At 43.2% G+C, this 46742-nt stretch carries 45 protein-coding genes; 11 read left to right on the top strand and 34 right to left on the bottom strand.

Going from position 1 to position 46742, the window contains the following annotated elements; all coding sequences use genetic code 11:
• The 4 genes from QZZ55_RS11055 to QZZ55_RS11040 form a co-directional block, all read right to left on the bottom strand.
• Positions 1–1451, bottom strand: a 1451-nt coding sequence (locus QZZ55_RS11055; protein ID WP_293267386.1) for an NADH:flavin oxidoreductase, incomplete at its 3' end; no start/stop codon positions are given.
• Positions 1452–1625: 174 nt separating this feature from the next.
• Positions 1626–2156, bottom strand: coding sequence for a 4-vinyl reductase (locus QZZ55_RS11050; RefSeq protein ID WP_293267385.1), 531 nt, complete (start codon positions 2154–2156; stop codon positions 1626–1628).
• Between the two features lie 98 nt (positions 2157–2254).
• The gene (locus QZZ55_RS11045) at positions 2255–3232 is read right to left on the bottom strand and encodes a dipeptidase (RefSeq protein ID WP_293267384.1); all 978 of its coding nucleotides are present in this window, start codon (positions 3230–3232) and stop codon (positions 2255–2257) included.
• A gap of 309 nt (positions 3233–3541) precedes the next feature.
• Positions 3542–4777, bottom strand: a complete 1236-nt coding sequence (locus QZZ55_RS11040; protein WP_293267383.1) for a GlxA family transcriptional regulator — start codon at positions 4775–4777, stop codon at positions 3542–3544.
• A gap of 461 nt (positions 4778–5238) precedes the next feature.
• On the opposite strand from QZZ55_RS11040, the gene QZZ55_RS11035 reads away from it, so the two are divergent.
• Positions 5239–5469, top strand: coding sequence for a VF530 family protein (locus QZZ55_RS11035; RefSeq protein ID WP_293267382.1), 231 nt, complete (start codon positions 5239–5241; stop codon positions 5467–5469).
• Positions 5470–5512: 43 nt separating this feature from the next.
• Here the strand turns inward: QZZ55_RS11035 and QZZ55_RS11030 are convergent, their stop codons facing one another.
• The 6 genes from QZZ55_RS11030 to QZZ55_RS11005 form a co-directional block, all read right to left on the bottom strand.
• Positions 5513–5965, bottom strand: a complete 453-nt coding sequence (locus tag QZZ55_RS11030; protein ID WP_293267381.1) for a cytochrome c — start codon at positions 5963–5965, stop codon at positions 5513–5515.
• A gap of 154 nt (positions 5966–6119) precedes the next feature.
• Complete coding sequence (locus tag QZZ55_RS11025) at positions 6120–6422, bottom strand: c-type cytochrome (protein ID WP_293267380.1); 303 nt, start codon at positions 6420–6422, stop codon at positions 6120–6122.
• Positions 6423–6545: 123 nt separating this feature from the next.
• A complete protein-coding gene (gene htpG, locus QZZ55_RS11020) occupies positions 6546–8483 on the bottom strand; it encodes a molecular chaperone HtpG (protein WP_293267379.1) in 1938 nt (645 codons plus the stop codon).
• A 91-nt stretch (positions 8484–8574) separates the two neighbouring features.
• Entirely contained in the window at positions 8575–9027 is a 453-nt protein-coding gene (locus tag QZZ55_RS11015; protein WP_293267378.1) for a PaaI family thioesterase, read from the bottom strand.
• The gene (locus tag QZZ55_RS11010) at positions 9027–9503 is read right to left on the bottom strand and encodes a PaaI family thioesterase (protein ID WP_293267377.1); all 477 of its coding nucleotides are present in this window, start codon (positions 9501–9503) and stop codon (positions 9027–9029) included. The genes QZZ55_RS11015 and QZZ55_RS11010 overlap by 1 nt, the downstream gene beginning before the upstream one ends.
• Positions 9500–10225 (bottom strand): DUF599 domain-containing protein, encoded by a 726-nt coding sequence (locus QZZ55_RS11005; RefSeq protein WP_293267376.1) that lies wholly within the window; start codon positions 10223–10225, stop codon positions 9500–9502. The genes QZZ55_RS11010 and QZZ55_RS11005 overlap by 4 nt, the downstream gene beginning before the upstream one ends.
• A 58-nt stretch (positions 10226–10283) precedes the next feature.
• On the opposite strand from QZZ55_RS11005, the gene QZZ55_RS11000 reads away from it, so the two are divergent.
• Positions 10284–11183: a DMT family transporter gene (locus QZZ55_RS11000; protein ID WP_293267375.1), complete on the top strand. Its 900-nt coding sequence runs from the start codon at positions 10284–10286 to the stop codon at positions 11181–11183.
• 68 nt (positions 11184–11251) lie between these two features.
• On the opposite strand, the gene luxS is transcribed toward QZZ55_RS11000, so the two are convergent.
• Positions 11252–11764, bottom strand: coding sequence for an S-ribosylhomocysteine lyase (gene luxS / locus QZZ55_RS10995; protein WP_293267374.1), 513 nt, complete (start codon positions 11762–11764; stop codon positions 11252–11254).
• 149 nt (positions 11765–11913) lie between these two features.
• The gene (locus tag QZZ55_RS10990; protein ID WP_293267373.1) at positions 11914–13434 is read right to left on the bottom strand and encodes a protein adenylyltransferase SelO; all 1521 of its coding nucleotides are present in this window, start codon (positions 13432–13434) and stop codon (positions 11914–11916) included.
• 163 nt (positions 13435–13597) lie between these two features.
• Between QZZ55_RS10990 and QZZ55_RS10985 the strand changes: the two genes are divergently transcribed.
• Entirely contained in the window at positions 13598–13921 is a 324-nt protein-coding gene (locus QZZ55_RS10985) for a DUF3301 domain-containing protein (protein WP_293267372.1), read from the top strand.
• 34 nt (positions 13922–13955) lie between these two features.
• On the opposite strand, the gene QZZ55_RS10980 is transcribed toward QZZ55_RS10985, so the two are convergent.
• Positions 13956–14489: an immunity 22 family protein gene (locus tag QZZ55_RS10980; RefSeq protein ID WP_293267371.1), complete on the bottom strand. Its 534-nt coding sequence runs from the start codon at positions 14487–14489 to the stop codon at positions 13956–13958.
• 56 nt (positions 14490–14545) lie between these two features.
• Positions 14546–15019, bottom strand: coding sequence for a paraquat-inducible protein A (locus QZZ55_RS10975; protein ID WP_293267370.1), 474 nt, complete (start codon positions 15017–15019; stop codon positions 14546–14548).
• Positions 15020–15338: 319 nt separating this feature from the next.
• On the opposite strand from QZZ55_RS10975, the gene glpD reads away from it, so the two are divergent.
• On the top strand, positions 15339–16853 hold the full coding sequence (gene glpD, locus QZZ55_RS10970) for a glycerol-3-phosphate dehydrogenase (protein ID WP_293267369.1): 1515 nt from the start codon (positions 15339–15341) through the stop codon (positions 16851–16853).
• Here glpD and QZZ55_RS10965 read toward each other — a convergent pair.
• Positions 16850–18322 (bottom strand): AAA family ATPase, encoded by a 1473-nt coding sequence (locus QZZ55_RS10965; protein ID WP_293267368.1) that lies wholly within the window; start codon positions 18320–18322, stop codon positions 16850–16852. The genes glpD and QZZ55_RS10965 overlap by 4 nt on opposite strands.
• A gap of 67 nt (positions 18323–18389) precedes the next feature.
• Positions 18390–19250 carry a YiiX/YebB-like N1pC/P60 family cysteine hydrolase gene (locus QZZ55_RS10960; RefSeq protein WP_293267367.1) on the bottom strand — a complete coding sequence of 287 codons (861 nt, stop codon included), beginning with the start codon at positions 19248–19250 and terminating at the stop codon, positions 18390–18392.
• Between the two features lie 145 nt (positions 19251–19395).
• Between QZZ55_RS10960 and QZZ55_RS10955 the strand changes: the two genes are divergently transcribed.
• Entirely contained in the window at positions 19396–19875 is a 480-nt protein-coding gene (locus QZZ55_RS10955) for a TIGR02281 family clan AA aspartic protease (RefSeq protein WP_293267366.1), read from the top strand.
• A gap of 32 nt (positions 19876–19907) precedes the next feature.
• Here QZZ55_RS10955 and QZZ55_RS10950 read toward each other — a convergent pair whose 3' ends face one another.
• From QZZ55_RS10950 to sdhC, 10 genes are all read right to left on the bottom strand, one after another.
• Positions 19908–21077 (bottom strand): MFS transporter, encoded by a 1170-nt coding sequence (locus tag QZZ55_RS10950; protein ID WP_293267365.1) that lies wholly within the window; start codon positions 21075–21077, stop codon positions 19908–19910.
• A gap of 87 nt (positions 21078–21164) precedes the next feature.
• Entirely contained in the window at positions 21165–22037 is an 873-nt protein-coding gene (gene sucD / locus QZZ55_RS10945) for a succinate--CoA ligase subunit alpha (protein ID WP_293267364.1), read from the bottom strand.
• 2 nt (positions 22038–22039) lie between these two features.
• On the bottom strand, positions 22040–23206 hold the full coding sequence (sucC, locus tag QZZ55_RS10940) for an ADP-forming succinate--CoA ligase subunit beta (RefSeq protein ID WP_293267363.1): 1167 nt from the start codon (positions 23204–23206) through the stop codon (positions 22040–22042).
• Positions 23207–23348: 142 nt separating this feature from the next.
• Entirely contained in the window at positions 23349–24788 is a 1440-nt protein-coding gene (lpdA, locus tag QZZ55_RS10935) for a dihydrolipoyl dehydrogenase (RefSeq protein WP_293267362.1), read from the bottom strand.
• A 38-nt stretch (positions 24789–24826) separates the two neighbouring features.
• The gene (gene odhB, locus QZZ55_RS10930) at positions 24827–26038 is read right to left on the bottom strand and encodes a 2-oxoglutarate dehydrogenase complex dihydrolipoyllysine-residue succinyltransferase (RefSeq protein ID WP_293267361.1); all 1212 of its coding nucleotides are present in this window, start codon (positions 26036–26038) and stop codon (positions 24827–24829) included.
• A 53-nt stretch (positions 26039–26091) separates the two neighbouring features.
• Positions 26092–28923, bottom strand: coding sequence for a 2-oxoglutarate dehydrogenase E1 component (locus tag QZZ55_RS10925; RefSeq protein WP_293267360.1), 2832 nt, complete (start codon positions 28921–28923; stop codon positions 26092–26094).
• Between the two features lie 270 nt (positions 28924–29193).
• Positions 29194–29898 (bottom strand): succinate dehydrogenase iron-sulfur subunit, encoded by a 705-nt coding sequence (locus QZZ55_RS10920; RefSeq protein ID WP_293267359.1) that lies wholly within the window; start codon positions 29896–29898, stop codon positions 29194–29196.
• A 12-nt stretch (positions 29899–29910) separates the two neighbouring features.
• Positions 29911–31683 carry a succinate dehydrogenase flavoprotein subunit gene (gene sdhA, locus QZZ55_RS10915; protein WP_293267358.1) on the bottom strand — a complete coding sequence of 591 codons (1773 nt, stop codon included), beginning with the start codon at positions 31681–31683 and terminating at the stop codon, positions 29911–29913.
• A 3-nt stretch (positions 31684–31686) separates the two neighbouring features.
• A complete protein-coding gene (gene sdhD, locus QZZ55_RS10910) occupies positions 31687–32034 on the bottom strand; it encodes a succinate dehydrogenase, hydrophobic membrane anchor protein (RefSeq protein ID WP_293267357.1) in 348 nt (115 codons plus the stop codon).
• Positions 32028–32405, bottom strand: a complete 378-nt coding sequence (gene sdhC / locus QZZ55_RS10905; protein WP_293267356.1) for a succinate dehydrogenase, cytochrome b556 subunit — start codon at positions 32403–32405, stop codon at positions 32028–32030. Before sdhC ends, sdhD begins: the two co-directional genes overlap by 7 nt.
• 427 nt (positions 32406–32832) lie before the next feature.
• Between sdhC and gltA the strand changes: the two genes are divergently transcribed.
• A complete protein-coding gene (gene gltA, locus QZZ55_RS10900) occupies positions 32833–34110 on the top strand; it encodes a citrate synthase (RefSeq protein ID WP_293267355.1) in 1278 nt (425 codons plus the stop codon).
• A gap of 67 nt (positions 34111–34177) precedes the next feature.
• On the opposite strand, the gene QZZ55_RS10895 is transcribed toward gltA, so the two are convergent.
• The 3 genes from QZZ55_RS10895 to recQ are packed head-to-tail and all read right to left on the bottom strand — an operon-like array spanning position 34178 to position 37521.
• The gene (locus tag QZZ55_RS10895; RefSeq protein ID WP_293267354.1) at positions 34178–34951 is read right to left on the bottom strand and encodes a hypothetical protein; all 774 of its coding nucleotides are present in this window, start codon (positions 34949–34951) and stop codon (positions 34178–34180) included.
• Positions 34952–34984: 33 nt separating this feature from the next.
• Entirely contained in the window at positions 34985–35401 is a 417-nt protein-coding gene (locus QZZ55_RS10890) for a VTT domain-containing protein (RefSeq protein WP_293267353.1), read from the bottom strand.
• Complete coding sequence (gene recQ, locus QZZ55_RS10885; RefSeq protein WP_293267352.1) at positions 35401–37521, bottom strand: DNA helicase RecQ; 2121 nt, start codon at positions 37519–37521, stop codon at positions 35401–35403. Before recQ ends, QZZ55_RS10890 begins: the two co-directional genes overlap by 1 nt.
• 110 nt (positions 37522–37631) lie before the next feature.
• Here recQ and QZZ55_RS10880 point away from each other — a divergent pair, with 110 nt between their 5' ends.
• Positions 37632–38219: a YecA family protein gene (locus tag QZZ55_RS10880; protein ID WP_293267351.1), complete on the top strand. Its 588-nt coding sequence runs from the start codon at positions 37632–37634 to the stop codon at positions 38217–38219.
• Positions 38220–38292: 73 nt separating this feature from the next.
• Here the strand turns inward: QZZ55_RS10880 and alr are convergent, their stop codons facing one another.
• The 3 genes from alr to QZZ55_RS10865 form a co-directional block, all read right to left on the bottom strand.
• Entirely contained in the window at positions 38293–39369 is a 1077-nt protein-coding gene (gene alr, locus QZZ55_RS10875) for an alanine racemase (RefSeq protein WP_293267350.1), read from the bottom strand.
• Positions 39370–39403: 34 nt separating this feature from the next.
• On the bottom strand, positions 39404–39790 hold the full coding sequence (locus QZZ55_RS10870; protein ID WP_293267349.1) for a RidA family protein: 387 nt from the start codon (positions 39788–39790) through the stop codon (positions 39404–39406).
• Positions 39791–39865: 75 nt separating this feature from the next.
• Positions 39866–41119: a D-amino acid dehydrogenase gene (locus tag QZZ55_RS10865; protein ID WP_293267348.1), complete on the bottom strand. Its 1254-nt coding sequence runs from the start codon at positions 41117–41119 to the stop codon at positions 39866–39868.
• A gap of 128 nt (positions 41120–41247) precedes the next feature.
• Here QZZ55_RS10865 and QZZ55_RS10860 point away from each other — a divergent pair, with 128 nt between their 5' ends.
• A complete protein-coding gene (locus tag QZZ55_RS10860; RefSeq protein ID WP_293267347.1) occupies positions 41248–41715 on the top strand; it encodes an Lrp/AsnC ligand binding domain-containing protein in 468 nt (155 codons plus the stop codon).
• Positions 41716–41794: 79 nt separating this feature from the next.
• Here the strand turns inward: QZZ55_RS10860 and QZZ55_RS10855 are convergent, their stop codons facing one another.
• Positions 41795–43774, bottom strand: a complete 1980-nt coding sequence (locus QZZ55_RS10855; protein WP_293267346.1) for a methyl-accepting chemotaxis protein — start codon at positions 43772–43774, stop codon at positions 41795–41797.
• Positions 43775–44050: 276 nt separating this feature from the next.
• On the opposite strand from QZZ55_RS10855, the gene folX reads away from it, so the two are divergent.
• Positions 44051–44416, top strand: a complete 366-nt coding sequence (folX, locus tag QZZ55_RS10850) for a dihydroneopterin triphosphate 2'-epimerase (RefSeq protein WP_293267345.1) — start codon at positions 44051–44053, stop codon at positions 44414–44416.
• Positions 44417–44425: 9 nt separating this feature from the next.
• The gene (gene folM / locus QZZ55_RS10845) at positions 44426–45136 is read left to right on the top strand and encodes a dihydromonapterin reductase (RefSeq protein WP_293267344.1); all 711 of its coding nucleotides are present in this window, start codon (positions 44426–44428) and stop codon (positions 45134–45136) included.
• On the opposite strand, the gene QZZ55_RS10840 is transcribed toward folM, so the two are convergent.
• On the bottom strand, positions 45128–45730 hold the full coding sequence (locus tag QZZ55_RS10840; protein WP_293267343.1) for an MBL fold metallo-hydrolase: 603 nt from the start codon (positions 45728–45730) through the stop codon (positions 45128–45130). The genes folM and QZZ55_RS10840 overlap by 9 nt on opposite strands.
• Positions 45731–45962: 232 nt before the next feature.
• Here QZZ55_RS10840 and QZZ55_RS10835 point away from each other — a divergent pair, with 232 nt between their 5' ends.
• Complete coding sequence (locus QZZ55_RS10835) at positions 45963–46679, top strand: YebC/PmpR family DNA-binding transcriptional regulator (protein ID WP_293267342.1); 717 nt, start codon at positions 45963–45965, stop codon at positions 46677–46679.
• The last annotated feature ends 63 nt before the right edge of the window (positions 46680–46742 follow it).

Raw genomic sequence — 46742 nt, 5'->3', positions numbered from 1 at the left:
CCGGTCGCCAAAATACATACATCAGGTTTCAGCTCATGGATAAGCTCTGGATCAGCACTGGTTCCTAGTCGAACATCAACACCTAAACGTTCCACTTCCATTGCTAACCAGCGAGTGATACCCGCCATCTGGTCACGTTGCGGTGCTTTGGCAGCAATCACTACCTGCCCACCCAGCTCTTCTTCTTTTTCAATAAGCGTCACATCATGGCCGCGCTCTGCAGCGACCCGTGCAGCTTCAAGACCTCCAGGCCCACCACCAACCACTACGACTTTTCGCTTAATACCGGTAGTTTTTTCGATGATGTGCGGCATCCCCATATGTTCACGCGAGGTAGCAGCATTTTGAATACACAGAACATCCAAGCCCATGTATTGACGGTCGATACAGTAGTTAGCGCCGACACACTGGCGAATCTGATCGACTTGATCATTCTTTATTTTTGCGATGATATGCGGATCAGCAATATGGGCACGCGTCATACCGACAAAATCAACATATCCCGCTTCAAGTATACGTTTAGCTTGATTTGGGTCTTTGATGTTCTGCGCGTGAATAACCGGCACATCCACTACTTCTTTAATGCCAGCGGCAAGATGTAGAAATGGCTCTGGTGGGTAGCTCATATTCGGAATAACATTTGCCAGCGTATTATGGGTGTCACAACCAGAACCCACCACACCGAAGAAATCCAATAAGCCAGTATCATTATAGTACTTAGCAATCTGCTTAAGATCTTCGTGACTCAGGCCATCTGGGTGGAATTCATCACCACACATACGAATACCGACGACAAAGTCACGGCCGACTTCTTCGCGTACGGCTTTTAGCACTTCCATACCAAAACGCATACGATTTTCTAAACTACCACCCCATTGGTCGGTACGCTTGTTCACACGCGGCGACCAAAACTGATCAATCATGTGCTGGTGCACGGCAGATAACTCAACACCATCTAAACCGCCTTCTTTTGCACGACGCGCGGCTTGTGCAAAATCACCAATAATGCGCCAGATATCTTCTTCTTCAATAGTTTTACAAGTAGCGCGATGAACAGGTTCACGAATACCCGATGGCGACATCAGGTTCGGCCAATCACCGCCATCCCAACGGGAGCGGCGTCCCATGTGGGTAATTTGAATCATAATCTTACCGCCGTGCTTATGTACCGCATCAGCAAGATTTTGAAAATGAGGAATGATACGATCAGTCGACAGGTTAACGGAGCTCCACCAGCTTTGCGGGCTATCTATCGATACCACACTGGAACCACCACAGATCGACAAGCCACAACCACCTTTGGCTTTCTCTTCGTAATACTTAACATAGCGTTCAGTCGTCATTCCGCCATCGGTTGCATAAACTTCGGCGTGCGCGGTACTCACTATACGGTTACGAATAGTAAGGTTATTAATTTTTAGCGGTTCAAACAGGATATCAAACTGGGACATGATCGTACCCCACCTTTACAGATTGACAGGTCACACAGAGCTAAGACTATTAGCCTGATGACCCGTTTCGATTTTATTATTGGCGCAGACGGTTCTTAGCTGCGTTAACTTTTTTCACACTTAAAAAGCAGTTGAAAACGTTCGTGGCGTTTTCAACACCCTTTATATCGCTGTTTATAATGGTGCTACTTCAAAGTACCCGACGTCACAGCCTTCTTCTGCAGCACACTGAGTCTGAATGGCTTTAGTGCGCACTTCATAACCCAAGCTTTCTGCAATCTGATCCATTGCTCCGGCAAACCAACCCGTAAACATATAATCAACTTTACGATTCACTTTTCCGTACTGATAAACAAAGGCAGAGTTTTCCAAGCGTACTTTGGCGGTACCTTTTTCAAGATCGAGTTCTTCAGTAATAAAGAAGCCCCAACCACGCTGCGATAAACGCTTCATGTAGTGCTCAAATACATCGGCACCAGACATGCCGTGTTCAGCTGCTTCTTTCTCGCACCAGTAATGAGCTGATTTATAGCCTGCTTTATAGAGAATATCGGCGTATTTCTCAGCACCGATCTCTTCCTCAATACCCATATGATTGTTCACAAAGAAGTGACGCGGCACATATAACATCGGCAGCGCATCAGTCGTCCATACTCCGGTTTCATCATTAACATCAATTGGCATTTCTGGTGCGTGTACGCTCATTTCTTCTAACCTCAAAATTCTTTTTGTTTTAATTCTTTGTGCTAATTCTTAATGCTAGCGCCACATCGCCAAGCAGTGCGGCGTCAGTATGTAGGTGATCAGGCGCCCCAAACATCCTTGAGAAGCGTGACCCAGTTCTCGCCCATAATTTTGCGTACTTGTGTTTCGGAGAAACCGCGACGCAGCAATGCTTCGGTCAGGTTAGGGAATTCGCCAACCGTGCGAATACCTTCTGGGTTGATAATCTTGCCGAAACGCGTCAAACGGCGCGCATAGCCTTTATCGTGAGTCAGATATTCGAAAAAGTTCTGATCTTGACCTTGAGTAAAGTCCGTACCAATACCAATGCTGTCTTCACCAACAATGTTGTAGATATACTCAATCGCTTCTACGTAATCTTCGATAGTCGAATCAATGCCGTTTTTCAGGAAAGGAGCGAACATGGTAACGCCCACAAAACCACCGTGGTCTGCTATAAATTTCAGTTCAGCGTCTGACTTATTTCGAGGATGTTCTTTTAAGCCGGTAGGTAAGCAGTGCGAATACGCAACACGTTTCTTAGATTCGAGGATGACTTCTTCAGAGGTCTTAGCACCCACGTGAGACAGATCACACAAGACGCCAACACGATTCATTTCAGCAACAATTTCACGGCCAAAACCAGACAAACCACCATCGCGCTCATAGCAGCCAGTACCTACTAGGTTCTGAGTGTTGTAACACATCTGAACGATACCAACGCCGAGGTCTTTGAATACCTGCACATAACCAATCTGATCTTCATAAGCATTAGCATTCTGAAAGCCCATCATGACGCCGGTTTTGCCTTCCTGTTTAGCGCGATGAATATCTGCAGTGGTATGCACTTTAAGAAGCAGATCACTGCTCGCCTCAATCAGCTGATTCATCTCAACAACATTATTTACCGTATTCTGAAAATTTTCCCAGAAAGACACAGTACAGTTAGCGGCAGTCAGCCCACCTTTTGACATATCTTCAAAAAGCTCACGATTCCATTTCGCGCAGATCAAGCCATCAATAACAATGGCGTCTTTGTGCAGTTCAGCAGCGTTCATTTCTCTATCCTTCTATCCCGGGCTTTTCGCTTATTACTCAGCCCTGATTCAATAACACCTCAACAGGTGCGTTTCTTGAAGTGAGGGACAGACCGAATAAATCAATCTCCCCAACATTCTGGCCAGTGTAAAATTTCACGAAGATCATCAAGACGCTGGAAGCGACTCCCTTGTTACCAAAACCGTCACTTGTGATTTATTACGACATAAACGCGGCTTAGCATGGGATAGTTGGAACTAGTTTGAAGCGAGATAAGAACTAAGTCACAGAAGCTGATGACTGATATTAAGCACCATGGGGGCACATAATTATTTTTTGATACGCACACTACCAAACGTGGACTCCGAGCGCGCCTGAACCAAGGCATCACTAGCGATTGAGTCTCGTTTTTTCTCCTGATACACAGAGTTTTTTTCATCGTAAAGAGAAGCCGCTTGCTGCTCTTTCTTTGCATCAGATAACCCTTGCTCTTGTACCTTCAGCTGCCTTCTTTGTGGTTGGTCACCTTGAGAGACTTGCCTGGTTGTGACTGATACGTTCTGCTTTATATTTTTAACCCGAGAATTACCAGAGCGTTCTTCACTAGGGGGGACACCCATCTGTTCTCGATAGCATTTACTGAAGTGAGGTGTCGATACAAATCCACAGGCGGTAGAAATTTCTATAATAGGTAAGTTACTTTGTTTTAATAGTTGGCGCGCGCGTAGTAAGCGCAGTTTCAAATAGTATTTTGAAGGTGAGCATTGCAAGTATTTAAGAAATAGTCGCTCTAACTGACGCCGAGAAAGCCCGGCATAATGCGCCAGCTCATCCATATCAATTAGCTCTTCTAGGTTGGCCTCCATCAAACCAACGACTTCTACCAACTTAGGCTGAGTTGTACCTGAGACATGCTGCAATGGTATTTTTTGCTTATCTGTTTCGCTGCGAATACGGTCACAAATAAACATTTCCGAGATCGCCGTACACAGTAACGTACCATGCTCTTGCTTGATCATGTGTAACATCATATCAAGTGGCACCGTTCCTCCTGTAGAAGTCATGCGGTCACGGTCAATACTAAATAATCGATTAGAACAATGCACTCGCGGGAAGGTCTCTTGCAACGCTGCTATATATTCCCAATGCGCACTGCAATCATAACCATCTAATAGCCCTGCCTCAGCTAGAACATAAGCGCCCGTACAAACCGCCCCTAAACGACAACCTTTACGTGCTTGCATTTTAAGCCAATTGAGCTGAATCTTAGTAAATGCACGCGTAACATTTAGCCCTCCAGCGACGATAATGGTATCTAACTGAACAGCATCAAGTAGGCTTGAATCAGGCGTTATCCTAATACCATCACTTGCACTAACAGGCAGACCTTCTTCGGTAAGAGTAAACCATTCATAGAGCGTTTCCCCACTCAACTGGTTTGCCATGCGCAAGGGTTCCACAGCAGAAGCTAGTGATATCATTGTGAAATTATTGAGTAGCATAAACCCAACTTTCTTCGTTATAAAAACGCTATCACCTTGATTATCAGTACTCGACTCATTCATTAAAAAAACCCCAAACCATACCGCCCATGGTCATACATTACGCTATCAAAGACCCCAAAGACACGAATAGAGGAGCTTTGAGCTATTACCAACATCATAAATTAGCACCAACCTCTATTTGAGCGGCTTTAAACGCCGTTTACACGACCTCAGGTAATATATAAGAAAAACCAGAAGCCCATAATCCCTGGGTGAGGTTCTCTGAGTGTGGAGTCTCAGGTCAATAAACGCGGCTTCTGGTGGAAAAACATCTTTAGAGAGATAATAGCGGTCGGACAGTTGTGCGCCATGACTAACGCCGCCGAGACAAAGCCCATTTACGACAGAAGGATTACATTAAAGATTAAAAGTAAATCCAAACAAGATAGCGAAGCTATCGCTTATTCAATTGCGTATAATCTTCAGCACATCTAATAAATAGCCCCACATAAGAAATCATTAGCCGCAGGATGAAACATTCAATGAGTGAGCAGCAAAAAGAAGCACAAAAGAACAATCCGTTACACGGATTGTCTCTCGAAAAAATAGTTACCGCGCTAGAAGCACACTATGGGTGGGAGCAGTTAGGGGTACTCATTAATATTCGCTGCTTTCAAAGTGACCCGAGCATAAAATCAAGTTTGAAATTTCTCCGTAAAACGCCATGGGCACGTACAAAAGTTGAAGACCTTTATTTAAATACCCACTTTTAAGAGTAGATATCTTAGGATCAATTTTACGTGCCGGACAGCCTACCTAATTACTTTCCCGAAAACGGTCATGACAAGTCTTGCACTGGCGAGCCGCTTTGCCGAAAGCAGGCCTAAGGTCGTCCTTATCTTCCATACCTGCTTGTGATGCAAGCTCTGCCGTTGCCTGTATTAAGTCTTGCATATACTTATCAAAACGCTCTTTTTGATACCACATTTCAGGTTTCAAACGTGTCGGTAATTCTGTTTTTTGTGTTTCCGGTAAAAAACCTTCACTAGGCAATGCCGATAACATAGAAACAGCAACAGCACGGCGCTTAAACTCGACTGCATCATAAGGAATTCGCCCTTGAATCATCGCTCCCATTTTTTTAAAGTGCCAGCCCATCACATTAAAGGCCGCTTGGCGATATTCTACATAATCATCAGAGCGCTGCTCTTGAGCATTACTCAACATAGGCAATAACAATAAACCTGCACACATTATCAATTTTTTCATTTGGCCATCGTCAGTTTGCGTTACATCTGCATGCAGCTGCCTTCAGAGCAGCAATACAATAAAAGTAAACATGAGTGAGAACGAATGATTGAAGCATATTTAATAACAATAAAAAAGCCGCTCAATAAGCAGCCTCTTTAAATATCAATAAGCGTTATTTAACATCTGCAATTAACGCCTCAACAGCAGCCAATATTTGCTCTGGCGTGCAAGTCCCACAAGTGCCTTTTGGAGGCATGGCTCCTTTCCCTTTAAGCACTGTCGCTGCCATCGCTTCAACACCCGTAGCCAAATGGGGCGCCCATGCTTCTTTATCACCCAGTTTAGGCGCCCCAGCAAGACCTATTTTATGGCAAGCCTTACAATGTTTTTCCACAATGGTTTCACCGTCAAATGCCATCGCCGAAAAACTCAGTGCTATACCGGAGGCCGCACCCAAAACCCACAATGCTTTCATAGCCAACTATCCCCTTCTTTTTAAACTTCTCTTCTATATAAGTTAGATTAAAAATAAAAAAGTGTTGGCTTTCAGGCACAAAAAAAGCGGGCAAAGGCCCGCTTTAAAGTATTACTCAAAAATTTACTGACTTAACTCAAGCAATAACTTGTTCAGACGCGCAACATAAGCGGCAGGATCAGACAAATGTCCACCAGCAGCTAAATCAGCTTGATCAAAGATGATTAGTGCCAATTCACCAAAACGGTCTTCATCAGGCTCTTGATCTAGCTTTTGGATCAATGGATGCTCAGAGTTCACTTCAAATACTGGCTTAGAATCTGGAACAGCTTGGCCCGCCGCTTCCATAATCTGGCGCATTTGAGCACCCATGTCGTAAGCATTCAATACTAAACATGCTGGAGATTCAGTTAAGCGATGCGTTACGCGTACATCAGATACTTTATCTGAAAGACGTGTTTTCAAACGCTCAACTAGGCCTTCAGCTTCTTTAGCTGCGTCTTCCTGTGCTTTTTTATCTTCTTCGGTTTCAGTTTCGCCGAGCTCTAACTCACCTTTGGTAACATCTTGAAGCGACTTACCGTCAAAGTCGAATAAGTGGCTCATCATCCACTCATCAACACGCTCAGTCATCAACAATACTTCGATACCTTTCTTGCGGAAGATCTCTAGGTGAGGGCTGTTTTTAGCTGTATTGTAGTTTTCTGCGACCACGTAGTAGATCTTGGTCTGGCCTTCTTGCATGCGGCTAATGTATTCATCCAGAGATGTTGTTGGCTCATCGCTGTCTGTATTAGTGGATGCAAAACGCAACAGCTTCATAATTTTTTCACGGTTCGTGTAATCTTCAGCTGGCCCTTCTTTCATCACGCTACCAAATGCTTTCCAGAAAGTAGCATATTTTTCTGGCTCATTTTTAGCCAGCTTAGTCAGCATATCCAATACACGTTTTGTTAGTGCCGAACGCAATTTATCAACGTTTGGATCTTTCTGTAGAATCTCACGAGATACGTTCAGTGATAGGTTGTTTGAATCAACTACACCTTTAATAAAGCGCAAGTACAATGGTAGGAAAGAGTCAGCCTGGTCCATCACAAAAACACGCTGGATGTATAATTTCAAACCGCGGGGTGCATCACGATTCCACAAGTCATAAGGTGCTGTTTCTGGCACATACAACAAGCTAGTGTATTCTAGGTTACCTTCAACACGGTTATGGCCTACCGTTAGCGGGTTACCGAAGTCATGCGAAATGTGCTTATAGAATTCGTTATATTCTTCTTCAGCAATATCGCCTTTGTTCAACGTCCACAAAGCGGTAGCACTGTTAACTGTTTCCAGTTCCAGCGGAGCTACTTCTTGCTCTTCGCCTTCAGCAGCTTCATCTGAAGTGCCTTCTTCACCAAGTGGGGCTTCTTGCATCATCATCACTGGCATAGCAATATGATCTGAATATTTACGTACGAGGTTACGCAGACGCGAACCATCAGCAAATTCTTCTTCGCCTTCTTTCAAATGTAATACGATTTGTGTGCCGCGCGTTGCTTTATCAATAGTCGCAATACTGAACTCACCTTCACCAGCAGAGTTCCAATGGACACCTTCAGCAGCCGGTGTGCCGGCAGCACGTGTGTAAACATCAACTTGCTCAGCCACAATAAATGCAGAGTAGAAACCGACACCAAACTGACCGATTAACTGGCTATCTTGCGCTTGGTCACCGGTTAGCTGACCTAAGAAGCTCGCTGTACCTGATTTAGCAATAGTGCCCAGGTGCTCGATAACGTCATCGCGGCTCATGCCTACGCCATTATCTTCGATTGTGACGGTTTTTGCTTCTGGGTCAAAACTAACAGTGACTTTTAAGTCTCCGTCATTTTCATAAAGCGCACCATTTGATAGTGCTTTAAAGCGTAATTTTTCAGCCGCGTCTGATGCATTGGAGATCAGCTCGCGCAGGAAGATCTCTTTGTTCGAGTACAAAGAATGGATCATCAGATTAAGGAGTTGTTTTACTTCTGTCTGAAAACCAAGCGTTTCTTTCTGCGTTTCTGTGCTCATAGATACAGTACCTTATTCTCTTAGAAAAATGATTTTTTCACTTCCTGAGAGATGGGGGCACTGTTTTGCTTTTCAAGGGTATTTTTGTAGATTATGTCAGCGACGAGAAGGAATCGAGTAGGAAGTGCCCACGTGCAGAAGCGATCGGTTGGCTTTTGCGCTCTTGCCAGGCAATGATTGAACAATTCGCAACCCGGCGCCCCTGTCGCTCAACAGTGCACATTGCAAAAGTATCCCGATTCAGTCCTGCTCGCATATAATCAACCGAAAAATCTATGATTTTAGCTAACGCTGGATGTTCCAACTGAAGCGTCAACTGAAAAGCTGCGGTTAACTCCATAAAGGAAGCTATCACCCCACCATGAATCGCAGGGATTGTTGGGTTACCAATATTATCCAAGTTACACGGCAAACGAAAAATCATCTCTTCGCCAAAACGTTCACAATGTACGCCTAAAACACCCGCATAAGGAATAAGGTCAATAACGGGTTGGTAGTTTCCGCTAGCATGTGCTTGGTTAACTCGTTGCTGTAACAAGTCCATTAAATAGTTTCCTTCACACCATCAACAAGTGATTTAAAAGCAAGATCTGTATTACCGGAGCCAGGGCGCATAAAAGTTGATATGGCATAAGCGACAGGTTTACTTGGGTTATCCTGATACACAGTCGCACGAGTAAACAACACGTTACGTGTAACTCGATAACACTCCGCATGAGCATACATCGGTTGGCTAGCAACCGGAGCCGACATATGATCGATCCGAAGATCCAAAGTCGGGCATAACTCATACTCTTTTAATGCCGGTATCGTTGATAAACTAGTGGCTGTATCCACCAACGTTGTTAGTACCCCTCCATGCATATAGGTATCTAATTCATTGCTAACCAATTGTCCTTGAACAGGCAACACAACGGTGACACTTTTCTCGTCAGCCTTTATCACCTGCATCTGCAACTTACGCATATGTGCTAGAGCACCTATAAAGCGCTGGCACTTTTGCAGTATTTGTTCGCTCATTGTTTTCTCTCGGGTTCAGATGACATCATTAATATGTGTAAAGTCGAAGAGTTGAACTCACGACGATACAGTATATAAACAATGAAAGTGGCCAAGCACATAAAGAGTATCGGGTTGATAAACCAACCTAAAACGGCTTGACTAAAATAGAAAGTGCGCAAACCTGTATTGAAATTGTTAGCCGCCTTAGATGCCATCTTTGCGATTCTATCCGCTGTAACTTGCTTCACCTGCTGAGATACATTCTCTTCAGGTGAAGGCGCTCCACCAATCATGACAGAAGCAAAACCGTATTGGCGTAAACTCCAGGTAAACTTAAAAAAAGCATAAATAAATAGAACGATTAACAGCAAGATTTTAAGTTCCCATTCTTGCCGAGTTGCGAGTACTGCAAATGGAATATCTGCTACCAGATCTATTGCTTTATCCGTTGAGCCTAAAACTGTCATTAAACCGGCTAAAATCAGCATTGTGGTTGAAGCAAAAAAGGATACACTACGCTCGAGATTAGCAATGGCTGATGTATCAGCGATACGATTTTCTCGCTCCATTACTCGCATCATCCATTCCTGACGATACATATGCATTACACTGACAAGACAAGGCGTGGTAAAGCTCTTTCGCTTGACATAAAAAATATATCCGCGAAAACAGATCAGGAACCAAGCAAGTGCTGTCAAATTTAACCAGTTTTGTACTAAAAATACGGAAATATCTTCCATTTATATATTCCAGCGGGCGTGTAAGTGCCTATTGTAATTGAAGTATCAGGATTCTCAATTGATCTTATCCCCAACTGAAAATATTGGCCTCGGTGCCTTTTATGCCATAGCAACAGCATTCGTCATGAGTGTAGCTGCCGCTTTGATCAAATACACGGCCACTCTGGTGACTATCGAGATCATTGTCGCAGTACAATATACTATTTGCATTGTGTTTATGCTGCCTTGGTTGGCAAAGAAAGGCCTGCGCGGTATTAAAACAGAAAAACTGACTTTACATATAATACGCGCACTGTGCGGTTGGGCATGCTTCTATACATATTACCTAGCAATTGCACACGTACCTTTGGTTGATGCATCTCTACTACGTAATGCAGCCCCTCTATGCGTCCCTATTTTGGTACTAATAATACACAAAACCCATTTTTCTTGGGTTCGTTGGGTTCCAATAGCTATCGGCCTTTTAGGCATAGGCCTCATCCTTAAACCCGATGGTAATTCTTTGAATATTTGGCACTTAGTTGGCTTTGGCTCTGCAATAACATTAGCAGGATCTATTATTACAACACGCATGCTGACACGTACTGAGCCTACTAATCGAGTGTTGTTTTATTATTTTGCTTTTTCTACCGCTGCCAGCTTGCCTTTAGCCATGCTTAATTGGCAACAGATTCCTACAAAAGCATTATTACCGATGGCACTGATTGGCTTATCAATTTGGTTAACGATGTGGTTATACACACAAGCCTATGTTTACGCGAAAGCATCTATCATCTCGCCACTAAGCTATACAGGTGTTGTCTTTACGGGTTTCTGGGGATGGTATTTTTGGGCCCAAATACCGGATTGGCTTTCTTTTGCAGGTGTAGTGCTCGTCGTGGGCGGTGGGGTTGGTTCTCTATTTCTCGGATCACAAGCAGATAAACACAACGCCCTCTCAACTCGGCAATCTAAGTAATGCATAATACCCTTCAAAAAGAAGCCCGATTCTATCTTAAAAATCGGGCTTTACTTAACAGTTATTACTTAAGAGTGACTTTTCAAGAACTCAGGATCAAGTTTCAGCTCGTCATTGCTATTCACTGAGATACCACGTGATTTAATATCAGCAGCAATCAATTTAGCTTCATCGAGTGAATGCATCGCTTCTGTTCCACACTGATATTCGTTTAGTTCTGGAATATCACTCTGAACTTGAACTTTTTCTACATCATCCATTGCGGCCAGCCAAGCATCACCTACTTTTTTCTCATCGGGTTGACCGATTAAACTCATGTAAAAACCTGTGCGACAGCCCATTGGAGAGATATCAATAATTTCTACATTTTCACCATTAAGGTGATCACGCATAAAGCCTGCGAAAAGATGCTCCAACGTATGAATACCACGCTCACTGAGAATCTCTTTATTTGGCAAGCAAAAACGCAAATCGAACACGGTTATGGTATCGCCACTCGGCGTTTGCATCGACTTAGCCACACGAACAGCAGGGGCATGCATACGGGTGTGATCAACGGTAAAGCTATCAAGCAATGGCATGAAATTTCCTCAAAAACACTATTAGTCACTTACAATGACACAATTATCCCAATGGAGTGGTCCTTTAAGCAACTCATTTAATTAACATCATTACATCGTAGAAACTGAAACATTACGCTTATAACACAATCGTTGAGCCTTTTTTAACATCATGATGAACAACTAAGGCTTATGCCCCCAGCCCACTCCGGCGGTTGAGCTGCATAGCGGGTATATTCATCTTTTGCTTCAAATGGGTTACGAACAACGCTTTGCAGGGTATTAACCAAACGATAATCTCCATCGTTTGCCTCACGTATAGCTTCTTCCAGCATATAACTGCGTAGTAAATAACAGGGATTCACACTGAGCATCTGCTGCTGGCGTGTTCTGAAACCAGCTTCTTCTTGCTCGGTTCTCTGCGTATAAGCAACCAACCAGCTAGTCGCTGCTACGGGATGACTGAAATGGCTCAAGCACTGATGTAGAGTCACATCGTTCTCTGGCTGAAAATTACATAAATCACGTAAGAATCTATTTAAATCTATCCGCTGCTCAGTTGCTAATTGGGTTAATTGATCAATCAATGCTGCATCGTTTTCTTGCTCACTCACCAAACCTAAACGTAAACGCATCTGTTGTGTGTAAGCCTTCACATATAGGTCCCTGTATTCATCTAGAACAGCGACTAACTCATCTCGTTCAATCAGGGGTAATAAGGCCTGTGCCAAACAAGACAAATTCCACAACATGATATCGGGTTGACGTTTAAAGGAATATCTACCCTCATAATCCGTATGATTACTGATGAAATCGGGTCGATACTGATCCATAAAAACATAAGGTCCGTAATCAAAGGTTTCACCCAAAATTGACATATTATCGGTATTCATTACACCATGAACAAAACCATACGCTTGCCATTTGGCTACCATAGCAATTGATCGATCTTGAATTGTTTTAAACATTGCTAGATAGGCAGCGGCACAGTGCTTCGGGAACTGTTTTTTATGCTTTGGGAAGTAACGTTCCAAGCAGTAGTCAGCGAGTATTTTAAGGCTATCATGCTGGTGTGTGTGGTAGAAATGCTCAAAATGCCCGAAGCGAATATGGCACTGAGTAACACGTAGTACCTTGGCGCAAGGCTCCATCCCTTCTCGCATGGTGTACTCTTCACTACCAACAAGGCATAGCGCCTGCGTTGTCGGAATGTCTAAACCTTGCATAGCAGCACTGACTAAGTACTCACGGATACTGGAGCGCAGTACTGCACGGCCATCACCAAAACGAGAATACGCTGTTTTACCCGCGCCTTTAAGGTGCAGATCCCAACGTTCTCCTTTGTTATTCAATACTTCTCCCAATAACAAACCGCGACCATCGCCTAAATCAGGATTATATTGGCCAAACTGATGTCCACCATACTTCATCGCTAAAGGTTTACTATCCTGTAAAACGTCACCACCACCAAAAAAACGCGCTAAGTCAGAAGGCGAAATTGAACATGGATCTAAATCCAATATTTTTCCAACATCAGGATTGAAGCTAATGAGATGTGCGTTTTTTAATCCACTAGGATCTACTCTATGATAGAAATGTTCAGGAAAATCAAGATAAGCATTTTCCAGTGTTAACTCGTTTAATGTTTTTAACTTACCTAGATTCATACCAACCTTTATTTCTATCGCCATAGTATCTATTGCACTTCTGATGACTATACCATAGCATTTCACTCAACTATTCGCATTACAGATTCTTACTGCTCTCCAACGAACCGAGTGATTAGGTTAACGGCCTTTATTTTCGACGTCTTTTACCTCAAACTGATACAAAATCTATCGAAGTATTATAGCCATGTTTATAGAATTTTCTGATTTGCTATGGTTTACCCTGATTTGTCTTTGCCTATGGTATTGGTGGTCGGCTCAACAAGTGAGAGAAATTGCGCTCAATGCCGCACGCAAGCACTGCAAAGAGATGTCATTGCAGTTATTAGATGAAAGTGTCAGCCTTAGGGCCTTATGGTTAAAACGAGATGAGAATGGACAACTCAGAGTATGGCGACGATATATATTCGAATTCTCGTCAACGGGAGAGGATCGTTACCAGGGTAAAGTCATTATGCTGAGCTTACGCATTACGCATGTTGAACTCGAACCGCATCGCCTCAACGAGTGATGCAGTATTCAACCAAAGCTCTTACCGACAGATATTAGCTAGGATCAATAGGGTTATTTTCAGCATCTTCTTGATCATAGCCCTCTTCGTCTTCCTCTAAATCTTCGACTTCATACACATTTTCTGCTGCATCATCATAATCAAATGCACCTAAAAAAGTCATATACTTGTCTTTTTCTACACCCGAAATTTTGAGACTATATTCAACTTCAAACAACATGATGATCCAACTAACTTCTTCAAGTTTTTTCTTTCTGGCCTTACTCATCAAGGTTTCGATATATGAAGTAGAAAATGAACACTCACCGGCTGCCACTTCAATATTAACTCGCCCTTCTTCAGCACCATTGGTTTCTAAATTATCAGGCATGAAGTATTTAAGGTTAAAGTTTTTTGACCACGTATTAACCGCTCGGGTATTATTTTTACTAAATGTCTCTTCAAAATAATCATCAGGAACATCTGCATAAGGGTGTTGTGATGCCCATACTGATACTTTATATTTCTTGGTAAAGTCGTGGCCCTTATCAGCTTTCACTGGTTTTTTTCTTGTCTGATTATCTGTCACATTACCTTCCTAAATATCTAAATAAGAGCGCTATAACCCTTCGATGACACATTCGTTTACGGCTTATCTATGCTTATTTCTTTCTTATCAGCGGGTAAACTATCCGCTAAATTAACGACCCTTGCGGTTATGTACATAGTGAGTACCACCGCCGCTGTAAAAGCATACAGGCCAAAGCGCATTTCTACACTCGCTATCGCACCTAGCTTCACGGCCACTACTAATACTGCAACAACAAAAACATCTAACATCGACCATTTACCGAATAGATGCATCCAATGTAAATACCTATCCAAATGCACCGTTGCTTGCTGCTTGGAGCTCAGCAACTTATAGAGAATGCCCATTTTTAACAGCGGTATTACAATACTGAAACTGGTAATTACTAAGAATAAGAAAAATTGTTTTTCTTGCAGTAAACCTAATGCCCCACTCATTACGGAGAAGGTATTTTCTAATAACAAAAATTTTGTCATTGTGATGATGGGTGTTACAAGTCCCACGATAAAAACGATGACTGTAATTGCCAATAAAACGCGTAGCCGTAACGCTTTTACTGGGTAGCATTGTGCAATATTGATCTTTGTTGTTCCTCTATTTTATTACTTTTCATCAAGGTGGATACGAGCCTTCAAATGCTCGCCAACTCAGTACGCGTTCTCATCAACCAATGATATTCTAATGGTTCATGCTGGCGTCCACCAGAACTTGATCATTTAACATGATTAATCTCTATTCATTTTAATCGCTTATTCCTCGCTTATACGATAAAACAGAATCTTACCGAACCATTATTCCCATTGGCTTATGCTATTTAGCCATTATCTATAGCGCAGAGGTCTTCTAAGTATGTGTAATCAACCCTCAACCTACGACCTGCTAATCATTGGTGGTGGTATCAATGGTGCGGGGATTGCTGCAGATGCCTCTGGGCGAGGTTTAAATGTAATGCTATGTGAAATGAATGACTTAGCTTCCGCCACCTCTTCTAGCAGTAGCAAACTTATTCATGGGGGCCTACGATATCTGGAGCACTATGAATTCAGGTTAGTCAAAGAAGCACTAACAGAACGCGAGATATTATTAAAAAAAGCACCTCATATTATTTGGCCAATGCGTTTTTTATTACCGCACCAACCACATTTGCGCCCTGCATGGATGATTAGAGCCGGGCTTTTTTTATACGACCATCTCGCAACTCGCACCACATTAGGCCCCTCTAAAGGGATCGAGTTTAATGTTAATAGCCCTCTTGTTTCAGAAATAAGCAACGGTTTTGAATATTCCGATGGCTGGGTAGATGATGCGCGATTAGTCATTTTAAATGCCATGGCTGCGCACGATGCAGGCGCCTCAATTAAAACCCGCACACAATGTATCAACGCCAAACGGTACGCTGATCACTGGGTAGTCACATTACAAAATACGCTGAACGGAGAAATACAAACTATTGCTACAAAAGCACTTGTCAATGCTTCCGGGCCTTGGGTCACTGACCTGCTTTCAAATGTAATCCAGCTAATGTCTGTACCGAGCTCTTCACAAAAAAAAATTCGGCTTGTGAAAGGCAGTCATATTGTTGTTCCACGTATTTACAAAGGGCCAGAAGCATTTATCCTACAAAATAAAGATGATCGAATAATATTTGTCATCCCTTATGAAAATAAATATTCACTTATAGGTACAACGGATGTTGAATATGAAGGAGACCCTTCAGCAGTATCCATTAGTAAAGAAGAGATTGATTATCTAATAACGGTGACCAATGAACACTTCAAAGCCCAAATAAGTTCTAATGACATTACTTGGTGCTATTCAGGGGTACGTCCTCTCTTAGACGATGATGAATCTGATTCAGCTCAAGCCGTTAGTCGAGATTACAGTTTTGAAATTGATACAGCAGACAGTAAAGCTCCTTTGCTTTCAGTTTTTGGAGGTAAAATCACCACATATCGAAAACTAGCAGAAGCTGCCGTTGATAAACTGGGTGAATACTATAGCGATGTAGGCGCTGCCTGGACAGAAAACACACCCATTCCTGGAGGCGACTTTAAAGACCATGCGTCACTATCCAATGACCTAGGAAAGCGATACCCCTGGTTACCGTCAGAACTTCGCGCTCGTTATGTTCGCACTTACGGCACACTTTCTTACACATTGATAAATGATGCATCGTCATTAAAATGCTTAGGGGAGAATTTTGGCGCTGGCTTATATTCTGCCGAAATTAATTACTTGCTAACGTATGAATGGGCTCTTACTTCTGAGGATATTCTCTGGCGAAGAACAAAGCTTGGTTTGCGCCTTAGTGAGGCAGAAAAAAACTACCTCACTCAGCATTTAGAAAACCTCTTAAGAGACTAATCGCAAGGCACAGTACGCTCCTTAGCCCAATATCGTAAAGACTGAATCTGTTCAGACATCACAATTGATAATGGACGTGTTTTACGTAGCTCATTCATTAATAAATCTTGTGAAAAAGAAACATTTTGCGCATGTGCGGAATAATATGCTGAGATAACAGCCTGTTCAATTTCAGCACCTGAAAAACCTTCACTAACCTCAACCAATCGTGCAAAGTCAAACCGTTCCGGGGCTTGTTTTTGACGTTTTAGGTGAATATCAAATATAGCGAAACGTACTTCATCTGTTGGTAAATCTACAAAGAAAATTTCATCAAAGCGCCCTTTACGCACTAACTCTGGCGGTAATGCTGTAATATCATTCGCTGTAGCCACTAAGAAAACGGGAGCTTTCTTCTCGGCCATCCAGGTGAGTAATGTAGCTAAAATTCGTTTAGCCGGGCCGCTATCTCCACCTTCACTCACGATACCTTTTTCAATCTCATCCAACCACAGCACACAAGGAGACATAACCTCTGCTGTTTTTAATGCATCTCTAAGATTTTTCTCTGTTTCACCATAGTATTTATTATATAAAGAACCAAAATCCAAACGCAGAAGCGGAGCTTTCCATGCGCCAGCGACAGCCTTCGCGGCTAAGCTTTTACCACACCCCTGAACACCGAGTAATAAAACACCCTTTGGCGCTGGCATATGTGCTACTTTTGCATCACCTTTGAAAAAGGCTTCACGCTCGTTTAACCATGTTTTAAGGCGTGCAAATCCCGCTATATCTGAGAATTTAGCTGTATCATATTCAAAACTTAAATTCCCGTCGTCACTTAACAATTCATATTTTGCCTGAGTAACATTAGGCATATCGTTATGTGTAATAGCTCCATCGTCATAAATTGCGTTATGCGCTAGGCGTTTTGCATCCATGCGAGATAGACCAGTGAGGTTACTCACTAGCATGTCTAACGTTTCGTTATCTGTTTGAACTCGCTGGCCATTTTGCCTTGTCCATTGACGGGCTTCCTCTCTGACAATCTGCTCTAATTCCACTCTGTTCGGCAATGATAGCTCCAGCTTTGCACTTAGCTTCCTTAGCTCCACTGGGATATCAAAGGCATGGCTAATCAAGATCAGTGTATGACCGAGTTGATCAAAGTTAAGTGCTATGTCTTTTAACAAACGAACATGCATTGGGTCATCAATAAATGGATGAAAATCTGCCAGAATATACACACCGGGTAAATGTACAGACTTGATATGACCTAATGCATCTGTTGGTTTAGCAAACAGTTTCTGTGCTGCCATTTTTTGATCAAGTCGTTCAAACCCTTCTGTTAGGCTCCATTTAAAGATAGGACGTTGCAGTACAGAACGCATGCCAGTAATCAAGCCAAGAGCTTGGTTCTCTTCATCTGTCTCAATAATAATCAAAGGAATACATGACTTAACAAGTAACTCTATCTGATGCTGGCTCATTAATAATTTCTCTATTACATAAACGATTGTATTTACTGTTTAATATTCACATTTGCTTCTTTACACACTAATTACTTAATGTCTTGCTGGAAGAGTTAACAGTCGAACTATCAACAGAAACAGGTGCAATAATGACACTTTCTTTTTCAGATTCTATTGCCAATGCATTACTACTGGGTAACGGATCCCCCCAACAAACAATATTGTGGTAATTAAAGCTTTTTTCCAACATGGGTTTAATCACCTTAAAATAAGGCGACACATCAAAATCTCTTGGTGTAAATAAGCTAGAGTGCCGGCTATATAGCATTCTTTCTCTTTGACCTATTTCCTCGCCATTCACAACCGAGGGAAGTATCGGATAATGCACAGACTGAAAAGCTTCAGCTATTAAGGATGAACAAATTGCACGTGTAGGATCGCCACTTCCTAGCTGAAGTAACTGCCGCCTCCAACGTGTTGGAATAGGGGGTGTCGGAAAAAGATATCGAGCTAGATCAAAAATATTTTTACGATCATACTGATCGCCTAAACGTGATACCAAATATTTAATCACATCATCTATTTCATGCCCTGAAAGACCTGCAGGCCGGCAAATACGCGTATGCTGATCATAGTAAGTACTTAGAGGAATCGCTCTAACGCCCTCAATAATATCTGCTTCAATGAGTGTTCTAGCCTCGTCAGGCTGGTCCAACAAATCCATACTATCGCCAATATACACAGCAGCATGAGACCATGTAGATTGGGTAAGGTATTTAATCGCCGTACTTACTCGGCTTGTACCTTCGACCAACAACACATCACCTTTTTTAATACTGGATGCCAACTTTTCTGGCGAACTTGTCGCTACAAATGTATTGTCGTCTCGTGCAGCCGACAAATACTCTGCCAGCATAGATCCAACATTTTCCAACATAGGCCGCATAATATCTCCGTAGGGTATTACCTGATACTGTTATGAGTATAGGCCAGACTCCCTGCTCAATGAACTTTACCTTTATACAGCTTTCTAATGATGAAAATGATAAGAGGACAAATAAATTACTACTATAGATAAGGTCTCTAGCATTATGCGCCACCTGACTTGGCTAGTTGCACTTGCCCTTCTCACCCTGCTATTTAATAATTGGTTATACGAGCAGCAAAATCCTAATCAAGTATTATCAGCAGCCAATGTCGATTTAGGTACACCCGTTGTACTTAAACGAAATAGACAAGGACATTATGTCGCCTCTGGACTCGTAAATGAACAGCCCATAGTTTTTTTGCTGGATACTGGCGCTACCGTCATCAGCGTTCCTGAAAATATAGCGGAGCGAATAGGGCTTGAGAAAGGCTCTGCTGTGCAAGTCGGTACCGCAAACGGCTCAATTGAGGTTTATTCAACCTTAATAGACAGGGTGCAATTGGGCCATATAGTGTTAACTAATGTACGAGGACATATCAACCCCTATATGAACGGCGAAACGGCTTTGTTAGGCATGAGCTTTCTTAAGCATTTGGAGTTACAGCAATCCGGCGATACATTAGAGTTAAATATTCCAAACTAATGGCCCCAAACAGCAGGTGTGATTAATTTTCATTATTTAGTTGGATCTGAGATTAAAAGCATACGCATACTCCACAGACCAACAAGCGGTCCGGGTAACATTAACCAAGCTACATAGTTACCTATATGTGAATACAGCATGGTGGTTAACGAAATAGAAAAAATAGTCATCAAAAACCCAATGCTGTTCATAAGAGACAAAGCACTACCCAAATACTCCTTAGGACAGCTAGCCGCTGCCAGTGCGGAATATTGAGCCGAATCAGCAATCACAGTCGCTCCCCATAGCAACAGCAAGAATAGAACCAAAACAATGCTAGATTCAGCAAAGAATGGCCAAATAAAGCAGATTATCCCTGAAATAAATAGCATCAAATATGCCGTTTTAGCACTACCCCATTCACGGCTTAAAAGCCCTGCTATTAAACATCCCGGCATTCCTATCGCGACGATAATGAAAGATACCCATGGTGCGTAATATAAAGAAAGACTGGCTTGCTCAAGTGTTGCTAGAACAATAACAGGCAGGAGAGTCCAAAAAGCATAGAGTTCCCAACAGTGTCCAAAATAAGCTAAAGCGGCCGCCCTAAACTCAGGTACTCGAAATGCGGCAAGCGCCTTACCCTTTAATATCATCACAGAACTTGCCGGTAAGTGCGTCCCCTCGCCCAGCCGATAAATCATAAAAGCAGACACCAGTGCCAATAATGACGCGCCCAGCACAACCCACTGCCAGTCAAAACCACTGCTCATGCCTCGCATTGCGTGAGGCAAGCTAGTCCCTAACGTCAGCATTCCTACTAACCACGCTAGTGCATGGCCTGTTTTGTTCGGTACCCAGCTAACGACTAACTTCATCCCTAAAGGGTAAATACCTGCAAGGCAAATACCTGTCAAAAATCGCCATAGTAATGCTGATGTAAAACTCCCTTGGGATACAATAAAAAGTGCATTAAACAGCGCTCCTAATACAGCACTGATTGTGAAAATTCGGCTGGCACGATATCGATCAGCAAGACCACTAAAAGCAACAAATAATGTGCCAATAATAAACCCAAATTGTACAGCACTCGTTAAGTATCCCAGCTGATTAAGAGATAACTCCCAATTGACCATAAGAGCGCTGGCCACACCATTTGGCGTAAACCACAAGGAGGTGCCCAGTAACTGGGCAATGACAATAATGCTTAAGGGAGAGTTCACGGATAACGCCTGAAAATCAGCAAATAATAATCAGCTCACCATAACGCAAAAAGGCAGCCGAAGCTGCCTTTTATGTACTTGACTAACTTACCAACCGGTAACGTCAGATAGCGCTTTGCCGATATCAGCTAAAGAGCGTACTGTTTTAACACCCGCATCTTCAAGTGCTGCAAATTTCTCATCTGCAGTACCTTTACCGCCAGAGATAATTGCGCCAGCATGACCCATGCGCTTACCTACAGGAGCAGTAACACCTGCAATGTAAGAAACAACAGGCTTAGTCACGTTTGCTTTAATATAAGCAGCAGCTTCTTCTTCAGCAGAACCACCGATCTCACCGATCATTACAATCGCTTCAGTCTGTGGATCATTCTGGAACATTTCCAGAATATCAATGAAGTTAGCGCCAGGAATAGGGTCACCACCAATACCTACACAAGTAGATTGGCCAAAACCTGCATCCGTAGTCTGCTTAACAGCTTCATACGTCAATGTACCAGAGCGAGAAACGATACCCACTTTACCTGGCAAGTGAATATGGCCAGGCATGATACCAATCTTACATTCACCCGGAGTGATAACACCTGGGCAGTTAGGACCAATTAGACGAACGCCTAGCTCATCACACTTTACTTTGCACTGCAGCATATCCATAACTGGAATATGTTCAGTAATACAAACGATCAGCTTGATGCCAGAAGTAGCCGCTTCAAGAATTGAATCTTTACAAAATGCAGCAGGAACGTAGATAACAGATGCATCAGCACCCGTTGCGTCTACTGCTTCTTTAACTGTATTAAATACAGGACGACCCAAATGCTCAGTACCGCCTTTACCCGGTGTAACACCACCGACCATTTTAGTACCGTAAGCAATTGCTTGTTCAGAGTGGAAAGTACCCTGACCACCAGTGAAACCCTGACAGATAACCTTAGTATCTTTATTAATCAGAATGGACATTATTACTTACCCCCCGCTGCTTTAACTGCTTGCTGAGCAGCATCTGTCAGACTAGTAGCAGCAATGATATCCAAACCAGACTCAGCTAAGCGCTGTGCGCCTAACTCAGCATTGTTACCTTCTAAACGTACTACAACAGGTACGGTTACACCGACCTCTTTAACAGCACCGATGATCCCTTCAGCAATAAGGTCACAACGTACAATACCACCAAAGATGTTAACCAAAACCGCTTTAACTTTGTCGTCAGCTAGAATGATTTTGAACGCTTCAGTAACACGTTCTTTTGTTGCACCACCACCAACATCAAGAAAGTTAGCAGGGAAGCCACCGTGTGTTGCTACGATGTCCATTGTACCCATAGCCAAACCAGCACCGTTTACCATGCAACCGATAGTACCATCCAGTGCAACATAGTTAAGATCCCAAGTAGCCGCGTGAGCTTCTCGAGCATCTTCTTGTGAAGGATCGTGCATTTCCTGAAGATCTTTGTGACGGTATACAGCGTTGCCATCGATAGCAATTTTCGCATCGAGGCAATGTAAATTACCGGCATCAGTAATAACAAGAGGGTTGATCTCAAGCAAAGCCAGATCTTTCTCTTCAAACATCTTAGCTAGACCTAAGAAGATCTTAGTGAACTGCTTAATCTGGTCACCCTTCAAACCTAACTGAAAAGCTAATTCGCGAGCCTGGTATGGCTGAGCGCCAGTCAAAGGATCTACGGTTGCTTTCAAGATTTTTTCTGGTGATTCTTCAGCAACTTTCTCGATTTCAACACCACCTTCAGTAGAGGCCATGAAAACGATACGACGTGAAGAACGATCAACAACAGCACCCAAATATAGCTCTTCAGCGATATCAGTACATGTTTCAACCAATATTTTAGTTACAGGCTGACCATTAGCATCAGTCTGATAAGTTACTAGGTTTTTACCTAACCAATTAGCAGCGAATTCTTTTGCAGCTTCTGGTGTTTCAACCAGCTTAACTCCGCCTGCTTTACCACGGCCACCTGCGTGAACCTGAGCTTTTACAACCCATTTGTCACCGCCGATTTTATTAGCTGCTTCTACTGCAGCTTCCGGAGTGTCTACCGCGTAACCTTTAGATACAGGCAGACCATATTGAGCAAACAACTGTTTGCCTTGATACTCGTGAAGATTCATGCTCTAGTCCGTTGTGTTGTCTATGATTATTCTGGGCCAGTCAAAACTAGCCCAGCCCACAAGGCTTACGACAAGCTCTCGCTAATTTGACCGAGCTTTCACCCGGTCAAAACTTTATAAACGTTTTTAATAATGTACTAAATTAGCGCTTTTTACGATTAGCAATATGTATTGCATGGTTGTCTACTGCTAGTGCAGCCTCATGCACAGCTTCACTCACTGTTGGGTGAGCAAAGACCATCAACTGCAGATCTTCAGCACTTGAGCAGAACTCCATAGCAATACCACCCTGAGCAATAAGCTCAGATGCAATAGCACCGACCATATGAACGCCTAATATGCGGTCAGTTTCTTCATCTGCAATGATTTTAACAAAACCATCTGTCGCATTAGAAGCCATCGCACGACCTGAAGCCGCGAACGGGAATTTACCGACCTTAATTTTAACGCCTTCAGCTTTAAGCTCTTGCTCTGTTTTACCAACCCACGCCAATTCTGGGTAAGTGTAAATAATGTTAGGGATAACATCGTAGTTCATCGCCGCTTTGTGACCGGCAATGATATCTGCAACCATAACACCTTCTTCTGAAGCTTTATGCGCAAGCATAGGACCGCGTACAGAGTCACCAATAGCAAAGACACCAGGCACATCTGTACGGCAAGATTCATCAACAAAGATGAAGCCACGCTCGTCTAACTTAACACCACTATCACCAGCTAATAAACCTGAGGTCTGTGGACGACGTCCTACAGCAACAATCAATTTATCAACAATAATCTCTTGCTCACCGGCAGCATCCGTGTATTTAACTTTAACTTCTTTACCGTCGATGATTTCAGTGCCAGTGCAACGTGCATTAAGCTTGATATCTAGACCTTGCTTACCCAGAAGTTTCTTAGCTTCTTTAGAAACATCTTTATCAGCAAGAGACAAGAATCCGTCCATTGCTTCAAGAACGGTTACTTCAGAACCAAGACGAGCCCAGATAGAACCCATTTCAAGGCCAATAACACCTGCACCAATAACACCAAGGCGCTTAGGCGTCTCATCAATCTTTAATGCGCCTGCATTATCCAAAATCAACCCTTCGGTTAATGGCGCTGGTGGAATTTCTACAGGAACTGAACCGGATGCCAAAATAACATTATCAGCATCGTATACAGAAACAGAACCATCAGCTGCTGTCACTTCTACCTGTTTATTGGCCAACAACTTACCCATACCTGAAAGCGTTGTAACGCCGTTGGCTTTAAACAGACCCGTAATACCACCGGTTAAATTTTTCACTATAGTATCTTTACGAGATACCATTTTCTTAACATCCATTTGAACATCAGATGTCTGTATTCCATGAACAGCGAAGTCATGTGAAGCTTCATGGAATTTATGAGTAGATTCCAACAGTGCTTTTGAAGGGATACAACCAACATTCAAGCAAGTACCGCCTAATAAAGTATCACCCTTATCATCAACCCACTTCTCAACGCACGCGGTATTCAGACCTAGCTGTGCAGCACGAATGGCAGCAACATATCCACCAGGGCCGGCACCGATTACGATAACATCAAATTTTTGCGACATGTGTCTTTCCTATTCTCACGTTGGTTACAGGGTTGAAATTACACATCAAGGAGAATGCGAGCAGGATCTTCCAGCAGACTCTTAACAGTAACAAGGAATTGTACCGCCTCTTTGCCATCAATCATACGATGGTCGTATGACAATGCGAGATACATCATTGGAAGAATCACAACTTCACCGTTCACAGCCATAGGACGATCCTGAATTTTATGCATTCCCAGAATCGCAGTTTGTGGCGGGTTAAGAATAGGTGTAGACATTAATGAGCCGAATGTTCCGCCATTAGTGATAGTAAAAGTACCACCTTGCATATCATGCAGGCCCAATTTACCGTCACGACCACGCTTACCGAAATCAGCAATCGTGGCTTCTATATCAGAAAGACCCATGCCATCAGTATCACGCAGAACTGGAACCATCAAACCACGGTCAGTTGATACAGCTACGCCAATGTCCTGATAACCATGGTAAACCATGTCATTACCATCGATAGACGCGTTAACAGCTGGGAAACGTTTAAGCGCTTCAGTTACGGCTTTCACGAAGAAAGACATAAAGCCAAGACGCGTACCATTATGGGTTTTCTCAAATAACTCTTTGTATTGCTTACGAAGCTCCATAACAGGCTTCATATTAACTTCGTTATAAGTCGTTAACATGGCGGCTGTTTGCTGAGCTTCAACCAAACGCTTAGCAATAGTGGCGCGCAAGCGTGTCATAGGAACACGCTTCTCTACACGCTCACCAGCTGCAACGTTGATAGCTACAGGCGCTGGAGCAGCGGCTTTAGGTGCTGCCGGTGCTGCTGCAGTAGCAGCGGCTGGCGCACCCGATTTCATAAAGCTCAATACGTCTTCTTTTGTAATACCACCATTTTTCCCTGTACCAGGAATCTGGTTTGCATCAAGATTATTTTCATCAATCAATTTACGTGCAGCTGGGCCAACCTTATCAGCATCTCCAGCGTCCGCTGAAGCAGTACCAGCAGCAGGAGCGGCTGCTGAAGCAGCAGCGCCAGCTTCAAAAACAGCAATAATCTCATCGCTAAGAACAGTATCGCCTTCGCCTTTAAGTATTTCTTTAATAACACCATCTTGCGGTGCTACTACTTCTAATACTACTTTATCAGTTTCAATATCTACAATCAGGTCATCAGCAGAACATGCTTCACCTGGTTGTTTATGCCAAGTCGCAACAGTACCGTCCGCAACCGATTCAGGAAATGTAGGGGCTTTAATTTCGATGGACATTTCTATTCCTTATATGCTCAAAAAGCTGCCCTTAATTGTAGGCAGCTTTGTCATTAACCGTTGATTGCTTTATTTACTAGTGTTTCTTGCTGTTCAACATGCACAGAGATATAGCCAACCGCAGGTGCAGCTGATGCTGGACGACCAACACCTTCAAGTGCGATAGAAGAATCATGCTTATGAAGAACATGGCGCATATGGTGTTGCGTGCAATACCATGCTCCTTGGTTCATAGGCTCTTCTTGACACCAAACCACCGAATCTAGATTGGTATATTCTTTGATTGTTTCAGCCAAATCCTTTTCAGGGAAAGGATAAAGCTGCTCTATGCGTACAATTGCAACATCATCTTTTTCAAGCTCTGCGCGACGATTGTAAAGGTCGTAATAAACCTTACCGCCACAAAGAACCAATCGCTTCACCTTTTTAGGCGCTAATGTATCAACTTCACCAATCACTGGAAGGAATGTACCTTCTGACAGCTCTTCTAAAGTAGATGTCGCCTGTTTGTGACGAAGCAAGCTCTTTGGTGACATAACAATCAACGGTTTGCGAAGCGGACGTACTACCTGACGACGCAACAGATGAAAGATCTGTGCAGGTGTTGTTGGCGTACACACCTGAATATTATGTTCTGCAGACAATTGCAAGAACCGCTCCAAACGTGCTGAAGAATGCTCTGGCCCTTGACCCTCAAAACCATGCGGCAGAAGTAATGTCAGGCCACACAGGCGCTGCCACTTATGCTCGCCGCTAGTAATAAATTGATCTATTACAACCTGAGCACCGTTGGCAAAATCACCAAATTGTGCTTCCCAAATAACCAACGCATTAGGCATGGTAGTTGAGTAACCATATTCGAATGCCAACACCGCTTCTTCAGACAAATAAGAGTCATGCAAAGTCAGTCGCGGCTGGTCAGATGATAAGTTCTCTAATGGCAAGTAAGTTTCTTGCGTCTTCTGATCATGTAATACCGCATGACGATGAGAGAAAGTACCACGACCAACATCCTGACCGGTTATACGAACAGGATGCCCCTCCGCAAGAATAGTGGCATAAGCAAGAGATTCCGCCATTCCCCAATTGAGTGCCATTGCACCCGCAGCCATACGCTTACGATCATCATAAATTTTTTGAACTTGACGCTGAACGGAAAAGCCTTCTGGCGTTTCACAAATCTGAGCACCAATCTCTTGAAGCAGCTTAATGTCAACGCGAGTATCACATTCAAAAGACCACTCATGTCCTAAATACGGCTGCCAATCAACAAACAGCTCAGAATTAGGCTGCTTTACTAAAGATTGAACAACATGCTCACCATCTTCAAGCAACTTGCGGTATTCAACTTCTTGAAGCTTACTCTCTTCAGCGGTGATTACGCCTTCGTTAATAAGCTGAGTCGCATACAAATCACGCGTTGTTTTCTGCTTTTTGATCTGCGCATACATTAACGGCTGTGTTCCAGATGGTTCATCAGCTTCGTTATGGCCACGGCGGCGATAACAGAACAAATCAATGACAACGTCTTTTTTAAATTCATTGCGGTAATCTAAAGCCACCTGCGTTACAAAACGTACAGCTTCTGGATCATCACCATTAACATGGAAGATTGGAGCCTGAATCATTTTCGCAACATCTGTTGCATATTCAGTAGAGCGCGAATCTTCTTTTTTATTCGTGGTAAAACCGACTTGGTTATTGATCACAATATGGATCGTACCGCCGGTTTTATAGGCGCGAGTCTGAGACATCTGAAATGTCTCCATCACAACACCTTGACCCGCAAATGCTTGGTCACCATGAAGGTTTACAGGAACAACTGTCGTTCCTACAGGATCACTACGGCGGTCCTGGCGAGCACGAACAGACCCCTCGACAACAGGAGCAGAAATTTCAAGATGGGATGGGTTAAACGCCATCGCAATATGAACTTCACCTCCAGCCGTCATTACATTAGAAGAAAAGCCTTGGTGATATTTAACATCACCTGACGTCTCAAGCGTCTTCTTACCTTCAAATTCACTAAATAATTCTGCTGGGTTTTTACCAAAGATATTAACCAGCGTATTCAAGCGTCCTCGGTGAGCCATACCAATAACAACTTCTTTGGCTCCCTGCTTACCTGCACGCTGAATCAACGTATTTAATGAAACGATCAGCGACTCACCACCCTCTACGCCAAAGCGCTTAGCACCGGCATAACGTGAACCTAGATATTTCTCTAAACCTTCTGCAGCGGTTAAACGCTCCAGAATCATCTTTTTCTTACCCACCTCTACCTGTGGATGAGAACGTACAGGTTCTAAACGAGACTGAATCCATCGCTTTTCTTGCGTATCAACGATATGCATGTACTCAGCACCCACTGTTGCACAGTAGGTTTTTTTCAGGTCAGCGAGTATATCTTTGAGGGGTGCTTCATCAGGGCCAAAAAACAAAGACCCTAACTGGAATTTAGTATCGAAATCAGCTTCAGAAAGCTCATGATATCGAAGCTCTAGATCAGGGACATCTTCCCTTTCCATCATTCCTAGTGGATCAATTTTAGCTACCTGATGTCCACGAACACGATAAGCATTGATCATACGAAGTACGCGGATCTGCTTCTGCTCATGCTCAGAAGAAACACTGCTAACAGCAACTGGCTGAGAACGCTTCTGATTTTTAGCTAAATAGAGGAAGTGCTCTCGCACTGGTGAATGAGGGACATCCAGAGAAATGCTTTCTCCCACTTTTGGCAAGCGGTCAAACTCTTCCCGCCATTCCTGTGGAACAGCATTGGGGTCCATAAGGTAAGTTTCATATAGTTGCTCAATGTAGGAAAGGTTGCCACCATAAAGGTGTGCATTTTTCCACAGCAACTCCATTACGCCTTCTTGCATTAGTTGTTCACCCTGGCTCGAGGGACTGTCTACGGAGCGGTCATCTTAATAACCAGCTTTAATCCGTGCAGATGCCCCTTCTTGTGTTTCCGTTGTCTTTACCTGCACTACCACGATGTGGCATGGAAATGCGGCCAATATTGTACGCCTTTTAAAGCGGGCTTTATATATCAAACAATGTCTGATTCTACAGAAATTTGAAGCTGGGAAGCATAAGTCTTTCGGCTAAACAGACAAAAAAAACGGCACCCAAGGTGCCGTTTTCTATTTCTACGTTGCTTGCTGAATCAGCATGTTACGTATTTTCCCGATTGCCTTAGTAGGATTTAATCCTTTAGGGCAAACGCTAACGCAGTTCATGATTCCATGACAGCGGAATACACTAAACGGATCATCTAGCTCTGCTAGACGCTCACGTGTTGCAGTATCGCGGCTATCTGCAAGGAAGCGATAGGCCTGCAATAGCCCTGACGGGCCAACAAACTTATCTGGATTCCACCAAAATGAAGGACAAGCAGTTGTACAACATGCACACAAAATGCATTCGTACAAGCCATCCAACTCTTCGCGCTCTTCTGGAGACTGCAAACGCTCCATTGGAGGTGCTGGGGTATCATTGATTAGGAATGGCTTGATTTTTTCGTATTGCTTATAGAACTGAGACATATCCACGACCAAATCGCGAATAACAGGCAGCCCAGGAAGAGGACGAAGAACCAGCTTATCATCTACCACTACTTGGGAGAGCGCAGTAACACAAGCCAGACCATTCTTACCATTCATATTCATACCATCGGAACCACACACACCTTCACGGCATGAACGACGGTAACCCAGTGATGTATCTTTATCCTTCAATAATTGAAGGAGATCCAAAACCATGATGTCTTTTCCACCAGGGATATCAATATGGATATCCTGCATGTAAGGAGCATCATCAGTCTCAGGATTGTAACGATATACGCTTACTAACACTGTAATTACCCCTTAATATGTACGAACTTTTGGTGGGAAAGCTTCAACAGTTTTTGGCGAGAAGTTAACTGCGCGCTTACCAACTGTTTTATCCTGCGGGAAGAAGACTGAATGACACAACCAGTTTTCATCATCACGCTCTGTGAAGTCGTTACGAGCATGCGCACCGCGAGATTCTTTACGAACTTCAGCAGCAATCGCTGTTGCTTCTGCAACTTCCATTAGGTTTTCAAGCTCTAAAGCTTCTAAACGCGCTGTATTGAAGGCATTACTTTTATCTTCAAGATACAGGTTGCTCACCTTAGCGCGAATCTCACCCAATAGATCAAGACCCTTCTGCATGCTTTCGCCATCGCGGAAAACACCGAAGTAAAGCTGCATCGTTGCCTGAAGCTCTTTACGAACATCAGCAACACTTTCACCTGAAGTAGATTTATTCAAGCGGTTCAAGCGAGCCATTGCACGATTTAGATCAGCTTCAGTTGCATCTTTAGCTTCATAGCCTTCGCGCATCTGCTTCTCAATTTGGATACCTGCCGCTCGGCCAAATACAACCAAATCAAGCAGCGAGTTACCCCCTAGACGGTTCGCACCATGAACTGACACACAAGCCACTTCACCGCACGCAAATAAACCATCGATAACTGAATGTCCGCCATCTTTATTTGGAGCCAAAGCCTGGCCACCAATATTAGTAGCAACACCGCCCATCTGATAATGACAAGTAGGAACAACTGGAACCGGCTCTTTTACAGGATCAGCATGAGCAAATGTTTTAGAAAGCTCACAGATACCTGGCAAGCGAGAAAGCAACACCTCCTCACCCAAGTGATCGAGTTTCAGATATACATGATCGCCATCAGGGCCACAGCCTCGACCGTCAAGAATTTCTAGGATCATTGAACGCGCAACAACATCACGACCTGCAAGGTCTTTTGCGTTAGGCGCATAACGTTCCATAAAACGCTCACCGTCTTTGTTGATCAGGTATCCACCTTCACCACGACAACCTTCAGTAACAAGAACACCCGCACCAGCAATACCTGTCGGGTGGAACTGCCACATTTCCATATCCTGCGCCGGAACACCCGCACGCAAAGACATGCCCATACCGTCACCGGTATTAATCAGAGCATTAGTAGTGGAAGCAAAAATACGACCAGCACCACCAGTAGCAAGCACTGTTGCTTTGGCTTTAATGTAAACTGTTTCGCCTGTTTCTATACAAATGGCGATACAGCCGACAACAGCACCGTCTTCATTCTTAACGAGATCAACAGCAAACCATTCATTAAGAAAGGTTGTACCAGCTTTCAAGTTAGCCTGATAAAGAGTATGCAATAAAGCATGCCCTGTACGGTCAGCAGCAGCACATGTACGTGCAGCCTGAGTTGGATTATCAGGACCTTTTGATTGACCACCAAAAGGACGTTGGTAAATTCTGCCAATCTCAGTACGCGAAAAAGGCATACCCATATGATCAAGCTCAAACACAGCTTGAGGACCTACAGAGCACATATACTCGATAGCATCCTGGTCTCCGATATAATCAGATCCCTTAACTGTGTCATACATATGCCAGCGCCAATCGTCATTTGGATCAGCACTTGCGATTGCACAGGTAATACCGCCCTGAGCAGATACAGTATGTGACCGTGTTGGAAACACTTTAGTCACACAGGCTGTATTTAACCCAGATTGCGCCAGTTGTAGTGCGGCACGCATACCTGCACCACCACCACCCACTACAATCGCATCAAAAGTTAACGTGCGCAGTTCATTCATCGCTTAGACACCCCACAGAATCTGAATACCCCAAACGACGTAAATAAACGTCAACAAACCACACCCAGACTGAACAACAAAACGTATGCCAGTTGGTTTAATGTAATCTGTACTTACTGACCATAAACCGATCCATGCATGAGCAGCCATAGAAAGTAAAGCCAGTAGGGAGAAGATGCGCATCGATGTGCACTCAAATAATGATTTCCACTGCATATAATCCATATCAGAATTAAATAGCAGATAGCCAATCATAAAGATTGTATAGGCCAGCAATACTACTGCTGTGACTCGCTGGACCATCCAGTCGTATAAGCCACTTCGGCCAAAGCTAGTGATACTTGTTACCATACCCAGACTCCTGCCAGTAGAATTGCAACTGCACCCGCGATCAATGTAGCTTTCGCTGCCATTGCTCCGCTCTCAAGCTCCTCTAAATGTCCAGCATCCATTATAAGATGCTTAACACCAGCAAGCAGGTGATACAGTAATGCAGATACTAATCCCCATGTAATCAGCCTCGCGAAGAAGCCCTCTTTTAACATGGTAGTTGCTTCGTTAAAGCCAGCTTCTGATTCGAGAGACATTCCTAATGCATATGTCATAAAGAGTGTGCCGAAAAACAACACAACACCAGTTGCACGATGCAATATGGATGTAATCGCAGGAAGTGGCTGCTTGATAGTTCTTAGGTCTAAATTTACAGGTCTTTTTTTGTTCACGGCTCTTATTCACACTTTGCTGCCCATCATGGGGCAAGGTTGCTAGGTAGTGTTCAGAGAGTAGATCCTCAGACAAAAGTACGCGCCAACACTTACCATACACGTACTTAGGATCGAGATTATAGACAGTTAAAAATCAGAATACAACGCGCTAGATCAAGCTTTAAGCCTAACGTCTAGTGAACATTAATACTCCTATGTTCTGGCCAAACATCAACCTATACAACTAAAAGGGTATACATAGTGAGGCCTATTATTGATAAAAATCACTTCCAATTGCTGCAATGCAGAAAAAGCACTTAGTGTCCAGATTGACAATCTTGAATCAATCTTTATATTGGGCATATCCCTAGCGGACTAAGACTCTGAATATACCCTACATATTAGCAGAGTCTAATATAACGAATAAAATGATAGGAGCCTAATAATGGCTGATAAAAAAGCACGTTTGACAATCGATGGTGTTGAAGAAGTAATTGAACTATCTGTTTATTCCGGCACCGAAGGACAAGATGTTATAGACGTTCGTCCTCTGACCGGCCTTGGTCTGTTCACATATGACCCAGGCTTTGTATCTACCGCAGCTTGCGAGTCTAGCATCACTTATATCGATGGTGACAAAGGCATATTGCTACACGGTGGCTACCCGATTGAACAACTTGCAAAGCATTCCGATTACTTGGAAACATGCTATTTGCTATTAAACGGTGAGCTACCAACACCAGCGCAAAAAGCTAAATTTGTCGGCACCATTAAAAATCACACCATGGTTCACGAACAAATGAACCATTTCTTCAATGGCTTCCGTCGTGATGCTCACCCAATGGCTATTATGGTAGGCGTTGTTGGTGCTTTGTCTGCTTTCTATCATGATTCTCTAGACATTGATGATCCGCATCATCGTGAAGTATGCGCATATCGCCTCATTGCCAAAATGCCAACGATTGCATCAATGTGTTACAAATACAGCATGGGGCAGCCATTCCAGTACCCACGTAACGATTTAGACTACGCTGATAACTTTCTGCATATGATGTTTGGTACACCTTGCGAAACATACGTACCCAACCCAATTCTTGCTAAAGCCATGGACCGCATTTTCTTATTGCATGCAGACCATGAGCAAAACGCGTCTACTTCAACTGTTCGCTTAGCTGGCTCTTCTGGCGCTAACCCGTTTGCATGTATTGCATCCGGTGTTGCAGCACTGTGGGGACCTGCTCACGGCGGTGCTAACGAAGCTGTATTACAGATGCTAGAAGAAATTGGTGATGAATCCAACATTCCTGAGTTCATCGAGCGCGCCAAGGATCCAGAAGATGGTTTCCGCCTAATGGGCTTCGGCCATCGCGTATACCGCAACTTTGATCCTCGCGCTAAAGTCATGAAGACAACATGTGATGAGGTACTAGCTGAATTAGGTATCGAGAATGATCCTTTACTCAAGATTGCTAAACGTCTTGAGCAAATCGCTCTTGAAGATGACTACTTTGTAAGCCGTAAACTGTATCCAAATGTTGATTTCTATTCAGGCATCATCTTGAAAGCTATCGGTATTCCAACCAACATGTTTACTGTAATCTTTGCCTTGTCTCGTACCATTGGCTGGATATCTCACTGGAGTGAGTTCCACAGCAGCCCGAATAAAATCGGCCGCCCTCGCCAGTTGTACATGGGTCCAAGCAAGCGCGATTACCCAAAGTAATTACAACACTATAAAAAAACCCGCTATATGCGGGTTTTTTTTATTTTAAGAACCTCTTACCCATAACTTACTCACCTGATAACCAATTCACCTCTATTGCCGTCGCCGGACCAACAACAACATGATCCAAGCTAGGCGGAACTAACGCTGTCGATGGCGAAACCTGAACCCTTCCACCCATAATTTCAGCATAAGTTTGCGGCAGCAATGGCTCTTTAGTTGGTTCAGCATATCCATTTGGCCATATCGGCCAACTGGTTGCAGGGTCATACTTATCACTAGCTCCCAAGGTATGGAGCAGTTCATGTGCAGCTATTAAATTATTTTGCCCCTGGTATTCTTTTTCAGCATAGCCATTGACCAATCCGATTAATCCTTTCTGCAAACCCAACGAGTGTCGTAACGATTGCTGGTTATCCGGGGAGTATAAGCTCATGTAAATTTTTATATCTGGATCAGGGCCGTCCCAGCTATCTTGCTGCCAAGACCAGTAGCGCATATGCAAACTCCATAAAACACTATCAAGTATGCTGGAATTTTTCGGGGGCTCAGGCGGCTGACTCTCTAGTTGAGGAGCCAGCATTACCTGCACAGGATTATTCAAAGCGACCTGATAACGCTTTGATTCTTTCGAAAAAAAATTCTCTATATCGTCAAAATCACTTTCTTTAAGCATCTCAACATAGCGTTGCGTGTCAGCCCTACCATCAGCATTAACAGGATAAACGATAACCCATAACGGAGCATCCCAATCCGTTGTGCGAATTTTTGAAAACATCGCATTTAAGCTCACAACTAAAAGCACACCTAAAAGTATCAAAATTCGCAATTGTCGGAACATATGAAAACCTGGCTTGATGCCAGCGACCTCCAGCTAATTAAACAGACTCGTTATCAACATATAACGAACAGCCTTTCCTAAAGCAATACAAATAATCCCAATGAATGCGTTAACTCTCATCCAACCGGCAACAAAACAAAGAGGGTCTCCAACAACAGGCAACCAAGAGAGTAATAAAATACTGCAGCCTACTTTATCAAACCAGCGTTTTGCTCTTTGATATTTACCTTTATCCAACAACTTAAACGGATAACGTATAGCAACAAGCCTCCCCATTGCATAAGTAATAACGCCGCCCAACGTGTTACCCACTGTTGCCACGCCAATCAATACCCAAGGAGATATATCTCCATCTGAGACCAGCCATGCAAGATATGCTTCAGACCCTCCTGGCAACAAGGTAGAAGATACCAAACTGCTCAGAAACAACCCCCATAGATCAGCGTTCATTAACGCTCTAACCCTTGCCGCACACAGCTCAGCACACCGATTTCATATACACCAGCAAGCGCCTCATGGACTGGTTTTAAAGCCTGCCCAAACCGTTCCTGACAATCTAAAATAACTTGCTGTATATGCTGTAATTCAGCCTCTGGCAACTCCACAACTTCCTCAACAGATAAGTCACCATTTTTAATACCTGCCGATAGGTGAATATATATAACCTTCTCGGAGAGCTTCTGCATTTTAGCAACTTGCGCAATGGCCATACCTGCCTTAAAGAGCGCAATCGATTCTTGAGCTTGGTTACTTTTATCTTCATTACTCGCAGGCTGATGACCTATAGCTTCTAAAAATTGTTCACCATAAAGTTCTAACTTTCGCTCTCCCACACCACTAATTTTGTGTAGTTGAGCATGAGTCGATGGGCGGTACATCACCATTTCCATCAAGGTTGCATCATGAAAAATAACGTAAGGTGGTACATCTTGCTCATCCGCCAAACGTTTACGTAATTTTTTCAACAGCTCCCAAAGATTATGATCTGCAGCATCCAACTGTTGCTGAGGCGCTCTACTTTTCTGGTAACCGCTGCTTCGCTCTCGCTTATCTTCTCGAAGCAACAACGTCTCTTCGCCCTTCAATAATGAACGGCAACGATCACTCAGATGAAGCACTCCATACCCATCAGGGTCAACATTAAGATAGCCACGCGCCACTAATTGACGAAACACGGAACGCCACTGGTTTCGATTTAAACCTACTCCAATTCCCCAAGTAGATACTTTTTCATGACGCTCAGATTTAACTTTATCGGTTAGGTTGCCTAAAAGAACATCAATGACATGATTAACTCCATAGCGTTGCCCCGTTCGATAAACAGAAGACAATGCTTTGCGCGCGGCTTCCGTACCATCCCATTGAGGAACAGGCTCTAAGCAGGTATCACAATTTCCACATGGCGCATGATCATTCTCACCAAAATAACCCAGCAACACTTGTCGTCTACAGGTAGTAATTTCGCAAAAGCCCATCATCGCTTCAAGCTTCTGGCGCTCTATCTGCTTAAACTGCTCTGCCGCCTGTGACCCTTCCAACATCTGCCTTAAAAAAATAACATCTTGCAGGCCATACACCATCCAAGCATCAGCAGGCATACCATCACGTCCTGCCCTCCCTGTTTCTTGGTAATAAGCCTCGATGCTCTTAGGCAAATCTAAGTGCGCTACAAATCTAACATTAGGTTTATCAATCCCCATACCGAACGCAATGGTCGCAACGATAATGATCGACTCTTCCGTAAGAAATCTATGCTGGTTATGGTTTTTTAAATCCGTGGAAAGCCCTGCATGATAAGGCAACGCATTAAAGCCACGCTCCGTCAGCCATGCAGCGGTTTCTTCAACACTTTTTCGTGATAAACAGTAAACAATACCCGCATCACTGGGGTGTTCTTGTTTTAGAAAAGAGAGTAACTGCTCACGCGCACGGTTTTTCTGACCGATACGATAACGAATATTAGGACGGTCAAAGCCTTGAATAAAGATACGCGCATTATGTAGTCCTAAGCGATCAACAATCTCTTTCTGTGTTCGCGGGTCAGCAGTGGCGGTTAACGCGATACGTGGCACATCAGGAAATGAATCCGCCAGTGATGCTAGCTTTAAATATTCAGGCCTAAAGTCATGCCCCCACTGCGACACACAATGTGCTTCATCAATCGCAAAAAGAGCAATCTCACACTGCCGTAATAGTGCGAGTGTTTTTGGCTGCGTCAAACGCTCAGGTGCAATATACAACAGATCCAACTGACCACTAAGAAGCGCCTGTTCAACTTCTGTTTGAATCACATAATCCAGTGATGAATTAAGACAAGCAGCTCTGACGCCCAATTGAGACAACGCCGTTACCTGGTCATACATTAATGCAATTAATGGCGACACAACCAATGCCGTCCCCGAACGCAGCAAGGCGGGCAACTGGTAGCAGAGCGACTTCCCCCCACCGGTAGGCATAATAACTAAAGCATCACGGTTATCTAACAAACTCTGAATCACCTCATCTTGAGGCGCTCGGAACTGGTCATAACCAAATATTTCTTTTAACACATGGAGGGTTTTATTCGTCATCTGCTGATTATCCGCAAAGGCTACACCACTGTCATCTCAAATTATCACTGACTACGCATTCGTCTAGGAGTAGAATAGCGAAAACCGCCTTTCTTTTAGGAAACCCGAATATGCCAAGTACATTAAATAGTGCTCCTTTATCCGATGATGAACTCGATCGTCTAGAAACTTTCATCTTTTCAGACGTTGTCTCAGAAGACTCTCTCGATCTTATCGGCATTCATGGTTTCCTTTGCGCACTCAATATTAGCCCTGTTCCCGCTGCTGAAGAGGAATGGATGGACGTTTTGTTTGATGGAGTACCTAATTGGGCTTCTGCTGAACAAGAAAAAGAAATCACCAGCACCTTAAATCGCTGGAAAAGTTCAATTTACAGTGATTTAAGTAACGACAGCGAACTTGGCATGCCGTGTGAGTTGACTCTTGAAACAAAAAATGAAGAGTCAGAACTAGAGATTTGGTCACAAGCCTTTATGGAAGGTGTTTTCCTCAATGAAGATGAGTGGTTTGCAGAAGGCACATCCAAAGAAGAAACTGTCGCTGAATTGATGCTGCCTATTATGGTGGTTTCAAATCTATTTGATGAAAAAGAATTCAAAGAGATCCGTAACAACCGCGCTGTAACAGAACAAATGGCTAACGAAATACCTGATATTTTAGTTGACCTATTTTTACTATTTCACGCTCCTGAAAAGTAAACAGTCAACGTAAACAAATAAACAGAACCCCGACTTTATCTTCGGGGTTCTGATTTAAAGGCGTTCCACATTATTATATGTAGTACCTTGGCACTCTTCTGGTAACACCTGTAAACAGAGTATAAGGAATAGTGCCGCAGTGGCGTGCTACTTCATTGACGCTTAGCTGCGCTCCCCATAACTCTACTTTAGAGCCCACACCAACGTTAGTTAGCCCAGTAAGATCTATTGCACACATATCCATAGACACACGACCAATAATTCTGGTTCGCTGACCATTCACAATAACTGGCGTTCCAGTTCCTGCATGGCGTGAGTAGCCATCGCCATAACCAATAGCCACTGTTCCTACACAGGTATTTTCTTCACAGACATAAGAAGCCGCATAACCAACCGCCTCTCCTGCTTGCAAGTCATGCACAGCAATTACTTCACTTTCAAGTGTCATTGCCGCCAATAATTTATCCGCATTCACCTGAGACGCTTCAAATGGCGACGCACCATAGAGCATCAACCCTGGACGAATCCAGTCGCGATGCATCGTTGGCCACGCTAATGTTGCAGGTGAGTTTGATATACTGTGAGGAGCAGAAACCCCTCTTACCGTTTGATCAAATAATGCGCCCTGTTGTAATGTATGAGGCTTATCTAGCTCATCGGCACATGCCAAATGACTCATTAGAACGATATCAGACACGTTTTCACACGCGTGCAATCGATCATATGCTTCTCGAAAATCCGTCGCATCAATGCCCAAACGGTGCATACCCGTATCCAACTTAAGCCACACTTTAACTGGTGCGACTAGCTGAGCATCTTCTAACATTGTTATCTGGTCTATACGATGAACAGCCGTCCAAAAATTTTGCTTAGCAATAGTCGATAGCTCATCTGCAGTAAAGAAACCTTCTAATAATAAGATCGGTTTCTTAACACCAGCATCACGTATTTCAATGGCCTCTTCGATACAAGCCACGCCAAATGCTGGTACCTCAGGCTCCATAGCTAAAGCAACACGTATAGCACCATGCCCGTATGCATCAGCCTTTATTATCGCGACGGCGTCAGAGCCCGAAGCTAAAGACTTTGCCAAATTATAATTCTGACAGATAGCCGATAAATCAATAATCGCCCGTGTTGCCCGGCCCATAGTTCCCCCCTTACAGTATTAAGCTAATCCAGAACTACTCTGCGATAACCATGATGGATTCAATTTCAATATCTGCATCTTTAGGCAAAGCTTTCACAGCAAATGCTGCACGAGCTGGATATGGCTCAGAGAAGTAGCGCGCCATAACTTCGTTCACCTGAGCAAAGTATTTAAGGTCTGAAAGCAAAATAGTGAGCTTAACTATATCCGAAAAAGAGCCACCAGAAGCTTCAGCAATCGCTTTCATATTTTCAAACACTCGTACAGCTTGAGCTTCAAAAGACTCCGTTACCATCTCCATGGTCTCTGGATCGAGCGGGATTTGACCGGAGATGTAAACAGTGTTGCCTGCTTTTACAGCCTGAGAATAGGTACCAATAGCCGCGGGTGCTTTGTCTGTAGATATAACGCTACGATTCATAATAAACTCTCTTTAATATATTTATGTTGGGTCATTTAATTTAAAGGCATAACAATAATGGGTAACACACTTTTTTTAAACATATCTTTCTATTCCAAGACCAGATGGGTCAATATCTGTTTGCCGACCAATAATTGAATCCGTCACAAAACGAGCAGACCCAACGGCCATCGTCCATCCCAGAGTACCGTGCCCTGTGTTCAAATAAAGGTTAGGATATTTTGTAGCCCCGAGCACAGGGGTGCCATCAGGTGTCATTGGGCGCAATCCTGTCCAAAAATCGGCCTTCGATAAATCGCCTCCTCCTGAGAACAAGTCACTTACAACGAAATCCACATTGTTTCTGCGTTTATCTTTTAGGCTAAGATCATAACCTGTTAGCTCTGCAGTACCCCCCACACGAATTCTGTCATCAAAGCGCGTGACAGCAATCTTGTAAGTTTCATCCATTATAGTGGAAACTGGCGCACGACTTTCATCAATAATAGGCAAGGTTAGCGAATAACCTTTCACTGGATATACGGGTATTTTGATGCCGACTTTAGCCAAGACAATAGGGCTATAGCTGCCAAGTGCCATCACGTAGCAATCTGCTTTAAGAGTTTCACTTGCTAGTTTGACACCCTGAATCTCATTGGCTTCCAATACCAGTTCTTTCACTTCAGCGTTATATATAAAAGTAACACCTAGCTTTTCGCATTCAGTAACCAAACCGTGGGTAAATTTAAAACAATCACCCGTACCGTCACCTGGCAAACGCAATCCACCAATGATTTTTTCTTTCACGTGCACTAACGCAGGTTCTTTCTCAACGCACGCCTGACTGTCCAAAACCTCATATTCAACACCGCACTCATTTAATATAGCGATATCTGCTTTGGATGCGGCTACTTGCTTTTCTGTTCGAAAAATTTGCAATGTACCACCAAAACGCTGATCGTAATTAAGAGATACCTCATCATTGAGTTCCTTCATGCTATCTCGACTATATTCAGCAATGCGCAGCATACGAGACTTGTTTACTCGATAAGCAGATTCAGTACAGTTTCCAAGCATTTTGGTCATCCATTTAAATAACACAGGGTCTAATGCTGGCTGTATACGTAGAGGAGCAAGATCTTGCATCATCCATTTAACTGCTTTAAGAGGGACACCTGGAGCAGACCATGGAGACGAGTACCCCGGAGAAATTTGACCCGCATTTGCATAGCTAGTTTCCAGAGCAGCGGCAGGCTGACGGTCGATTACAGTAACCTCATGACCCGCTTTCGCTAAATAATACGCATTTGTCACACCAATAACGCCACTACCCAACACCAGTATTTTCATTTTTATTCTCAGAGCTAACACAAGATTTCCGACTAGAATAAATGAAAATAACAATAAAATTTTATTGTTTTATTTATCAAATGCAGTTACTTTTACTACTTAATAAAAAATAAACAGAACTTTATAAAATGAAGAAATTAGACAGAATTGATAAAAACATCTTAACTAAGCTGCAAAAAGATGGACGTATATCTTATACCGACCTTGCAGATAAAGTAGGCCTGTCTACCACACCCTGCATTGAAAGGGTTAAGCGGCTAGAAAAAGATGGTTTTATACAAGGATACCACGCCAGATTAAATCCTGAAGCTTTAGGTTACAGTATGCTGGTTTTTGTCGAAATCTCTCTCTCTTACCAATCACCTGATGCGTTTGAGCGATTTAACCTAGCGGTTAATCAACTGCCTTATATTATGGAGTGTCACTTAGTTTCTGGGGATTCTGACTTCTTGTTAAAAGCTCGAATTAAAGATATGTCTGAATATCGTGCTTTGCTGGGTGATATGTTGCTTACACTTCCCGGTGTGAAGAACTCAAAAAGTTATATTGTTATGGAAGAAGTTAAAGAATCATTCAGTATTCCAGTGCCCGCCTAATAAGACAGACACCAAGCGCGCTCTCTATAAGCATGAAAAGCAGACCACGCATTTATGATCTGCTTTTTCCCATCAAGTCTTAAACTTTAAATCCACCCACCAACGATTTTAGCTCGTGAGCCATGCCCGCCAAGCTTTGCGCAGAGTTCTTAATTTGGCCCGCTGCCGTCGCAACTTCATCGGAGTTATCATCAATGACCGTTAAGTTCTGGCTCACATCCTGAATGACAGCTGCCTGCTCTTCAGATGCGGTTGCTATCTGACTAGACATATCCATTATTCCTGTAACAGCCTGCACAATCGTATCCAGTGAGCTTTCCACATTATGAGTACTATCGACGGTCTCACGCATTTTCTCGTGATTAGCTTCAACTAAAGAGAATGCTTCTTCGACTTCCGTTTGCAGCTCTTGGATTATTGAAGCAATTTCTGCTGTTGAGTTTTGGGTACGATGTGCCAGCGTTCGCACCTCATCTGCAACAACCGCAAATCCTCTCCCTTGCTCACCCGCGCGTGCGGCCTCAATGGCGGCATTTAATGCTAGCAAGCCCGTTTGGTCTGAAACATGGTGAATAACTTCAACAACATTCGATATATTCGTGCTGCTTGCGTGTAGCTTGTTGATCAACTGACTCAACAAATTAACATCATCAGCCAATTCATTAACAGACTGGACTGAAGCCTGCACCACTTCATGCCCATCATTTGCCATTTGGCTAGCGGTATTGGCTTGGTCAGCAGTGTTTGCAGTATTACCCGCCACTTCTTGAACGGCAGCAGATAACTCTTCTACCGCCGCCGCTACTTGAGTGGTGCGCTCTCTTTGAGTCTGTAGTTTCTGAACACTATGTTCTACTACTTCAGTGGTCTCATCTGCAATGTTCACTAACGTATCGCAACTACCTGATAACTGGCTCATTGCACGAGAAAAATTAGCCAACGTGTCATTTAATCCTTCAGCAACATGCCCCAACTCATCCTGGCTATAAACTTCAACCCGCACCCGTAGATCATGCTCATGGCGCACGGTGCTCATCACACTGAACAAGGAAGCGACCTGCCTATTTAATCCACGTATAATGCTGAAAGCAGTTAATGAAACAACTAATAATGATGCGCACAACAAAATTGCAAATATTACCAAATTAGACCAAGCCTGGCTCTGCGCTGAGTTTGCATCAAGAATGACGTCTTCAGCGAGTGTATCTTCAAGCTTCTTAAGTAAATTTATACGTTTAGTAGAAGAGTCAAACCAATGCTTGGATTCAACATCAAACCCGCCCTGTGCGGCCTTATCTGAAGCAATCGCCCTCAATCTTTCAACTTCTTGTACGGCTCCAGAACTCGAAAATCGATCGAAGAGTTTTTTATGTTTATTTGACGCTAAGTTGTTAAAAATACGGCCGTAAGTATTTTGCTCGGTCACTAAAACGATGAATTTCTCATACAGCCCAGAAGCAAATTTATCACCTGCAAATGTATTACTTAAAACGGCACGCTCAATACCAGCCCGCTCTTTTGCCTGTAAAAAGTTGTAATACGCTAAGGAAGCACGTGTTAAACCAACATCTTGACTTAAATTAGCCGTTATCGAACCAGAAGACAGTAGCTTCGCATTTAGTCCGGTGTAATATTTTAAGGCTTCTGACAAAGGCATATCTAAAGAGCTCACACGCGCTCTAACTGAATCAATTTGCCCTAGCTGCTGTTTTACATCTTTCATGAGTGAATGCAAAGAAGCATCACCGATAGTATGCCCAGTTAAAAAACTTTCCCAGTTCTTTATAAGCTTTTGTGTGGTTTGCCTTTGCTGCCCCAACACATCAGCAAACTGTTTGCCGGATGAGCCGAGAAAACCTGCTGTCGCACCCCTTTCTTTTTGCAACTCATGCACTAAGGCACTATTAACCGTTGTTAACTCAGTATAAAGAGATAACTCTTCACTTTGCTGGCTCACTGAATAGCTTTGTAGCACTTGCTTTACAAGCATCACTGTACTAATCAATACAGGAAGCGCAATCAGCATTAATAGCTTATATTTAAAGCTTAAATTTTTCATAGAGAAACTTCCTTGGTCCTATGTATTGCGTGTATTGTTTAGCATCTGACAGAAAAGCATTCCTTAAACCTTAATAAAAAGTGAATATAAGAATCAAGTGTAGCTTATTTCAGACAATTTATAACATTGAAGGCAACAAAGCACTCGACTAAATAACTATACCTCTAAATATTTATGCCTCTTCTGAAGGAGTAGCTAGGCATAGCCTACTGCGCTGCATAACGGTCATGTATACTCAGAAATCTATGCAGGAAGATATAACTTACGGATAACGCTATGAATATAAGTGATGCAATCATTCGAATAACCAACTTAAGGCTACGCACTTATATAGGCTTTAACCAAGATGAAATGGAAAAGCAGCAGGATGTTATCATCAATATAAAGATCCACTATCCTGCAGAAAAAGCCTACCAAACAGACAATGTCGAAGAGGCTCTTAACTATAAAGTCATCACTAAGCAAGTAATTCATCATGTTGAAGAAGGCCGCTTCTTACTGCTCGAAAAATTGGTCGCCGATGTTCTCGACATATGCACACAACACCCTTGGGTTAAATACGCTTCCGTCACTGTCGATAAGCCTCATGCGCTTCGCTTTGCAGACTCTGTCTCTTTAACGTTAGAAAAATACTGTGATTAAGGAAGGTATATGATTGCGCCCATTGTTATTACTGGCGTAGGCAAACGTATTGGCTATGCATTGGCAAAGCATCTACTAAGCACTGGGCATTCAGTGATAGGTACTTACCGTACAGAATATGAGTCCATTAAAGAACTACGCCAATTAGGTGCAGAATTATATTACTGTGACTTTTATGACGATGTTCAGGTAGCTAGGTTCATTGAAACAGTTAAAACGAATCACGCTCAATTACGTGCCATTATTCACAACGCATCTGACTGGTTGCCCGACAGTAACGCCAGCTCGCCTGCAGAAACGCTCAAAAGAATGATGCAGGTACACGTAAGCACTCCTTACCAAATTAACCTAGCATTGGTTGACTCACTACGAGCATGCAAAGAAGAGTTCAGTGACATTATTCACTTCACTGATTATGTCGCGGATAAAGGCAGCAAAAAACATATCGCTTATGCTGCCAGTAAAGCAGCACTTGCCAACATGACTCTCTCTTTTTCGGCCCTATTAGCACCAAAAATAAAAGTCAACGCGATTGCGCCTGCAATGATCATGTTTAATCCAGATGATAATGCCGAGTATCGTGAAAAAACACTCCAAAAATCATTAATGAAAATAGAACCGGGCACACAAGAAATCATTGATACAGTTCATTACCTGTTACATAGCCGCTACGTAACAGGCAGAACATTACATGTAGACGGAGGACGTCATCTAAGATAGCGAATTTTCAAGTTCAGCTAATACCACTCCCGCCCCCCTAAATACAGGCCAGCCATCTCCTGGTAACACAGCGGTTATACCGCTAATCGCGGCTAACTGTTTCACCGAAGCGATCGCTAGATTTTTATCTTTTAACTTTCCGTCAGGCAAGATACAAAGCTTACCTCCTGAATGCGCTCTAATGAGATCTCCCGTAATGAGAGTATCCCCCTCTGCAATAAATGCGAGCTCACCCGCCGTTTTTGAGCCTGACACACTATATACATCCAACCCTTCTAAAATATTACTCCCATCACTCAACCACTGCGCGCACTCAATAGGGAAACTCTCTTTTTCTCCCGCAGGCCCGCAAATCTGAGCCCCAGTATCTGCGGCTAATAATTGTGCATTGCGGACATGGTCAGAGTTTGAAATTATGATATGACTCACCTTCCCCAACGACAGCAAGTGTTGTTTATCATGTTCAGTTTGAGGGAGAGGATCAAAAACGATGTTCCCCTGGGGCCGTACCCATACATAGCTGTGAAAGTCTATATTTCGGTCTTCATCAAAGACACTCCAGCAATAGAAGTTATTTTTATGAAGTGTTTTCATGATAAGTCTCCAAAATAAGGGGGATGCCAATTACCTACTCACTTCTACAATACCCTTATCTGTTATTTACTGGCAATTGTCTAACACCAATTGCCCCCAATAATGTAACTTCAAGATGAATTACTACATATTATCTTCAACCTTATCTTTACCTTTATCCTTATTCACGGTTCCCTATAGAATTACTTATCTGTAATATTTATCTTTTTTAACACTTTAATGAGACAGCGCTATGGGCAGAGCCTACCAAAACCGTAAAGAATCCATGGCTAAGACGTCAGATAACAAAGCCAAGATCTATAGTAAATATGGGCGCGAAATATATGTATGCGCTAAATCCGGTGGTACTGATCCAGATGGCAACCTAACATTACGTGGCTTAATTGAACGCGCTAAAAAAGACCAAGTGCCAAGCCACGTTATTGACAAGGCCATAGACAAAGCAAAGGGTGGTGGCGGCGAAGATTTCTCCTCTGCACGCTACGAAGGCTTTGGTCCTGGCAACTGCATGGTTATTGTAGATTGTCTTACGGACAACCCTAACCGTACATTTGGTGATGTGCGTAACTGCTTCACCAAAACTAAAAGCAAAATTGGTACATCTGGCAGCGTCAGCCACATGTTTGATCACAGTGCTATCCTGGTATTTAAAGGCGACGATGAAGAAGCTGCACTTGAAGCCTTAATGATGGCCGACGTAGATGTATCTGATATCGAATGTGAAGATGGAATTCTTTCTGTGTTCGCACCACATACAGACTATTTCAAGGCAAAGAATGCATTAACTGAAGCCTTTGGTGACATCGATTTTGATATTGCTGAAATACAGTTTGTACCGCAAAACACTGCGCCTATCAGTGAAGATGATATTCCTATGTTTGAGAAATTCTTAGAAATGCTGAATGACTTGGACGATGTACAAAATATATACCACAGCGCTGAACTGTAAATCCTCCCCCATGCTCTGTTAGGAGCATGGGCTATTCCTCTACCGTATTATCGATATATCAAA

The organism is Neptunomonas sp. (assembly GCF_016744175.1).
In the GTDB taxonomy this organism is placed as follows: domain Bacteria; phylum Pseudomonadota; class Gammaproteobacteria; order Pseudomonadales; family Balneatricaceae; genus Neptunomonas.
Note: the sequence above shows the minus strand (reverse complement) of the source record. Positions and strands in the feature narration are given on the sequence as shown.

Excerpts from the sequence above, each read along its gene's own strand:
- QZZ55_RS11050 (WP_293267385.1), bottom strand. The coding sequence starts at position 2,156 with ATGAGCGTACACGCACCAGAAATGCCAATTGATGTTAATGATGAAACC.
- QZZ55_RS11045 (WP_293267384.1), bottom strand. The coding sequence starts at position 3,232 with ATGAACGCTGCTGAACTGCACAAAGACGCCATTGTTATTGATGGCTTG.
- QZZ55_RS11040 (WP_293267383.1), bottom strand. The coding sequence starts at position 4,777 with ATGAATGAGTCGAGTACTGATAATCAAGGTGATAGCGTTTTTATAACG.
- QZZ55_RS11035 (WP_293267382.1), top strand. The coding sequence starts at position 5,239 with ATGAGTGAGCAGCAAAAAGAAGCACAAAAGAACAATCCGTTACACGGA.
- QZZ55_RS11030 (WP_293267381.1), bottom strand. The coding sequence starts at position 5,965 with ATGAAAAAATTGATAATGTGTGCAGGTTTATTGTTATTGCCTATGTTG.
- QZZ55_RS11025 (WP_293267380.1), bottom strand. The coding sequence starts at position 6,422 with ATGAAAGCATTGTGGGTTTTGGGTGCGGCCTCCGGTATAGCACTGAGT.
- htpG (WP_293267379.1), bottom strand. The coding sequence starts at position 8,483 with ATGAGCACAGAAACGCAGAAAGAAACGCTTGGTTTTCAGACAGAAGTA.
- QZZ55_RS11015 (WP_293267378.1), bottom strand. The coding sequence starts at position 9,027 with ATGGACTTGTTACAGCAACGAGTTAACCAAGCACATGCTAGCGGAAAC.
- QZZ55_RS11010 (WP_293267377.1), bottom strand. The coding sequence starts at position 9,503 with ATGAGCGAACAAATACTGCAAAAGTGCCAGCGCTTTATAGGTGCTCTA.
- QZZ55_RS11005 (WP_293267376.1), bottom strand. The coding sequence starts at position 10,225 with ATGGAAGATATTTCCGTATTTTTAGTACAAAACTGGTTAAATTTGACA.
- luxS (WP_293267374.1), bottom strand. The coding sequence starts at position 11,764 with ATGCCATTGCTTGATAGCTTTACCGTTGATCACACCCGTATGCATGCC.
- QZZ55_RS10990 (WP_293267373.1), bottom strand. The coding sequence starts at position 13,434 with ATGGCGATAGAAATAAAGGTTGGTATGAATCTAGGTAAGTTAAAAACA.
- QZZ55_RS10985 (WP_293267372.1), top strand. The coding sequence starts at position 13,598 with ATGTTTATAGAATTTTCTGATTTGCTATGGTTTACCCTGATTTGTCTT.
- glpD (WP_293267369.1), top strand. The coding sequence starts at position 15,339 with ATGTGTAATCAACCCTCAACCTACGACCTGCTAATCATTGGTGGTGGT.
- QZZ55_RS10965 (WP_293267368.1), bottom strand. The coding sequence starts at position 18,322 with ATGAGCCAGCATCAGATAGAGTTACTTGTTAAGTCATGTATTCCTTTG.
- QZZ55_RS10960 (WP_293267367.1), bottom strand. The coding sequence starts at position 19,250 with ATGCGGCCTATGTTGGAAAATGTTGGATCTATGCTGGCAGAGTATTTG.
- QZZ55_RS10955 (WP_293267366.1), top strand. The coding sequence starts at position 19,396 with ATGCGCCACCTGACTTGGCTAGTTGCACTTGCCCTTCTCACCCTGCTA.
- sucD (WP_293267364.1), bottom strand. The coding sequence starts at position 22,037 with ATGTCCATTCTGATTAATAAAGATACTAAGGTTATCTGTCAGGGTTTC.
- sucC (WP_293267363.1), bottom strand. The coding sequence starts at position 23,206 with ATGAATCTTCACGAGTATCAAGGCAAACAGTTGTTTGCTCAATATGGT.
- lpdA (WP_293267362.1), bottom strand. The coding sequence starts at position 24,788 with ATGTCGCAAAAATTTGATGTTATCGTAATCGGTGCCGGCCCTGGTGGA.
- odhB (WP_293267361.1), bottom strand. The coding sequence starts at position 26,038 with ATGTCCATCGAAATTAAAGCCCCTACATTTCCTGAATCGGTTGCGGAC.
- QZZ55_RS10925 (WP_293267360.1), bottom strand. The coding sequence starts at position 28,923 with ATGCAAGAAGGCGTAATGGAGTTGCTGTGGAAAAATGCACACCTTTAT.
- sdhA (WP_293267358.1), bottom strand. The coding sequence starts at position 31,683 with ATGAATGAACTGCGCACGTTAACTTTTGATGCGATTGTAGTGGGTGGT.
- sdhD (WP_293267357.1), bottom strand. The coding sequence starts at position 32,034 with ATGGTAACAAGTATCACTAGCTTTGGCCGAAGTGGCTTATACGACTGG.
- gltA (WP_293267355.1), top strand. The coding sequence starts at position 32,833 with ATGGCTGATAAAAAAGCACGTTTGACAATCGATGGTGTTGAAGAAGTA.
- QZZ55_RS10895 (WP_293267354.1), bottom strand. The coding sequence starts at position 34,951 with ATGTTCCGACAATTGCGAATTTTGATACTTTTAGGTGTGCTTTTAGTT.
- QZZ55_RS10890 (WP_293267353.1), bottom strand. The coding sequence starts at position 35,401 with ATGAACGCTGATCTATGGGGGTTGTTTCTGAGCAGTTTGGTATCTTCT.
- recQ (WP_293267352.1), bottom strand. The coding sequence starts at position 37,521 with ATGACGAATAAAACCCTCCATGTGTTAAAAGAAATATTTGGTTATGAC.
- QZZ55_RS10880 (WP_293267351.1), top strand. The coding sequence starts at position 37,632 with ATGCCAAGTACATTAAATAGTGCTCCTTTATCCGATGATGAACTCGAT.
- alr (WP_293267350.1), bottom strand. The coding sequence starts at position 39,369 with ATGGGCCGGGCAACACGGGCGATTATTGATTTATCGGCTATCTGTCAG.
- QZZ55_RS10870 (WP_293267349.1), bottom strand. The coding sequence starts at position 39,790 with ATGAATCGTAGCGTTATATCTACAGACAAAGCACCCGCGGCTATTGGT.
- QZZ55_RS10865 (WP_293267348.1), bottom strand. The coding sequence starts at position 41,119 with ATGAAAATACTGGTGTTGGGTAGTGGCGTTATTGGTGTGACAAATGCG.
- QZZ55_RS10860 (WP_293267347.1), top strand. The coding sequence starts at position 41,248 with ATGAAGAAATTAGACAGAATTGATAAAAACATCTTAACTAAGCTGCAA.
- QZZ55_RS10855 (WP_293267346.1), bottom strand. The coding sequence starts at position 43,774 with ATGAAAAATTTAAGCTTTAAATATAAGCTATTAATGCTGATTGCGCTT.
- folX (WP_293267345.1), top strand. The coding sequence starts at position 44,051 with ATGAATATAAGTGATGCAATCATTCGAATAACCAACTTAAGGCTACGC.
- folM (WP_293267344.1), top strand. The coding sequence starts at position 44,426 with ATGATTGCGCCCATTGTTATTACTGGCGTAGGCAAACGTATTGGCTAT.
- QZZ55_RS10840 (WP_293267343.1), bottom strand. The coding sequence starts at position 45,730 with ATGAAAACACTTCATAAAAATAACTTCTATTGCTGGAGTGTCTTTGAT.
- QZZ55_RS10835 (WP_293267342.1), top strand. The coding sequence starts at position 45,963 with ATGGGCAGAGCCTACCAAAACCGTAAAGAATCCATGGCTAAGACGTCA.